The organism is Enterococcus sp. DIV0240d, from assembly GCF_051711245.1.
GTDB classification, from domain to species: domain Bacteria; phylum Bacillota; class Bacilli; order Lactobacillales; family Enterococcaceae; genus Enterococcus_D; species Enterococcus_D casseliflavus.
This window is the reverse complement of the sequence record NZ_JBIOMG010000001.1, coordinates 57,672-115,342: the sequence shown is the minus strand read 5'-3', so window position 1 is coordinate 115,342 and position 57,671 is coordinate 57,672. Positions and strand designations below refer to the sequence as shown.

The following is a 57,671-nucleotide window of genomic DNA, read 5'->3' as shown; positions in this document are numbered from 1 at the left end:
TTCGACACTGCTATCGAGGGTCAGCTCGATGGTTTGGGTTGTGGTAGGCTCGATCGCGATTAAGATATCACTGGATTCAACAGAGCCAGCAACCGCACTTTTTTTGATTTCCACTTATTATCACCTCTAAATATAGTTATGCTGCATTAAAAATGAGAACGTTGTTTCTGGTAAAAATTGCTGCAAGGAAAGTAAATCTTTTTCTGCAATCGCTTTCCGGACTTTTGTAGCCGAAACGGTTGATTGGTTGATCTTCAGACGGTCGATCACGATCAGTTCAAGCTCGGGTGAAAAAACGGCAGCCATTGCCTCGTTGTAGAGTTGGGTCACGGGCGAGTAAGGCTCTGAGCCTACAAAACGCGTAGTGATCGTCAACAGCGGGGCAATTTTTTCTTTGAAGAGGGTTGCATCAAAGGCGGCTTGTTTTTTGGCGATCGCCTCAGGTGCTTGCTCTTTCAAGAAATAACTGGGAAAGACAGCCGAAGAGACGAGATAGTTGTTGGTCGTCAGCACCGTTACATTTGGCAGATGAGCCACACCATCCGTCACCATCTGCAGCCGTTCGCTGGCAGAAAATTGCGAGCGGTCTTCTGATAAAACGAACACATAAACCTGTTCTTTTTGACTCGCAGCCGTTTCGACTAAGTACAAATGTCCTTTAGTAAAAGGATTAGCGTTCATGACGATCGCGCCGTTGTTTTGTCCAATTCGCTGCCGTTGCAGCTGTTGGGCATAGCTTTCAAAAGAAGGAACGCCTTGTTCCATGAACAAGATGTCTTGTGCTGCCAGCACTTCACGAAACCCGAGGGATTCAAAAAACAGGCGGTTTTTCGGTGCTGTATAGACGAAGGACTTGGTGAAGCCTTCGTCTTTGATATGATCGCTAAGGTGCGAAATCAATTGCGTCAACAGCTGTTCGGAGCGTCTTTTTTCACAGACCACTACATACTTGATGATATTGGCATAGCAAGAAGCAGTAGCAATCAAGGTTTGCTGGTCAAAAATGCCAACGGTATAGGCTACCTCTTCACCGACGGCTAAGCCAGCACGGGTGATCAATTTTTGCCATTGCAAAAAGACTTCTGGATCTTTTTGCAGCCAGATTCTTTTCAGGGTATACATACAATGCCTTCTTTATTTTTTTACTGGGAAGAGCTTCGACAAAAGCAAGGATGCGAAGTAGATGATCAGGATCACGACAAAGACGCCGCCCCAACCGAATAACAACAATTCAAATGAAGTCAGTAAATCTTGACTCATAGTTTTCCTCTCCTTTCTAGTGACCTAAGCAATCAGTGCCAGCAGTAAGCCACCGGCGATGACCGAAGCAATCTGTCCTGAAACGTTGGCACCGGCTGCATGCATCAAAATAAAGTTTTGCGGATCTTCATCTGTCGCCATTTTTTGGATGACCCGACTAGACATTGGAAACGCAGAGATACCAGCGGCACCGATCATTGGATTGATTTTTTCTTTACGGAACAAGTTCAGCACTTTCGCAAACAACACGCCGCCGACCGAGTCCATCACGAAGGCAACCAGCCCTAAACCAATAACCATCAATGTATCGACTTGTAAGAATTCTTCATATTGCATTTTCACAGAAATTGATAAACCTAGGAGGATACTAATGATATTCACTAGTTCATTTTGAGCAGTGATGGACAAGCGATCCAAGACACCACATTCCCGCAAGAGATTCCCGAACATCAAAAATCCAACCAGTGGCAATGAAACAGGCGCAATCAACCCTGCTACGATCGAGATCACGATCGGGAACAAAATTTTGGCCGTTTGCGAAACTTCGCCGGCACGATACGACATACGAATTTTTCGTTCATGCTTGGTCGTCACTGCTTTGATGGCAACCGGTTGAATGATCGGTACTAGCGCCATGTAAGAGTAAGCTGCTACCATGATCGCACCCATATATTTCGAGTTCAGCGTATTTGCGACAAAAATCGAAGTCGGACCGTCAGCAGCGCCGATGATCCCGATGGAAGCTGCGTCGTTTAAATCAAAACCAAGCAACACGGCAACGATGATCGTAAAGAAGATCCCGAATTGCGCAGCAGCGCCAAACAACAAAAGAAATGGATTTTGCAGCAAGGGACCAAAATCGATCATCGCGCCAATCCCGATAAACAAAAGCAAGGGGAACAATTCAGTTGAGATCCCCATATCAAACAATACTTGGAACGGGCCAGCTTCTCCGCCAGCACTTAACACACCTGAGTTCGGGAAGTTCACTAACAACGTGCCCAATCCCATGGGTACTAATAAGGTCGGTTCATATTCTTTCTTGATCCCCAAATACATTAATAGACCACCGATGAACATCATAACGATCCGTCCCGGCTCCGATCCTAACCCGACTACACCTTCAATTAACGTTTCCACTACGTCACTTCCTTTTCAATAAATTAGCCGATCGTAATCAGCAGTTCTCCTGGGTTGACCATGTCGCCCGCATTGACTGCAATCGCAACCACGGTTCCTGCTTTTGGTGCCACGATCTCATTTTCCATCTTCATGGCTTCTAAAATCATCAACGACTGATTTTCTTGTACAGTATCACCTACATTGACCAAGAGACGTAAAATCGTTCCCGGCATCGGAGAATGAATCGGCTCGCCATCAGCAGGAAGCGTAGCTGGCGCTGGCTGCGGTGCTACTTCTGGTTCTGGTGTGCTGACTGCCTCTGGTTGAGCAGGTACCGCTGCGGGAGCCGGTGTTGGCACTGCTGGGGCAGGAGCGGTAGGTTGCGGCGCACCGATTTCTTCCATTTCGACAAGGTATTCTTGCCCATCGATCGCTATTTTAAATTTACGTAACATGTTTTTCCCTCACTTGTTTTCATTTTTTTTGGCTATTTTTTTGATTGTGAACTGAGAATCAGGCAGCTCTCCTGCGGCAATACTGGCAGCAATCAGGGCGACTCGCCTAAAATCAGGATTACGCTTCTCAATTCTTCGAATGACAAACTGACTTTCAGGGTAACATTCAGCCCCTAGTGCGGCGGCTATCAGACTGACTAATGGATAATCTTCTGCAGGCGCTGGCTGATAGCTCGACACTTCTTGCCAATCAGACGCGGGTGGATCCGTTATCATTTCCTGTGGCTTCAAAGGGGAGCTGACAGCCGCATCAGGTTCATCATGCGTTTTTTTGAACAATCTTTTAATAAGATTCATGGGTTTCTCCTTTCTCAATGATTCGTTCCCTTTCATTATAGAAACTCCCGTTCAATCAGCGAGATTTATTTCGGCTAAAAATTGTTTTTTCAGTGTTCCTTTTTTTAAAAAAGAGCGAAAAACCGAGATAAACGTTGATTTATCAAGGTTTTTATTGCGTTAATATTCTGTTAAGAACTTTTTAAACGAAAAATAAGATTTGAAAAGAGAAATTGTTTTTTTGCTGTTCTTTTTTTAAACGGGTCTTTTTTTCTATTTCTTGATTGTTTATTCTTAGACGTGTAAAGCATTCAATAACATTATTTCCTTTAATAAAAGAAAAAGATTCACAAACTAGTGACGCTTGTCGCTAACAAATTACGGGCCTGTAATTTTTTTAAAATGTTTTTTGATAACGCTTACACATTTCGATGCATGAAAGGAAGAAGAAAATGTTCTTAACGATTTTATCCTATGCTATGATTATTGTCTTCATGTTCGTCATCATGAAGAAAAAAATGTCACCCTTTACATCCTTAGTAATTATCCCATTACTATTTACCCTCGTTGCGATGGTTGCTGGTGTTTCAGAAAAAGGCAATATCGGTGATTTTGTCCTTGAGGGAATCTCCACCACAGCCAACACAGGGATCATGTTGCTGTTTGCGATTTTGTACTTTTCGATTATGTTGGATGCGGGATTGTTTGATCCAATCACGAAAAAAATGATTTATTTTGCTAAAGGCGATCCGATGAAAGTCTTGATGGCAACGGCAGTCGTTGCCGCTGCAGTCTCTTTGAACGGTGATGGAACGACCACGACCTTGATCTGTTGTTCTGCGTTTATTCCCATCTATAAGAAGTTGAATATGAAAATGATGAACCTTGGTGTCTTGATCATTTTGCAAAATACCATCATGAACTTGTTGCCATGGGGCGGACCAACTGCTCGGGCAATGGCCGTGCTGGAAGTCGATGCGGATATTCTTTCTTATCTGCTGCCAGGAATGATCTTGTCTTTGCTCTATGTGGTTTTCTTTGTGGCTCGCAGAATGGGGATCCAAGAACGGAAACGTTTAGGGGTTACCGAGCTGACGAATGATGAGATTTTAGAAATGACAACTGTGACTGATCCTGATACATTAGCGATCCGCCGTCCGAAAAACTTTGTCTTCAACGGTATCTTAACAATCGTCTTGATTGGCTGGTTAGTAGCAAGCTCCTTTATCTCTAGTATCGCTTTACCGCCAATCTTGTTATTCCTTGTAGGTACGTGTATTGCATTGATGGTCAACTACCCAATCTTGAAAGACCAGTCGTCACGGATCGGTGCCAACGGCGGCGACGCTGTGCAAGTCGTAATTTTAGTTTTTGCAGCAGGCGTCTTCATGGGCTTGTTCCAAGGCTCAGGGATGGCAACGGCTTTGGCGAATAGCTTCACGCAAATCATCCCTAAACAATTGGCTGGTTTCTGGGGATTAGTCATTGCCCTGATTTCTGCACCTGGGACCTTCTTTATTTCCAATGACGGATTTTACTTTGGGGTCCTGCCAGTCTTAGCAGAAGCAGGTCGTTCGTATGGTTTTACCAATATGCAGATGGCCTTGGCGTCCTTAATGGGCCAAGCGTTCCACTTGTTAAGTCCATTGGTTGCCTTCATCTACTTGCTGTTGCGCTTGACGGGCTTAGATATGGGGCAATGGCAAAAAGAAGCGGCGAAATACGCACTGGGGATTTTCGTGATCTTCGTCGTTACGATCGTGCTATTAGGTCACATGCCGTTTTATATTCCACAGTAATTTCATACAGAAACTATCGAGCAGGCTGCCATTTTGCTCGGTAGTTTTCCTTGTTTATCGATAAACTTATTTTTTCCCAAAAATCTCATTTGTTTTTAGTATGATAGGAGTAAATCATGAATCCAATTATTGATGCAGTAAATAAAAATCTGGATCTGACCAAAAATAAACCATTAAAAGATTTGATCTATGAAGCATTCAAAAAAACCATCATTTTAGGAGATATTCCCGCAGGCTCTCGCATCAATGAGAAAGAATTTTCCGATACGCTAAATATCAGCCGAACCCCGATTCGTTACGCCATGACTCAGCTCGTGGCTGAAAAACTGGTGGAGCATGTGCCAAAAATCGGCATCGTCGTAAAAGGGATCAGTATCAAAGATGCTTATGAGATTTACGATATCCGCAAATCATTGGATACGTTAGCGACCATCAAAGCGATGGACTTGATGACTGAGGAAGATTTCCAGGAGATGCGCTGCTTGTTAGAACATGGCGAACAGCTGAATCGTGAGGATGATGTGGATGGGGTCTTGAAAAACTTTTCGGACTTCAATGCGTTTATTTACGAAAAAAGTCAAATGCTGCGGTTAAAAAGTATCGTGCTAGATCTGCAAGCGTACCTCGTGTATTTTCGTGACATTGCGATTCGCTCTTCTAGAAGAAGGGATGCGGCATTGGCGGAACATTGGCTGATTTATCGCGGCATGAGAACCAATGACACGGAACAGATCACGTTGTTGACCCATGAACATTTGGATCACTCCCTGCAATTTATTCTTGCTGAAATGGAGCGAAGAAAAATTGACTGATTCCCGTCTTTTTATCGCCAGCAGCTATGCAGTCAATGCGCTGCATTATGAGGTAGCGTTAGCACCCAAGCCTGGTTTAGTAGATCCTTGCTCCTCTGGTGCGCATCAGGACATGAATGTGTTTACCTTTATCAACAGTATCACTTGTTTGGCGCCTTTTTTTCAGCGCTATAGCCAAGCGGGCTTTGCCCATACAGGCTCGCTGATCCAGCTGTTTGACCAGTTACGTGGGATCGGTCAAGAAGCAGAAACAGCGATGCTTCGGGCAACCAAAGGCATCAATACCCACAAAGGGGCGAACTTTTCCTTTGCAGTTTTGTTGGGGGCGACAGGAGTCTATTATCAACAAAATGGCAAGGCGGAGCTGATGGCTGAAGATACCAATCAGATCCTGCAGCTTGCCGCTGATATCTGCCAGCATTTGGTCAAGCAAGACCTGCAGCAAATCACCCACAAAGACCAATTGTCTTATGGGGAAAAAAATTATTTGACCTACGGCACGATGGGGATTCGTGGAGAAGCTGCAGCTGGGTATCCAACGGTCAAAAAACTGCTGGAGTACTTGCGGCAGCAACCGCAAAAAACCTCCGTTTCCTTGTTGCGCGGGTTAGTCTATCTAATGAGTGAAACCGAAGACAGCAACCTCGTCCATCGAGGAGGTTACGAGGCGATGAAGACGGTACAGCAGGAGATGCAAAAAATTCACCAAGCCAATCTGTCAGATACAGACTTGCTTCGTGAATTAACGATCTATGATCAAGTATTGATTGCACGCCATTTGAGTCCCGGCGGCTCGGCGGATCTTTTAGCCTTGGCGCTTTATTTCTTGCAGCTAGAAGGCGTCTCCTTCTGGTAAAAAGGTATAGCCGATCCCCCAAACGGTTTTTAAAAAGCGGGCGTGCTTCGGCTCATCTTCAATTTTGTTTCGCAGATGATTGATAAAAACCATCACGGTATTGGCATCGAATTGGCCATCTTGCCAGACATTGCTGTAAATCTGTTCTTTCGAGAACACTTGATCTGGATTTTCCATGAAAAAGCGCATCAGCATGATTTCTTTTGAAGACAACTTGATGGGCTGATCATTTTTGAAAAACTGATAGCGTTTTTGGTCAAAACGAAACATGCCGCTGCACAGATCGCCTTCCGGTTTGGCGATCCCTTTTTCTCGCAGCACGTTGCGGCGATCAAGAATCGAAACGATTTGTGCTTTTAAGAGTGCCGGTGAAAAAGGCTTCGTAATGTAGTGATCGGCGCCAATCTCATAGCCGTTGATCATGTCTTTTTCGTCACTTTTTCCGCTCAAAAAAACGATCGGCACCGTGGGGTTTTCTTCCCGAATCAGTTGTGCCAAATGATAGCCGTCATTTTCATGCTCTAAACTGATATCCAGTAAAAAAAGATCAAAGCTGACACGAGAGTTGATCGCAATCGTTTTTTCAACGGAATCGGTCTGGTAGATCAAAATACCCGTCGACTGTAAAGATTTCCAAATCAGCCGCCGAATGGCAGGGTCATCATCAACGATTAAAATTTTTTCATCTCGCAAAATATCCGCCTCCTGTATCAATAGTATTATAGTAAATATGAAAGGGGTTTACAATGAAACCGCCATCAAAGTTTTGGCTGTATTTAAGTGTGGTCGCTACCTTATTCATTACACTGATTGGACTTATTTTTACCTTTACAAGTTATAAAAGCGCACAAAGACAAGCTGAAACCGTCGGGTTGCGGCAGTTGGAAACGGTCAATCAAGCGGCGATCAAGCTGATCAGCCGCAGTATCGAATCGTACCACATGGCTCTTACCAATTATGCCGATGACCACCTCGAAGGCGCCGCCTTGGTTGATTTGCAGCGCCCCTTAACGTTACCAGTGATCAATTCTGCGAACAATGCCATGGTCGGATTGTTTTTGATCGACCAACAAGGTCAGGTCATCGCCCAAAATACCGCAACGGCGGTCAATAAACCAGAAGACCCGCCGGTGCAAGAATTGTTATTCAAAGACCCATCCTTAGACAAAGTATTGGCAGGACGGCAGGTACAAAATGGGCAAGTCTATTTTGATGGCAAGCAGGCCTATCTAAATGTGTATCAGTCCTTAACCCTTGACGACAAAGAAGCGATTCTTGTGATGCCTTTGAATCTACAGCGCATGTACCATCATGAATTTACCACCGATCGCAATGTCTCCGGCTATACGATGGTCAAAAACGCCGAGATGCGGATCGTTATGCACCCATCGGACGAACAAATTGGTTTTTCCATCGTTGAAAGCCGCAAAAAAGAATTTCCAGAGCTGGATTTCACCGATCTTGAGCGCTTGGAGCAAGAACAAATCGACAATGAAGCAGGCACCTCCGTCTATTATTCTTATTGGTGGAACGAAGAAACACTGCAAAAAGTGCTGAAATTGGCTGCTTATCAATGGATCACCATCGGCGACAGTCGGCTGATCGTCGCTAGCAATGCCGATTTTTTGGAGCAAAGCGGTCTCTTTTTACAAGACAACTTAATTTTGATCGGCCTACTAGGTTTGTTGTTTGTCATTATGATTTTATTGACGATCCTGATCAAAAACTACATGAAACGCAATCAAGCCTATGTCGAAAACCAAGCATTGAAAGAACGACAACGGCTGTTAAAAGAAAAGCACGAGATCGAAAAAAACATTTTGCAAGAATCAAAACTGGAAACCATTGGCTTATTAACGACCTCGATCGTCCATGACCTAAACAACTTTTTGACGCCCATGATTGGTCATCTACAATTACTGATCGAGGAAAACCAACACGATGAAGTCTTGGTGGAGGACTTGCAAGAAGTCTGCAAAGCAGCAGAAAAAGGCAAAGAGTTATCTAGCAATGTGCTGCGTTTTTCGAAACTCGAAAGTGCCGATAAAACTGTGCAGTCGATCGCTACTACCTTGACAGAAGCCATCGATACTATGCGTGCGCTGCTGCCAAAAGCCTTTTCCCTTACGTATGATATCCAAGAAGTAGGATATGCCGTCTACGAGAAGATCGATCTGCAAGTCATCATTTACAATTTGTTGATGAATGTGTACCAAGCAAATGCCGATTGCAGCATTCGCTTGAGCCGCACTTCGACAGAAAGCGCCACCTTTCTGTTTCGTAAGCAAGCTTTCTCCGCGCAACAGGAGTTTGCTTTGATCGAAATCGCCGACAACGGTCCCGGCATACCAGAAGCGATCCAAGAAAAAATCTTTACCCGCTTTTTCACGACCAAGAGTGCCACTGGCGGTACTGGTCTAGGACTCTTCACTGTCTCTTCGATCGTGGAAAAAAACGATTGGCTGATTGATGTTACAAGTACGCCTAAAGGAACCACCTTTTATATTGGTATCCCTCTAACTGATCCCGAAAAAGCCGCTGAAACCAACTGATCCAATGGGATGGTTTCAGTGGTCTTTTTCCTGGGTATGTTGGAAGGCATTGATTTTTTGCAGGACTAGCAAGACGAGTACCAAAACAAAGATCGCTAAAGCAAAAAATAGGGCATCGTTCGCCATACCTTGCGTCAACAATAACTCGCGCAAAATCGCAGTAATGCTGATCAGAATCAAGTAACGGACGGGAATGTGATGTCCATCCTTCATATACCGCAGCAACATCAAAATGATTTCTAATAAAATGAATAACGTGGCAATTTCTTCAATCAAAAAGGACAGGTGAGGCGCTTCACTTAAGGGAAAGAGCGTCGTGCTGATCATAAAAATCGCTTTTCCCATAAAAATCAAGACGACAACGACTAAGATCGCCAACATGCTATCAATGCAAATACTGATCACTCGCTCGAACATTCGGGTCAATTTTTCCATTCGCCACTCCATTTCTGCTTTTTCTTTTATTATACAAAAGAAGGCGTAGAACAAAGGGAAAAGAACAGAGAAAGAACAATCGCGGCCATATCTTTTTGACCGCAAGCTTAACGGTCCTTCTATGGGCATGTCTTTTGTGATAGCTTTCAATAGCAGAAAGTAGCGAGAAAAATATATTATCTTTTTTCGGAAAAATTAGAAAACAATGAGAATAGATAGTTAAAATATACACAAATTATTACGGGACACTTAGTTTCTTTTTTTGTTACAATGGTTAAATAAAATAGAACGCTGTTGAAATGTTGCTTAAACAATGTTTTTATCGCTATCGAATAGAAAAATAGTCCGATCGCAAGATGTTTATCGTTGTTAATAAAGTAACAAGTTGGGCGGAGTTCGCAAGAAAAATGCTGCTTTTCTTATCGTATATGACGGGGATCAGTGAGGAGAAAAGAGCAAGAAAAACGGAGGGAAACAAATGAAAAAAAGTGGATGGTCAAAATGGGTGATTGGGGCAGCCTCATTATTGTTGCTTAGTGCATGTGGCGCCGATGGCGGAACAAAAGCCAGCAGCAGTGCGGCAAGCTCTTCTTCAGAAAGTGAAGTCACTTCAGGTGCTTCCCAACAAGAGTATACCGATCCAGCAGAGTTAAAAGATCAATATGATATCGTCATCGTTGGTGCTGGCGGTGCAGGGATGGCAGCAGCCTTGTCGGCTAAAGATGCTGGAATGAATCCAGTCATTTTAGAAAAAATGCCGATCGCAGGCGGAAATACCTTGAAATCTTCTGGCGGAATGAACGCATCAGAAACCAAATTCCAAGAAGCCCAAGGCATTGAAGATTCCAATGAACTATTTTTTGAAGATACCCTAAAAGGCGGTAAAGGAACCAACGATCAAGAATTGCTGCATTATTTAGTGGATAACTCTGCTTCAGCGATTGATTGGTTGGATTCAATGGGGATCACTTTAGACAATATCAGCTATAGCGGCGGTGCCAGTGTGAAACGGATCCATCGTCCTCACGACGGTTCAGCAGTCGGTAGGTATTTGGTGGATGGCCTATTGAGAAACATTCATGAGCAAGAAATTCCTTTGTTTGTAAATGCTGATGTGACAAAAATCAATGAAACAGACGGCAAAGTCACTGGCGTCAACGTGAAAATCAATGGCGAAGAAAAAGAAATCGCTGGTGATGCGGTCGTTGTTACTACTGGTGGTTTTGGCTCAAACAAAGAACTGATCGAAAAATACCGTCCAGATCTGAAAGGCTATGTCAGCACGACTTCTGAAGGTAGTACAGGCGATGGTATCAAGATGATCGAAGAATTAGGCGGCGCAACGGTTGATATGGATCAAATCCAAGTCCATCCAACAGTAGTTCAAGATACAGGCATGTTGATCAGTGAAACCGTTCGTGGAGAAGGCGCCATCTTGGTGAACCAACAAGGGGAACGTTTCTACAATGAATTAGAAACCCGCGACAATGTTTCAGCTGCTATCACGGATCTGCCAGAAAGCTATGCCTACTTGATTTTTGACAATGCGTTAGCAGGTAGAGCCAAACAAGTCGATTACTACAAAGAACAAGGTGTAGTGGTAGAAGCCGACACCATCGAAGCCTTAGCTGAAAAAATCGATGTCGATCCAGCAACCTTGAAGAAAACCTTAGATACATGGAACCAAGCAGTGGCAGACAAAGCCGACAAAGATTTCGGTCGTGAAACGGCGATGGACTATGATCTGACGGAAGGGCCATTCTATGCGATTCAAATCGCACCTGGGATCCACCATACAATGGGCGGCGTCAAAATCAATACGAAGACCCAAGTATTGAAAGAAGATGGCACACCAATCACTGGCTTGTATGCAGCAGGTGAAGTGACCGGCGGTATCCACGGACAAAATCGAATCGGCGGCAATGCTGTAGCCGACATTATGGTCTTTGGTCGCCAAGCAGGCGCACAATCCTCTGACTATTTGAAAGAAAACGGGAAATAAGCGGCTGCTTTTTCCTAAAAAAGACCGTATATAAAGAAAGAAACTTGGAACGAATCCTCTTAAGCGATTAGGAGGAGATTCGTTTCAAGTTTTTTTGTATTTCTCACTGAAAGGACGGGAAACTAGTCATTATAATATTATAATGATTTGATAATTTATAATTCACATATAAACAGAATGTTTATGTCAGTAGGGTTTGCTTTTCAATGAATCGGAATCAAGGAATAAACGGATAGGATTGGTTTATTCGATGATAAAAAATTTTAGGAGGCAGAGTATGAAAAACGCATTGGTAAAATGGTCGGTCGGGGTGGCAATCTTACTTGGAGGGACCTTGTTCTTCACGGGGAAACAAGTATTTGCTCATGGTTATGTGGAATCACCGGTCAGTCGGGGCTATCAAGGGTCTTTGGATCGCAATACGTTAGGGTGGAGCGCTGCGTTTGAAAAATATGGCAATGTCATTTCAAACCCACAATCATTGGAAACCAAAAAAGGCTTTCCAGAAGCAGGACCAGTAGATGGTCGTATCGCTTCAGCAGATGGTGGACTCGGACAAATCGGGGACTTTGTTCTTGATGAACAAGGAACCAATCGTTGGACCAAACAAGACATCAATCAAGGACCATTGCGGGTCAATTGGCATTATACAGCGCCGCACAAGACCACAAAATGGCATTACTATATCACGAAACCAGGATGGGATCAAAACGCGCCACTTTCAAGAGATAGCTTGGAATTGATCGCTACTGTAAATCACGATGGTTCGGCTGCCAGCAATAGTCCAAGCCATACCATTACCATTCCAGAAAATCGTCTCGGTTACCATGTCATTTTAGCGGTCTGGGATGTTGCCGATACGCCAAATGCCTTTTATAACGTAATCGATGTTAACGTTTCTGGTTCAACGGTCATTCCTGAAAAACCAGTAGTACCAGCAAATGTCCGCTCAGAAAGAGTGACTAGCAGCACGGTGGCTTTAGCATGGAACGGTCAAACCGATGCGAAAGAATACAACGTGTATCGTGATGGTGCCTTAGTGGCAACGACTACTGAGCCAACCTTTACCGACACGCAATTAAAAGCCAACACAACCTATAACTATCAAGTAGAGGCAGTCGGCTTTACGGCGTTAGTTTCAGAAAAAAGTGCTGCAGTGAAAGTGACTACCGCAGCAGACAATCAAGTCGAAACCCCTTCGACACCAGGCAACCTACACCAAATGAGCGTGACAGACAGCAGCGTGTCCTTAATGTGGCAAGCATCGACTCATACAAATGGGATCGCTGGATATGACGTTTACCGCAATGGCGTCAAAATCGCTACAGCCACAGGAACAACCTATGAAGACACGAATCTAGCAGCGGACACGACCTACAATTACCAAATCAAAGCAATCAGTAAAACGGGCGAACAATCTGCTTTTAGTAACCAGCTGAGCGTGAAAACCAATGCCAAAGAAGAAACGGAAACACCTGGAGGCGGGGAGTCAGAATACCGTGTGTGGAAACTAGGTACTTTCTCTGCACCAGAAGTGTATACAAGCGGTGAAATCGTGAGCCATAAAGGCAGCAACTATGTCGTGATCAACACCCACTCAAATTACGGGGACACCACTTGGTCTCCTGATCAAGCACCAACCTTGTTTCAGAAGCTGTAACCCCTGAATGAATCAGTAACGCAAGAGCAGTGCGGTGGCACTGCTCTTTTTGACTCTTTTATGAGGAAATGATTGAACCTTTGTTTGATTCGTGCAACCAATTGGACGAATTCGTTTGAGGAATGCAAAAACAGGTGCTGCTATGCATCATGCGTAGCAGCACCTGTTTTTTGCTTTAGATCAAGAATAGAAGAAACGGATCAAGATCCCACCTAAAATCAGCACGATTGCACCGCATAAACGGTTGGCCATTTGGGCAAAAGCAATCATTTCCATTCTATCAGAGGCAGACAATACAGCGATATTGCCTGTTCCCCCCATGGAGTTGTTGATCATACCGGCGCCAATTGCGGTTTCAACGGGATACATCCCCAATACCATCCCGAAGAACCAGCTGGCAGCCCCCATAGATACGACACTGGTTAGGCAAAGCACGACAAATTGCCAAGTAAAGGCAGAAGCCAATGTTGACAGATCGATCAATGCCAAACCAATCCCCGCCAAGACCGCGTGGGTCAAATTCGTCATCACAACATTGTTGAACATCACCACAGAATCTTCGAGTTTCTTAGGGACAATGTTCAAGGCTTTTAGAATAAAGACAATCACGATCATAAAGGCATACTCGTGAATTTTAGGGAAAAAGTCGCTTAAAATCGCACCAACGACCAACAGTGAGAAGGAAAAGAGCATCCCGACCCCGATTTGTTGGGCATCAAGTGTTATTTTTGGTTTTTCTAATTCTTCTTTCGTGGCATTGATCAGTGTACCATGGCCATTGTATTTGGTTTTAGCAAAGGCCTTTGCGATAAATAAAGCACCAATAATGGCAAGAATATTCCCGAAAGTAACAGCTGGCGCTAATTGAGAAAAGATGGCGGCTTGATTGCCGTTTGCCAAGCCATCGGCATAAATTTGTGAAAGTGGGGTGATTCCCGCTCCCATCCCGCCAGACATCATTGGTAGAGACACATACATCACCGAATCAGCGAATCCATTGCCTAGCAGCATACCGACAAGGCCGACGGAGAAAAAGCCTACTACCATAGTGATCAAAGCAACGGGAATGAATTTCGTAGAAGCTTTCACCAACAAATTACGGTTCATACCTAAAATCGAGCCGCAAATCAAAGCGGCAATATAGAAATCAAGAAAGCCAAAACCGCCCCCCATGAAGTCACTGACCGCGTCAATGACTTTCGTGGGTACGAGATGGAAGGAGGCTAAAAGGGTGGCACCAAGCAGGGTAAAAACTGACCCACCGCCAAGATAAGAATTCATGATCGGGAGTTTTTCCCCAATGAAATACAGCAGGTGTCCTAAGGCAACCAGTAAAATGGTGATCCCAACCATATTTAATGGCAATTTGTCTAAGGCAATCGCACTGAATATGACAACCATGAAAAAGAGATACAAGGGAAGACTAATTCCCGAAATCGTCATCGTTTTTAATTTATTCATTTTTCAGACCTTCCTAGTATGTTGGATACCATTTAAGATTTTGGACAGCTTTTGCCATATCGGTTTCTTGCGCTTGGGCTAACCCTTGTTCTTTGGCTTTGTTGGCAACTGCTTCAGCCACTTTGATAGAAACGTCCGCAACGTATTCAAATGGTGGAAGAACAGGTGCACCGGGTTGGCTCAAATCAACCAAACCACTTAATGAGTGAGCAGCGGCACCAATCATTTCATCGGTCAAGAGAGAGGCTTCTGAAGCCAACATACCTAACCCTAGACCAGGATAGATCAAGGCGTTGTTTGCTTGGCCGATTTGGTAGTCGACCCCTTTGTATTGGATCGTTCCTGAAGGGACACCGGTTGCCACAAAGGCTTTTCCATCAGACCATTCGATCACTTGTTCAGCTGTTGCTTCTAATTTTTTGGTTGGATTCGAGATAGGGAAAATCACTGGACGAGCAGTGTTTTCACACATCGCTTCCACAACTTCTTTGGTAAAGGCACCGGCATTGGTGGAGGTACCGACCAAAATCGTTGGTTTTGCGACTTTAATGACATTGATCAATTGCGTCATATCGCCAGCATTGGCAAAGTCAGCCCGTTTTTTGGCAAATGGTTTTTGTGCAGGAGTCAAATCGGACATATCATCAAACAAAAGCCCTTGTTTGTCAACCATAAAGAAATGATTGTAGGCTTCTTCTTCTGAAAGACCTTCGCTGACCATTTCCGCATGGACTCGACTGGCAATCCCAGCACCAGCGGAACCACCGCCATAACATAAGTAGATTTGATCCGTTAATTTTTCACCTGTAATATCCAGTGCACCGAAGATACCACCCAGCACAACGATTCCCGTTCCTTGGATGTCATCGTTAAAAGTTGGAATCGATTGTTTGTATTTGTCCAAAATCGTTGCAGCATTTGAACGGCCAAAGTCTTCCCAATGCAAGTAAAGTTTAGGGAACAATGATTCTGCCGTTTGAACAAATTGGTCGATGAATTGGTAGTAGGCGTCACCGTAAACACGTTCTTGCCGATTGCCTAGATACAAATGATCCTCTAACAATTCTTTACGGTTCGTGCCAGCATCGATCACGATTGGTAAAACAGAAGCAGGGTCGATCCCAGCAGCTGCGGTATAAATCATCAATTTACCGACAGAAATATCGACACCTTGGACACCCCAGTCACCAATCCCAAGAATCCCTTCAGCGTCAGTGGCTACGATCAAGCGAATGTCCCGATCGTCAGCGGCATTTTTCAACGTTTCTTCGATGTTTTCTGGATGATTGATATCTAAGTATGCTGCATATTGAGGATCAACGAATAGGCGGCTGTAATTTTCAATGGTATCAGCAATCGTTGGATCGTAGACGATCGGATTGAATTCAACGATATGTTGGTTGAACAAATAGTAGAACAATGTCCGATTGGTATTAAAGATTTCCATTAAAAAGTGACGTTTTTCTATGTCTGATTCTTTGGTGACATATTGCAAATAGGCTTGTTCTGCTTGTTCTTCGATCGTTTGCACGTGAGGGGGCAATAAACCGATCAACCCTAGTTCTTTTCGTTCTTCTTGTGTAAACGCGGTTCCTTTGTTTAAAAATGGGTTATTTAAAATGTCATGTGCTTTCATTATGTTCCTCCAATGGATATATTTTGAGTACTCGTTCATTTCCATTAGCTACTTTAATCCTTGCATGGAATTATAGTCAACTATCGGTGGTATAATAAAAATTATTTATAACAAAACCGATGCGAGCTTGAATCGGCTAAGGGAGAAATCAGACGATGAATATACGAGATTTAGAATACTTTAAAGCTTTGGCAGAGATGCTTTCTTTTACGCAAGTGGCGCATAAATTTGCTGTCAGTCAACCAACCGTCAGCTACGCTGTCAAACGCTTGGAAGAGCATTATGGCTGTGATTTGATCGCTCGAGAAGCCTCTCATCGCTCCATTTCATTGACCACGGAAGGAGAAATTTTGAAGGCTCATGCACAGTATATCTTAGATGAATTTTTGACCTTGGACCGAGCCATCGACCATGCCAAAAACAACCGGACCCACATCGGTTTGCCGCCGATCATTCGTTCCAAAGTCTTTTCAAAACTCTTAGACGAAAAAGAGATCATCCGCTTTATTTCGAATTTCCACTTAGTATCTGGGGGATCCAATGAATTGCTTTCGAAACTATTATCAGGAAAAATCGATTTTAGCTTGCTGGGCAGTGTCAATCCCCTCGTCCACCCGAATCTGCAGGTGAAGTTGCTGCACCAACAAGAGTTTTTTATCTTTGTGTCAAAAGAAAACCCATTGGCAGAAAAAAAGGAAATCTCATTCGAAGAAGCTGCCGAATATCCCTTTATCCTATTGGAAAAAGGCTATACCCATATGCGCGCCTTTCAGAATTTAAGTGAGAAATCAAAGAAGAAGCCAGAAGTTCCCTTTTATTTTTCAGACGTTCAGACAATTGGTCAGTTGGTCAGTTCCAATATCGGCATTACCTTGATGACGGAATTTCCCGTGTTTCAAGAAAAGGAAGGCTTAGTGAAAATACCATTGGTCCCTGAAGATAAGGAAATCTTTTATATTCAATATGCCTATTTAAAGAGTGCGATGTTGAATCAAGAAGTCCAGAAGTTGATTAGGATCTTGGATGAGCTGCCTTGGGAGGATGAAGGGTGAGGAATGGGGATCTCTTGAGGTAAGGTCAGAGAAAAATGGTGTCGGTATGTGTTCTTGAGCTGCTGAAATAAAAGGGATCTTTCAACGTGGAAAAAACAAATGGATGGTTCCTTTAAACGATGAAACGAGAAAAAAATCTCTTTACTTAGACCGTTCTTACCGCATGAAAAAAATGCTAAAAACCTTGATAAATCTCGGTTTTTAGCGTGGGTTTTTGGTATAATAAGGATACAGTAAAGTTTGTGACGGTGGCTATCTTTTGAAAGTGAGGTGGTGCATTATGAATGTACTATCGAAATCTGAAGAAAGGAGTAGCTTTTTGCAAGATGTGGATATAATCGGCATTTTGTTAGCAATAGCGCCTGTTTTGTTAGCCTTCATTGGTTTAATCGAAGCATGTGTGAAACTAGCAGATACGATTATAAACACTCGTTCTTCTAAGCATAGAAGCAAGAAGAAACGAAAAAAGAATGCAAAAAAATAACCGTCCTCTTTAGCCAGGCGACGATTATTTTTTAAAAAGTAATTAAATCTGGCCACCGTCTTAAACGGTGCTGTAGGGGAGTTGTTTGCGCAACTCCTCTTTACACAATAATTATAGCAAGATTTCGGTGAGATATCAATCATTGACGCTACAGACGTGCTATTGCACGTCTATTTTTTTGTCCTCCTAAGTGGTGGGTAGCAACGATTGGTCGCTTTGGTGTATCACTTGTTTACCAATCAAGATTTCTATGGGTTCGAAGATGGTAAGAGGTACAATATTTCTCCATTTGAAGTATTTTCTGGTGTTGATGAAGTTGGTTACCAGTTGATCAAGAAAGTGATCCATCGTAGACTACAGGTTTATTCATTCGTCTTAATTATTGTGTTCAGAAACACGTAACAAAATCTATGTTCAGTTATTCTGTCGGTATTAAGTTGTGGTAAAATTTACGATGAAATCGATCAGCCTATAAATCAAGAGGATTACCAGAATACTGACCTTTTATTTTCAAGGGATTATTAAAATAGTTAACCTTATCGTGCAAAAGCAAAAAAAGATAGATCGAAGATGTTGGTGTAAAAGTTGAATCTTTAGAAGAGTGGATCCCCCCATGAAAAGAAGAGGGGCAAAAAAATAGAAAGGTGAATACGGTAGAATAGCATGTTTTCAGGGATGTAACATGATAATTGCGTGCCTATTTTGTCGCACACAATGTATAATCCTACTTGACTGATATAGTAATCAGAAAAAATAGGAGATGATTATTGTGAGAAAAATTGTTTTAGGGATTGCAGCTGTTCTATCTTTGTTTATTGGGGGGATAGGAGCTTCAGCTGAAGAATCAGAGATTTGGGCTTCTGAAGGAATTGAAATTATTAGTGATGTTGAAACGGATGCCAATTTAAGCGATCAACCAATTGAAAATGTTGGTATAACTATCCCTGGGTTGACTAGAGGAGCTAATGTGCCAAGTAGCAATTGGAATATAGCCTCCAAAGGTAAATATTCCCTTAGTGGAAGTAGTGATCGAGGGGGATATGTGTATTCTTCTTATACATTCAAAGGAAAGACTTCTTATACTGTATCGATTAGTAATACAGGAAAAAATGTTATAGATATAAAGTGTAAAAATAGTAGTACAACGTATATTTCTTTTTCTGTTAAAGCAGGGAAAAGCCGAACAGTAACTTGGAATGGAATTAAATCTAGTACAACTTGGTATGCTCAATTTTACAATGGTAACTTGATAAACAATTCTTACTCGTTTACAGGTACAATAAAATAATTAGAGCAATTTATGTTTTACAAAATCAATTGTTAAATGGCAATTGCTAAACAAATGAACCCTTGGAGGATAAACTTTATTTATGGAAATCGGAAAAATGTTACGCCAAAAGAGAACTGATTTAAATTTAACACAAGAAGACATTGTGAAGCAGTTTAATGTTACACGTCAAACTGTTTCTCGTTGGGAAAATGAATTATCTTATCCCAATATAGATACTCTTGTAGAACTTAGCATTTTTTTTGAATTTTCCTTAGATGAAATTTTACGAGGTGATTCAGTAATGGTAAAGGATTTTGCACAAAAGGTTAATATGTCAAAAAAATACAAAGGATGGAAAATAGCGACACTTTGTTTAATCGTATTAATTTCTATATTTGTATTAAACTATTTTTCTCCCTCAATGGATATTGGTAACGGCGATGTAGATTCTGTTACTGTTACTAAATCAAAGGATCACACAAATGTTGAGGTTCAATTGAGTCTCAATGTATTTGAACAACCTGAAGTCTGGGAATATTATCCGGATCTAGAGGATGGAAAGGGGATTATTGAAGTTTCGAAAAGGATTCAGCTACAAGCTATTTTTAATCCAAAGAAGAGAGTGAATTTAGAAATTCCTAATGATTTTCTATCTGATAAGCAAACCATCAAAATTAAAAACACGAATTATATTATCGATTTAGAAACAGGAACTGTAACTAACTAATTCTCTCGTTGAGTATTACTTAACGAACATATAGTGCACGTGAGAGTATCCAGGTAATGTCAACCTAAGAAAATCTTCCCCTTATTTAATAGAGTGTATTGTAAACCCGAAGTTTGTTTTGGATAGGCTACAATTAACTAGACAGAAAAATTAAGGTGTGTAGACTAGAAGAAAACATACCAGGAGGAATTTTTATGTCTAAGAGAACACGAAGAACTTTTTCACAAGAATTCAAGCAACAAATCGTCAATCTTTACTTAGCTGGAAAGCCACGTGTAGAAATCATTCGAGAATATGAACTAACGGCTTCAGCATTTGACAAATGGGTAAAGCAATCTAAAACGAGTGGTTCATTCAAAGGAAAAGATAATCTTACGCCTGAACAAAAAGAATTGTTAGAACTACGTAAAAGAAACCAGCAATTAGAAATGGAAAATGGTATTTTAAAGCAAGCAGCGCTGATATTCGGACGAAGAGACAAGTAATCGATGCGAATAAGCATCTTTACCCTATATCAGCGATGTGCAGAATATTAGGTCTATCACGTCAGTCCTATTATTATCAATCAAAACCAAAGAAAGACGAATCAGAACTTGAAGAAGTAGTCGCTGAAGAATTTATCCGCAGCCGAAAGGCCTACGGCTCAAGAAAAATAAAAAAAGCCTTATCAAAACGAGGCATTCGGATCAGCCGACGATAAATTAGTAGAATCATGAAAAATAGAGGATTAAAATCGAGCTATACTGTTGCTTATTTTAAAGTACATCATTCTACTTGCAATGAAGCCAAAACGACAAACGTATTGAATCGTAAATTCTTAAGAGACAACCCATTAGAAGCGATCGTAACAGACTTGACTTATGTACGAGTCGGGAAAAAATGGAATTATATCTGTTTCATTTTGGATCTGTTCAATCGAGAAATTCTCGGCTATTCTTGTGGAGAACATAAAGATGCCGTTCTAGTAAAAAAAGCATTTAGCCGTATCAAACAACCTCTGACAGAGGTTGAGATTTTTCATACTGATCGTGGAAAAGAGTTTGATAACCAAGCTATTGATGAATTATTAACAACTTTTGACATCAATCGATCATTGAGTCATAAAGGCTGTCCTTTTGATAATGCCGTAGCTGAATCAACTTATAAGTCGTTGAAAGTAGAATTTGTCTATCAATACACATTTGAAACCTTACAACAATTGGATTTGGAGTTATTTGACTATGTCAATTGGTGGAACCACCTTCGGTTGCACGGTACACTTGGCTACGAGACACCGGTTGGTTACCGTAACCAGAGATTGGCGCAGCGAATCCTTGATAATGAGCTCGGATGTGCTAACGCTAGCGAGGCAGTCTAACTTTAACTGTTAGCTCCTGCCGAAGATCGTCACATCCGAGGAGGCTCATTGTCAAGGACAATCGGAATAGCATACGGAAGGAAGTTCTGCACCTTATAAAATTTGTCAAAAAAACTGTTGCCATTCCATCAACTCTACCAGCACATCAGCGGTTTCCTGTGGGTGGCTGATTGGAAAATGATGACCCAATGGCAGATCGACTATTTTAGTCGTTTCTCTTGGCGGTAAATAGCTTTTATCCTCAGTTCCCCATATGATCGGAATTGAAGGGTCATTTCTTTTAACAACCGATTTAGTTGAAGTGTTGTGTTGACTATCCGTGAAGAACGAACACTCTTCTTCACTCTTTTTAAATATTCACTAGAAGAGGCTGCTTCGTCTATCAGCAGTTTTTTTTTGTGAAATAGGCGAGTAATTGTCGTTCAGATGCATGTCTTAAAGCTAATTTACTGAGCCATGTTGCAGGGACCGAATCGGTTTTGTGAATAGGTGGTTGTAAAAGAATCAGTTGATCGTTCTCTGAAAAGAAGCGCTGTTCAGCGGCTGTTTCGATCACTTTGTTTTTATTTGAACGTTTATAATTTGCCATAATAGAACTACATAGTACTAATTGAGTCTTGTCAATTTTTTGTTGACCGATTGATTCATTTTCTTTTTATTGTTGTAAAATTAATGTTAAAAAATAATTTAAGGTTCTTTTTTTAATGGTCGGCATATATAATAAGAACATACAGTAAGAAAATGTATGCTAAAAAGAGGACTCTTATGAAAAAATTTGCAATTGGCTGTTTTGGGATCAGCCTTTTTATGACGATCGTTGGCCTTTTTTTACAGACGATTTTGATCCCTATTCAAGATTTTGACACAATCAGCAAAGAAGAACTTAAGAATATCCAACTTGATCTTGCTATTAATTATCCATTAGGAACTGGTATGCTCTATGTCGGGCTTCCTTTGTTAGTATGCTCGAGTGGTTATTTGGTTTTTTGTTATTTTAGAGATAGGAAGAACTGAAGCTTATCTTGAAAAAATGCTTAAGAGGAACGCAATATAATATGATGTACGTTTGTATTTAAATGAAAAGGTAACTATTGTTTGTTTGGATCTGTAATGTTTGAGGAAATACTAACTAATTAAGGAAGTGCTTTATGAAAATAAATGATGTTTTGCATAGACGCCAGTATACGATTAATTTATCTTCTAATACTCCACTGCTTGCTTTAGCTTCTTTAAGTAATATGGGGGTCTGGAGTAATCCAAAAGAGAAACATTATATATTGACTTTGACACACAATGACGATCCCATTAACGATTCTTCTATGTTTGAGAAAATTTTTAAGGAGCGTACTGGATTACAGTCAAAAGATGTTATATATGAAGCAAAACATGGACCGATGACCCTACAACGTGCTGTTGATTCGACTTGGTTTTGAAAATATAGAGTTTTTTGAATAGATGCAATAGCACAATGCATGAAATCATGGTATTGAGATTATTTTGAAGGAATTGAAAATAATGAATTTTTTTAAGGAAGCAGGTCTGAATAGCTATGAACAATCACGAAAAGAATCGAAAACAACATTCAATTAGCAATCTATCTAGTAATTCCTTTAACGTAATGAATACAAAATCTGATCCTTCACAAACTGGATCACCAATACCTTTTCAAAATGGCGACTTTTCATCAGTTGATCGAAACGTTCATTCTTCAAAAACAGTCGCTGAACTGCTTTGTTTCTATTTAGCAGGTAGTATTATTGCGGCAATTGGATGTTATTTGTATATTAAGCTGCCCTTATTTGCTAATTTACTGGAGAATACGATTTTATCTTTTGCTATTACTTTTGGGATTATCATCCTAAGCTTTGTTTTGTCTCATTTTATAACGAAAGTACTTACTGCTCATAACAGAAATAAATGACCAATATGAAATGAATTGTGAGGATAAATAGATGTATTCAAATTACCAGAAGCTGCCGCACTATTTAAAAAAGTGGTATGCATTATTTTATATTTTACCATTGATGCTTCTCTTATTTGTTAATGCCCTGACAGCTTGGTTAACTTTTCCCATAAACATAGGAATTCTATTGATTCTTTATGGAGTAAGTTGTTTGATTGCTACCAAGGCGTCTCAAGGTAAAAAAGAATGGTTTGTTCTAGATGGCATCACTTTTGGGATTGCCTTGATCACTCTTTCTATCATTTAATTGAAATAAAGGGGTAGCCTTTGATGCAGAGATAATAGTGGAGAACCGATTATTGCGCATGTCGTCTCTTCTTTCGTTGTGATGGCAGCAGCCATCTTGATCTAAAAATTACTGTGCAGTGGCTGTTTATAAGCGTAAAGGAATTGAGGATAGCTTGGCTGTACGCTTAGAAGCTCTAAAATTAGGTTGATTGAAGCCGATTTGAGAGTTCAGATAAGCGTTACGGGCTTGCTATTTTTTGCAGTCGTTATATACTGATGTCTATACTTCATGGTTTCGTATGTCGTCATCATTTCGGTAGTATTGCTGATATGAAAGACCGCAGCAAAAGTGAGCGAATAGGAGGAAGTAGTGATGCAGCAAACAGAAGAAACTGAATTATTTGTAGAATGCCCAGTGGCTAGCGTCCAGAAGGTCGTACGCGGCAAGTGGTCCATGGTCATCTTGTCCTTTTTACGGCACAAAACGCTTCGTTTCGGTGCGCTTAGTCGTAAAATGCCCATGGTGACCCAAGCAAATTTGACAAAGGAATTGCGCATGCTTGAAAGCTATGGCCTCATTCATCGTGAAGTCTATCCGCAAGTGCCGCCAAAAGTTGAATACTCACTGACCGAAATGGGGCATAAATTCATGCCAGTTTTGGATGCCTTAGAAACATTTGCTTCTACCTATGAGTCAGAAAACGAAAAAGTAGTCAATCCTTGAAGCGTTCAAGGATTTTTTTTGTACCTGAAATCCGTATGATTACACAAATCTATTGAAAACGATAGTTCCTATCAAAAAATATGGTACTTTTTATTATTGAGGTAACAGGTCATAATGAAATCATCTTAAGAAAGAAGGTTTTTTTATGAAAAAAATGATACTGAATCAATATGGCTCTGTAGATGTTATGCAAATGGTTGAAACTGCTATCCCTGAGCCAGCTGCTAAACAAATTGTGATCAAAACCGCAGCGATCGGCGTGAATGATCCTGATATTGTTATTCGTGCGAATGGACCATTTCCAACGATGCCAAAAGAATTGAAACCTGTGCTTCCACACTCTTTGGGACAAGACTTTTCTGGTATCGTAACAGCTGTCGGAGATGATGTGACCCGCTTTTCAGTAGGTGATCATGTGGTTGGGATGGCGTTTATGAGTACATATTCTGAATACATTTTGTTAGACGAGTCAGCAGTTGTTGCTGCTGTACCGAAGGAGCTGGACTTGGTGCCGTTAGGTGGATTTTTCCTTGGTGTGGCCACAGCCTACGGTGCAACCATTCGTGATGGTCAAGCAAAAGATGGACAAAAAGTACTGATTCATGGCGGTGCTGGCGGTGTCGGGTCTAAAGCTGTTCAGCTGGCAAAACATGCCGGAGCGTATGTCATAGCAACAGGCAGCGCTGAACAAGCTGACTATATGAAGGAGTTAGGGGCAGATGAAACGATCGATTATCAAACAGAAGATTTCACAAAATTGGTTTCTAATGCCGATTTAGTGGTTAATTTAACTGGTCCTAAAATATTGGAGAACAGTTATCAAGTAATCAAAAAAGGTGGACGCGTCACTTCTGTTAATGCGCCAATCGATCCTGTTGAAACGGAGCGTAGAGGAATTACTGGTATGTATTCTATGGGATTCATGACTGTTGAAGAGCTGAAAAAAGTCATTGATCTTTATGCGCAAAGAAAACTTGATGTCCTTGTAGACAAGACATATCCCTTTGAATTAGAAGCAATCAAGCAAGCTCACCTTGATTTCCAAGCAGGCGGAAATACTGGCAAAAAGATCATTGTCTTTGATAAATAGGGAGTAGTAAATAGAAATCGTACAATAGAGATTTTAAGAGCGAGCGTAACAGAACGCTATCCGTTGTTTAGCTACAAGCACAGTGCTCCAGAGAAATGAGTTTAATCGATGGATTCTTCAGTTACTTGATCAAGGCAGAATTTCCAAAAAATTTGTAAGAATTACCATGAAAAGAGACAAGATACAACTCAGTTAGAACCAATACAAGTCCGCTTCCTTTCGAAACGGAAGCGGACTTGTATTGGTTTCCTTCAATAAAAAACCTATTAGTTTTCAGTATCTAACATCCGGTTCATAAACCATTCCACTTGTTGCGGTGCATCGTGGTCAAAGAATGCGGACTCTTTTTTATCTAAAGCGGCTATTTTTTCAATGTCTTCCTGGGAAAGCTCAAAGTCAAAAATAGCAATGTTTTCAGCCATCCGTTCTGGACGAACTGTTTTTGCTAAAGCGACGATCCCTCTTTGCATCAACCAGCGAAGCACAACTTGGCCAACCGTTTTGCCATATTGCTTGCCAATTTCTGCTAATGTCGGATTGGTAAATAGGTCATGACGTCCTTCTGCAAAAGGTGCCCAAGCTTCAACTTGGACGTCATATTTTTCATGCCATTCCTGATCTTCCACTCGTTGATTCCAAGGGTTCACTTCGATTTGATTGATTTGAGGTTTCACCTCATTCAAGCCGACAAACTCGATCATCTTAGCTGATTTGAAATTTGAAACGCCAATTGCACGTAATTTCCCTGTTTTTTGAGCAGCAACCATTGAGCGCCAAGCACCATAAACATCTCCATATGGTTGGTGAATAAGGTAGAGATCAAGGTAAGTTAATCCCATTGTTTCAAGCGAATGTTCAATCGTTTCCTTAGCTTTATCTTCGGAAGCTTGTAGAATAAATAATTTAGAGGTAACAAAAAGTTCTTCTCGAGTGACTAGACCATCACTGATGGCACGCTTGATTCCCTCGCCGGTTTCTTTTTCATTTCCATAAATAGAAGCAGTGTCGATCAAGCGATACCCAGCTTTGATTGCTTGGTAAACAGCTTCGGCTGTTTCTTCCAAAGGAATTTGATAAACGCCAAATCCTAGTTGCGGCATGGTGACACCATTATTGAGTGTGATTGTTTGCATAGTGTTTCCTCCTCTAATTTACATTACATGTTCTATCCTAAACCTTGGAGTTAGGTCTATAGCAAGTAAAAGATGTTACTTTTTTCGTTCCCATAATTTTTCCACTTTATCAGGGGTCATATTTCCTGCTTTGAATTTTGCGATATGCTCATCATACGTTTCTATCTTATAAATAAGCAGGTCTCGTACTTCCTGCATTTCTGCTAACTTTTTCTCTAATTCTTCGAGTTGATCGGATAAAATCTGTTTTTGAGCTTTTTCGACATTTTGACTTTCACGTACTTGTGCCAATTGGGCAAATTCAATTAGTGATTCGATGGACAATCCTGCATTTCGTAAATGTTTTGCTAAATAGATCCAGTTTAGATCATTCGTTGTGTACACCCGATAGCCACTCTCATTGCGTTGAACAGGTGGAATCACACCGACTCGTTCATAATAGCGCAATGTGTCTACGCTCAAATCAAACATTTCCGCTGCTTTTTTTATATTCATCGTTGGTTCTCCTTATCTTTTTCTATAAGTAATCATAAACCCTAAAGTGGACTCTAGGGCAAGTGGTTTAAAATTATTTATTTAAAAGAATATATTTTGTTCGTCAGGACGACTATATAGGAAGAAAAAGCTTCCAACACTTTTATTTCAACAGAATGATTTGAGAAATCATCAGTATTGAAAGCTCCTTTCTTAGTGTTTTTCAAAGCAAGTCATACTCTCTTAGAAATTATTGTTTCGTTATCTATATGAGAGAGGCATTTTTTTCTATAGATTTTAAATAAATCCATCTCATGTTATGATGATGATGAAAATTCTTAACTTGGATTAAGGAAACAATCGGTTCTTGTTATGAAAAACGAAAAAAAGCTGATGAGAGTGTGACTATCCATGAATATAAAAGAAGTAAATAATATGAATCAAAAGTTAGAGCAACAATTAATTGAAGTTTGGGAGAGTTCTGTTAAGGCGACGCACACCTTTTTGTCAGAGGCCGAAATCCAAGCCATTAAGCAATACATTCCAGAGGCATTGCATCATGTGCCACATTTGATTGTCGTAGAAAGTGAGCAAGGAGAGCCAGCTGGCTTCATGGGGATCTCGGATCGAAATCTTGAAATGCTGTTTATAGCAAATGAACAAAGAGGCAAGGGCCTAGGAAAGAAACTCTTGGCATATGGGATGGAAAACTATGCTGTAAATGAACTGGGAGTAAATGAACAGAATCCTCTAGCGAAAGGATTTTATGAACATATGGGATTTGAGGTATACAAAAGAAGCGAGTTGGACGAACAAGGAAACCTTTATCCAATTCTTTATATGAAGAAAGTTGATAAAAAGTAGCTGTTTTTTTCATTCTTTATTTTTGAGGATTGCTTGGCTGTATGCCTAGAAGCTCTAAAATTAGGTTGATTGAAGACGATTTTAGAAACAAGATAAGTGTCACAAGCTTTTTATTTTCAGCAGTCGTTATATACGACTGTCTATCATTCATCATTTTATAGGTCGTCATCATTTAGATTACGCTGGCAATGTGAAAGGCTGCTACTTAATCAAGTCAGCTTCATTTGCAATGCCTCCAAAAAACTTTCCAATTTGAATAAAAAGCTCACCCCAAGCAACCCCCGAAAAATAGTTTCGGGGGTTGCTTGGGATTTGGGGGGCTTAGCTTGCTAAGCAATGATCGATCACTAAAAAATGATCAAAACAGAATAGGCAATTTTTTGTTTTTAATCAAAAAATGTTGATCGTTTTATCAAGCAGAGGATGGCACAAGTAAGTGGAAAGTAGGTAGTGGCTATTTTTTGTGTTCAGGATGGGGAAGTAGATTTGTCTAGGATACACGTGAGGATAAACGTTTGAGGATCATTTGTTTTTGACTTACCTATGTGCCATCACTGCGAAAACCCTGTGGATGAAGGCGTCGTGTACGACACCAGATACTCGGATGAGAACTAAGGACGGTTGATTGCCCGTGCCTGACACGCTTTTTCTAACCGCAAAGTCGTAAGGGCTGAAGAGCTGCAACGCTGAGTAAGTTGGCTGCCCCGTGCGGTTTTTGGTGTTTTTTGAACCCTACAAGCTGCTATTGCTCCTCGCCTATTCGTCGCAAGCTTGGAAGGCTTTCTCAGAAAATGCCCGTCAGCTGTCAGCACGTTGTCTTTTGCATCAGGAAGCATCAGCGTTCCAACAAACCTTGGTGACCCAGAAGGAAACCACTCATTTTTGGCAACTTTTATCCCAGAAATCGTTGCGCTAGAAGTATGTCCGTCCGTACTTTCCAGAAAAAAGGCAGCTGAAAGTGGGCAGATACCCAACAAAAAGGCGGTTATGACGACCACAAGCGCTCTCAAAAAACTCAGTCCTTTCTTTTCAATGGTCATTGTTCTTATCTGCACTTCATGATAGCACCGAAACGCGAAGTATTTTTCGCGTTTTTTTGTTTTTAAAATAAAAAATTAGATATTCGCTTTTTTTAGATAAATGGTATACCTGAGATGGAATAAAAATAATAAAAGAAAGGACAGGATTTACAATGAAAAAAACATCATTAGTTGCAGGTTTCGTTTTAGGTGTAGGCGTTTTGTTCACTCTAGGTGCGTGCTCAACAGTGGAAGAGTCAGGGGAAGTGGTCTCTGGGTCAGGAACCGAAACGTTGATCAGTGATTCTTCAGATGAGGTGATCGTGGGAAGTGAAAAATTGAGTGATGACGGGTATTTTGAAGAAATCGTAACCAAGGGAATCGATCCGAAAGTCAAAGATGTTGTTTGGTATGAAACGAATTATGAAAATGCTGGTTGGGATCACATTCGCTTTTTAGTGAACCATGTAAAAATTGTGAATGTAGAAGCGTTCAAACACAAAGACAAAGAATACAAAACATTGCTTTCACTGAAATATCAATTGTTTAATGAAGATTCGAAAGACAAAAAAATCAAACCTGACAAAGCCTATTTGGTGTTGAATGATGGCAAGAAAATTGAAGCGGAAGTATTTGTGGACTATTTAGATGATGAAATTTTGACCCATGACAAACACAAAGATGGCTTTATTCACTTTAAAGTAGCACAAGAACAAAGTTTGCCAGCGATCAAAGCAATCGAAATCGAATTTAAAGCAGATGGCGATCTGACACATACGTACCATATTGATCTTTCTTCCGCTGCTGAAAAATAGTATCTAACGATAGGAGGTTGAAAAAAATGGATACTAGCAAGAAAAAACTATCATTGTTGAGTTTTTTTGCGATAACTGCTTCAATGGTGATGACGGTATATGAGTATCCAACCTTTGCGACATCGAAGATGAATCTAGTTTTTTATTTACTCGTCGGCGGTTTCCTCTGGTTTATCCCTGTAGCCCTTTGCTCTGCGGAGATGGCTACTGTAAAAGGATGGGAAAAAGGGGGACTCTATACCTGGGTCTCAAAAACATTAGGGAGAAAATGGGGCTTTGCTGCCATTTTCTTCCAATGGTTCCAAATCACGGTAGGCTTTATTACGATGATTTACTTTATTGTCGGGGCGCTTTCCTATGCCCTAAATTGGCCGGCTCTTAATACCAATGTTTGGCTGAAGCTGATTGCCACTTTAGTGATCTTTTGGTTGATTACGATCTCGCAATTTGGCGGAACAAAAAATACCGCGAAGATTGCCAAAGTAGGGTTCTTTGTGGGGATCGTCGCAACTGGGATCATACTTTTTATCCTAGGAATTGTCTACATTGCTCAAGGAAATCCCATCAAAGTTTCCTTTGGCTCAGGCGCATGGATTCCTGATTTTACAAAAATCAATACGCTGGTCGTTTTTGTTTCCTTTATTTTGGCCTATGCAGGGGTTGAATCTTCTGCCAGTCACGTAAAAGACATGGACAATCCTGGAAAGAATTACCCGAAAGCCATTTTGATTTTAGTCGTAGCGACTATTCTTTTGGATACGTTAGGTGGGGCAACGGTGGCTGCCACGATTCCCCAAAATCAATTGTCTCTTGATACTGGTGTGATCCAAGCTTATTCTTATTTGATCCATCATTTTGGCGGCGGGGAATGGCTGGTTCGTTTGATTGCCGTGGTCATCTGTTTAGGTGTCATTGCAGAAATTGCCGCTTGGGTAGTCGGCCCATCAACGGCGATGCTTGAAGCAGCTGAAAATGGCTTGCTGCCAAAACAAATGGCCAAAGTCAATCAACACAATGTTCCAATCAATATCGTTTTGGTGCAAGGCATCATTGTTTCTATTTGGGCGGTTGTCTTGACATTAGGCGGCGGGGGCGCCAATCTATCCTTCTTCGTTGCGATGGCTTTGACGGTCTGCATCTATCTGGTTGCTTATGTCCTCTTGTTTCTTTCGTATATTAAGTTAGTCAAAGAAAAAGACGACTTAACAAGAACGTATCATATTCCTGGGGGGAAAAATGTGAAAATTGGTGTTGCGATGGTTGGTTTGCTTGTTTCTATTTTTTCTTTCTTTATTTCCTTCTTTCCACCGAGCGATATCGGATCGGGAAAAGGCGGAACCTATTTAGCCATCTTGATCATCAGCTGGCTGATAATTGTCGTGATACCGTTTGTCATCTATAAATACGTAGGTGAAAAAGCAAGCGATAAAAAATAAAAAGCACAACCTATGAGGAGGAGAGCTGCATGTTATTTAGTAAAAAAAATCGAAAAGAAGCCCAATATTTGGAACCTATCTATGGGAATGAGGCAATGGATCGGGCGATCCCTATGTACAAATTGCCAAAAGAGTCCTTGGTACCGCGGGATGCCTATGAATTAGTCAAAGATCAATTGATCGATGAAGGGGTCTCAAGACAAAATTTGGCGACGTTTTGTCAAACCTACATGGAACCAGAAGCAGTCAAAATCATGAGTGAAACCCTTGATAAAAACGCCATCGATAAAACCGAGTACCCACGGACAGCAGAAATTGAAAACCGCTGTGTCAACATGATCGCTGATTTATGGCATGCACCAGAAGCGTCCGATTTTATCGGTACATCAACGGTAGGATCAAGTGAAGCGTGTATGCTAGGTGGATTGGCCTTAAAATTTGCTTGGCGCAATCGGGCAAAAAAACTTGGCTTAGATATCAATAAACAAAAACCAAACTTAGTGATTTCTTCTGCCTATCAAGTCGTTTGGGAAAAATTCTGTGTTTACTGGGACATTGAAATGCGGACGATCCCTATCGATGAAGAACATGGCAGCATCAATGTTGAAAAGGTCACAGACTATTTAGATGAATATACGATCGGGGTCGTCGGTATCTTAGGGATCACTTACACTGGACGATACGATGACATCAAAGTACTAGACAAGAAATTAGAGGAATACAACAAACACACCGACTACAAAGTCTACATCCACGTGGATGCGGCTAGTGGTGGATTGTACACGCCATTTATGGAACCAGAACTTGAATGGGATTTCCGTTTGAAAAATGTTCGTTCCATCAGTACGTCTGGACATAAATATGGGTTAGTCTATCCTGGTATCGGTTGGGTGCTTTGGAAAGAAAAAGATTTCCTTCCAGAAGAATTGGTCTTCAAAGTAAGTTATCTTGGCGGTGAAATGCCAACGATGGCCATCAACTTTTCAAGAAGTGCCAGCCAAATCATCGGACAATATTACACCTTTATCCGCAATGGGTTTGAAGGCTACCGCTTGATCCACAAAAAGACCAGTGATGTTGCCCAATATTTAGCAAAAGAGATCGAAAACATGGGCTACTTCGATATTTATAATGATGGGTCACGGTTGCCGATCGTCTGCTACAAATTAAAAGAAAATGCCGACATTTCTTGGAATTTGTATGATTTGACGGATGAATTTGCCATGAAAGGCTGGCAAGTCCCTACCTATCCATTACCTGATAATCTATCACATATCAATATCCAACGCTTTGTCTGCCGAGCAGATTTAAGTATGCAAATGGCAATGGATCTGGTGCAAGACATGAAAGAAGGAATCGAGCGCTTGAACAAGCGACCAATCCGTCATGTTTCATCCGACCAAACCTATGGCTTTTCACATTAAGAAACGGTATCGTTAGAAACCCGTTCATTGCTTTTTTCAATGAATAAAAAGACCCTTTATGAAACGTTTTTTGCAAGACTGAATGAACAATGGTTTATAGAAAAATCAAAGGCGGTTGCATCGACTGCCTTTGATTTTTTTGTTTATAAGAACGGGTAAGCACTTGATAGTATTATTTTTTAAGAGAAAGTAAAAAAATGGCGCTTGATAATTTCATTTATTGACATTTCTAGCTTGTGATAGTATTAATTATTATGGTCTAAATATATTTTTTTAGAGAAGAACGTTTTACATAAACAAAAAGAAAATCCGAGAACATTGTCGCGAGGAAACTCTGAGGAAAGTTCGTCTGGCAGGGCGCATTTTTGTTCGTTCGTTTTGGTTTATTTGGGGAGTAAGTGAAGGAAAAGTATGTGTAGAAAGGGCCTGTTTTTACTACATTTGTTTGTTTCATAGGAAATGTACTGCTATCTTTTTCTGTAAATTGGTTGTAACTATTCGAAAAGAATAAGGATTTACACAGGAGGAAAAACAGTCATGTATAAAGAAGACTTACTGGATAAAGACTTGAAATTGGAGTATATCTTGCTCAAATTCTTGTATTTATCGACGGGTCATATCAAAAAAAGTGATGCGTGTCGGGAATTAGAGATTACGATGCCAACCTTGACGAAACTATCAGAAAATCTTCAGCAACAACTAAAAAATGAGAAGGTCTCTTTTGCAATCAACCGTTATACCCTTGATCTGCAAGTAAACGACAGCGTCTCATTGGATGATTTGACCGACACGTTATTGAAAAAATCTGTAAAATATCAAATCATCCATTATTTGTTTCAACATGCAGGCTATGATGCTTTCGTATTAGCCGATGAATTAAAAATAAGCGTGGGGACACTGAATCGTGTGATTGCAGAGTGCAATCAGCTGCTGCAGCATTTTGAATTAAAGATAAAGAACAAAAAGCTAGCGGGAACGATGACGCAACGCATTTATTTTTACTATAATTTTTTAAAAATGGGGGAAACAGCGATCGACTCTGTTTTGATCGATGAGCTGGTGGCGGAGCTAGCGAAAAAAATAACCCTCTCGATTGCGCAACAAAAGCAGTTGAAGATCTGGCTATTTGTGATCATGAAAAAAGTCACGCCTCACACAACCGTGGGAAGCTTAAGTCCAGAGGAACAAATCAAAATCAATCGCTGCCAAGAAATGCCGATTTGTCGCTTTATTCGACAGGCCTATGTGTCGAAAAAAAGCATCTGTTCAGTAGACGAAGCCAAGATCGTCCCCTTCTTTATCTGTCTTTTTCTCGTTACGGTAGGAGGAATTCCTTACGAGGAGCTTCGCTTAGGGTTGTATACCAATAAAAATCCTGTCTTTGAGATCACCGATGAAGTCATGGCAGCGATCCAGTCCATTTATTGTCTTGAAGCCTCCCATACGACGATCGATATTAAAGCCAGTGTCTTCTCCTTGATCGCACAAGTCTATTACTTTCATGGGGTAAATTACTCCATTGACCGAGTCACCTTGAATTATTACCACAAGCTATTTCACAATTCCTTGCGAGATCAAGTGATTACAGACATCCTGCAACACATTATTGCACCAACTAACTTGTTTACGCCCACGAAACTCAACTACCTCAAGAAACGTCTGGTCTTTTTAATCTATCTGTTATCACCGAAAGAGGAATATCGAGTACGGATCGGGGTCTTAAATATGGGCTCCAGTCTTTTGGCAGATGCTTCCATTTACTTGTTAAAAAATGAACTAAAAGGGAAACAAAATGTGACTATTTCTCCTTATAACAATGAGGAAGAATACGATTTGCTGATTTCAAACGCCCGTGTCCCTCAACTTGGCAACAATTATGGTCAATTTTATCAAGTGACTGCCATCGGTGCCGATTTAGATGTCAATCAGGTTTCTGCGATCGTCGATCAAATTGCTTACTCTAAGTACCATTCTTTTGTGGTGTGAGCCATTACTTGTTAGTTAAAAAGCAGTGAGTCAACAGATAGGTGATTCGCTGCTTTTTCAATTATCTGCAAAGGATGAGAAGGAAAAGGAGCTTGAATTGCTCTTATCATTGATGACGAAATAAGAATAGGGATCAGTCAAGCAGCTTTCTGCTAGATAAATGTGCCCAGTATCCTTGTATAACGTATCGCAACAGAGCAGAAGACATCAAGCGTGAAAATAATAGAAGGGATTCAAAATGCTGATTTTGGAAGGAGGTAAAAAAAGATCCCCATAGAGATGTGGGTCTGGCATCGTTAATTGGCTCTATCAATATCGACAAACCGACTAGCTATATTTTTCCAAAAACAGAAGTATGATAAAATAGAATTCAACTAATAGTTTAGTTCTGATTTCCTCTATTCCGCACTCCGTTCATTGAAAAGTTAATCTCAAGGAAGTTGTCTTAATGGTAGAGAGAAGAAAAAGTTAAAGAATTAAGGCAATCTAAAAAGATGACTCAAAAAAGCTTAACAGAAATTCTGAACGATAATTTTTTTAGTAACTAATGAAAGCGTTTAAACAAGCCCTGAGATAGAACTCAACCAATAGTTTAGTCCCCATTCCCTCTATTCAACGATCCGTTCATTGAAAAATTAATCTGAAGGGAGTTATATTAATGTTAGATTTAGGAAAAAATATCAAAGAATTAAGACAATCTAAAAAGATGACCCAAAAAAGCCTAGCAAAAATGTTGAACGTTACGCCACAAGCTGTATCTAAGTGGGAAAGAAACGAGAGTAATCCAGACATTCAGACGCTTATATCTTTGAGTAACTACTTCAATGTTTCTGTTGACGAGATTTTAGGAAGGAAAAGACCTACTTTTTTTGAGACTCTTTTTTCTAAAAAGAAAGGATATCAGCAAATGGAAAAAACAGGAGATTTAATTAAACCAAAAGATTCAGTAGAAGAAATGAAGTTGAAAAAAGTTATCATTTTTGATATCGTTTTTAGCTTCATTGCAGACCAAGGACTTTTACAAACGCAAGCTTTAAGTAGGAAACTGGAGATGCTTATGCAGAAAAGAGGACAGAAAGTTCTCATTGAGATTTATAATTCGAATCAGGTAAATCAATATGGCGGTGAAGCCGATCTTATTTTGCTGACTCCAACTTTCGGATATGCGAAAAACGAAATTGAACAGAATTTTCCTACAACACCAGTCATAGCTATTTCAAAAAAAGATTACGGGATGCTTAATGTTGAAAAATTGTACAAAGAGATAGAAAATGCATTCGATCAATAGCGGTTCTCAAAAGATTTGCTATTTTTGTTTTACGTTTCCCTTTGGGACTTTGGTTGGTTCAGCAACCTTATCCGCTATTTCGTTTGATTGAGTTTCTGATCGTAGACTCAAAGTTGTGCGGCACCACTTCCTGTTCCTTCTCCTTACTATATTCGGCTTGTGGTTCGCTGCACTTGCCAGTAACTATCTGCGAGTGGATTTGCACCAGCTAGAGAAGTGCCATCCATGTCCAGTAGACTCAAAAAAGATGAAAATCACTAACAAAAAATCTGAGCCAGAATGTGGTTTATTCTGACCCAGATTTGATATTGTAAAACTCATTAGTCCTTATTAACAAAGATTTCATTAGTTTTGATTTTCTAATTTCTCTAGAACCTTTTTGGGAATTGCGTCTTTTTCAACGCCATTCGGGCCTTTTATTGTACGCTTTTCACTGATCACCGCTTTTACATAAGAATTTGGTGTTAAGGGTTTTGCGTTATCTTCTGATAGTGAAACCTCAAGGGTTTGGGTGCTGCCATCTTCTTTTACAAAGTTTAATGTGTAATCGTAAGAATACCAAGGAGACTGGTCACCGATGCCGCTCTTACTTTCGTGTTGGACTTTAGGCGGAATCTCAGAGGGGACATACGCGTAAGCTGTTTGTCCTGAGTAGGTGGATTGATAATATTCATATCCTTTGTATCCAACGAATCCTAAAAGTACGACTAAGATGAATCCGATTATTTTTTTCATATAAACCATCCTTATCCTCAAATATGGAGCTATTATAACAGAATGGTTCTATAGATGACCTTTCATCAGACGAACAGTTTTGCAAGGAGAAACGTTGCTATCCAGTCGTGAAAAAGCAGGGAACGCCGCTAGTAAAGAGTTCGATCTATAAATCCTCAGGGGATTGGTGCTTAGAGCGACTAGAAATAAGAGGGGAAGTAGACGACAAGATCTTAATTAAAAAACACAGCATGGAAAATGCTTCTTTTATGTATGCCCAGCAGCAGACAGCTTGATGAGACGTGCCGTTTGTTTTTTCACTATAGAAAGGCGAAAGAGGGCGCACCAGTTTCATAAAAAACCAGCAAAGGCGCTCCGTAAGAGACCGTCTTTGCTGGTTTTTTCTACCGAAAATGCTTGTGAGCAGTCCATGGCAGCTTTTTATGGTTCGATTTTACTATACAAATCGAGGGCTCTTTTTCTGGCTTCGTTGTGGTCGACTATAGGCAACGGATAGTCGGTGCCTAAAACTACCTTTAGGTCGGCTTGTTCTTCGTCAGTCATCAAGTAAGGTTCATGGATGAATTTTAGCGGCAACTGGGCGAGTTCGGGGACAAATTGTTTGATAAACGTCCCATCCTTGTCGAATTTTTTCCCTTGTGTAATGGGGTTGAAAATTCGAAAGTAAGGAACCGCATCGGTGCCAGTCGAAGCTGCCCACTGCCAGCCGCCGATATTGCTGGCAGCGTCGTAGTCGATCAATTGTCGAGCAAAATAGGCTTCTCCTTGCCGCCAATCGATCAGTAAATCTTTGGTTAGAAAGGAAGCGACGATCATCCGTAGACGGTTATGCATCCAACCGGTCTGATTCAGCTGCCGCATCGCGGCATCAATGATCGGATAGCCGGTTTGCCCTGCTTGCCATTTGGTTAGCACCTCTTCATCCTTTCGCCAATCCATGTTTCGATATTTCTCAATGAGTTCATAGTTTTTTTGTTCAGGATGGCTGAAGTAGATCATATGATAAAAATCTCGCCAAGCCAGTTCTTTTAAAAAGGTCGCTTTGCCAGTGCTTGATGGCATTCCTTGGCAAGCGGCCCAAACCTTCCGAATGGAGATTTGTCCAAAAGACAAGAAAGGGGACAGGCGGCTGGTTCCTTTGATCGAAGGGATATCACGGTCTTTTTCATAGGTGGCCAAACGCTTTTGCACAAATGCTTGCAATTGCTTATGCGCATAGTCTTCCCCAACGATCGTTGAAAAATCGGTCTTTCTATTTTCTAGCAGCTTAGCAAGCAGCGCTGTCCCTGCTTTGAAGTGAGGGGCATCATCAAAATGAACGGCTTTTTCAAAATCGAGGGCCTGCTTTTGATACACCGGTTTGGGCAATTGAATCCATTTCTTATAGTAGGGGGTAAATTTTTTGTAGTACGTCCCATCCTCTTTGGTGACTTCTGTTGGTTGATGCAGATGATGGTCTTCAAAAGAATGGACAGTGATGCCTTTTTTCTCGACCAATTCTTTTATGTAGAGATCACGTTTACGACCAAATCCACGGTTATCAAAGTTGAAGTAAAGCTGGCTCCATTCTGGATAGCAAGCGAACAACTGATCAAAGGCTTCTGTCAAAGTCCCTGTCAATAGGTGGATCGTCAGATTTTGTTTTTTGGCAGCCTCGATAAAGTGAGCAACTGCGCTAAAAAAGTAATCATGACTTGGCGCCTCGGGGAGAAACTGCTTGTCATTGAGATGAAATACACACAACAAATGGTCGTTTTCTTGAAGAGACGCAAGCGCCTCAGTCAGTGCCGTGTTGTCCTCTAAGCGTAGATCCTTTCTAAACCACATCACATGAATTGCCATACAAACCTCCTTGATAATATAACCGTGCAAAAAACGATCGGATTTCGTTTATAGTAATGGAAAGATGGGATTTATTCAAATTTGGCGATTGCTTTAGCTAACCAGAAATCTTGGCAAGCGTCCGTGATTATAGAAAGCATATGGAACAAGAAGATGCGTCGCTTTTCAATAGCCGATCTTGTAAACAAAAAAAATCGAACACAGAACAAGAGTCTGCGTTCGATTCTAGCAATCAACAAAATTATTTCATTTTTCGTTCATCTGGCACGATATCTGCTTTTAACAACCAGATGTGGAAGAACCATTCTGCCACACCGATCAATACTGCTGGGATCAATACTAGCATCCAAATATCATTTGTATAGTCCATATAAGTCAGATACAGCCATAGGATAAGGGCTGCTGCGCCGGCATCTGCGATCGTTGCCGCAATGTTACCGATCTTCCGCAAAATGACCAAGTCGCCTAGCACATAGATCATCACCACAATGATCACACCGACGGTCGTCGAGTCCATAAAACTGACATCGTAAATCCCTGACAACACAATCCACAAAATCGCCCAAATCATTAGTGCTTTGACAACCAACGCTTTTAGATGTTTCATTTCATACACTCCTTTTTATTATTTATTCCAAAAGCAAGAAGGTCATCGTTAGTGATAACCTTCTATTTCAAGGCTATCATCTGACATTTTTTGTGTCAAAAAAAAGGATTGGTTTGGTTTTTTATACTATTTTAAGCATAATTGCTTGACGAATGGTCGTGAATAGTTTAAACATTTTAAGGAATAAGTAGTGGGATTGATTTGTGAAATGAAAGAAGAATAGAGGGGATTTTGTAAGGAGATAAAGTATCGGTACAGTATTTACTGGAATCAAACAATTTAGCATGGCAATTTAAATGGAGCGACCCGCCAAAGTCAGATTTTGATCTGCTTTTCGAGGGTCGCTTTATGCCGTCTTCTTATTTATTTTCTCCTAACAGCTCGAAAATAATTGAGCCCGGTTCCTGCAAATACTACGAAACTAGCCAATAGGAACAAAAATCCTACAGGAATCAGGTAGAAATTTTCATGTAAAATGCCGGATTGATCGATGTATTCTACGGCGCTTGCTTTGATGAAGAAGCAGGCAAAGCCGAATAGTAGTAAAAATGTTCCGATCAAGGTCGTGATCAAATTGAGTTTGGCGCGTCGGGTCTCGCTGCCGTCTTTGATTAGTTTTTCAGTGATCTTGTTCACTTGAGTTCCTCCTAAAATCAATTCATCAAGCGAGAGTTCAAAAATCGTGGCGATGGCAATCAGCATTTCTAAATCTGGTAGATTACGATTGTTTTCCCAGTTCGAAACGGCTTGTCTTGTCACGTGTAGTTGAGTGGCAAATTGTTCTTGGGTCAAGTTATTTCTCGTACGTACTTCTTTGATTTTTTCGCCAAATTCCATCTTTTCTTCCTTTCGCTGATGTGACTTAAGCATAGTTTAAACGCACGTTGATTCCAAGAAAGCAGGGCTTGCTGCTTGATAAATCAAGGGAAAGTGGTGCTTGCGTCGCTTTTTTGTCCGCTCTTGGTTAGGGCGGGAGCCAATCATCTTTAATAATCAAAGCGATCAGCTGCTAAGTAAACGATTTGATACTTGTTATTTTTACAATGTATCTTTTCTTTTATTATAGCATTGTGATCGAGGGGAGGGAAATGTGTGATACGGGTCTTTCGCTACTTGATTGGTAGATGTCTAACAGCTGTCGAGAGTATCGAGCGGGGAGCAGCGCAACAGCAAGTTTCTTTTCTTAAAGAAAATCACTTAGTTGACAAATCGCAAAACATCTTGTTTAATATACCCCAAGGGGTATACGAAAGGAGCAAGAAATGTTTTCACTATTTAAGCGCATACCAAGTATGTCAACAGCAGATTTACAAAAAGAAGGAGCCAAAGAATGGACGGTTCTGGATGTACGCACACCGGCGGAGTACCGCAACGGGCACATTGCCTATGCGAAAAATGTACCGTTAAATAAGGTTGCTGGATTTACTCAAAAAGGCGACAAGAAACTGGCAGTCATTTGCCAATCGGGGATGCGAAGCAAACAAGCAGCCAAAATCCTAAGTAAAAAAGGTTTTGATGTGGTCAACGTTCGTGGCGGCATGAATCAATGGCGCGGAACAACCAAAGGAGGAAAGTAATGATGGAAAAAATAGTTATTGTCGGTGGGGTAGCAGGGGGAATGTCGGCAGCCACGCGCTTACGTCGGCTTAAAGAAGCAGCGGAGATCATTGTTTTTGAAAAAGGTCCTTTTGTCTCTTTTGCGAATTGTGGGCTGCCGTATGCCATTTCTGGTGAGATCAAAGAGCGGGACGCCCTATTGGTCCAAACACCTGAAGCACTAAAAAAACGGTTCAACTTAGATGTGCGACCTTTTCATGAAGTACTGGCGATACAGCCAGAGGAGAAAACGGTGACGGTCAAACATGGCGAACACGTCTTCACGGAATCTTATGATGCGTTGATTTTATCGCCGGGGGCAAAACCGCTAGTACCAGCGATCAAAGGGCTAGAAGAAGCAACCAACGCCTTTTCTTTGCGCAATGTTCCTGACTTAGACCAAATCATGGCGCATCTTGAAGACAAAAAGCCTCAAAAAGCGACGATCATTGGCGCTGGGTTTATTGGGTTAGAAGTCGCTGAAAATTTACATAGAAAAGGCCTCGAAGTAACGATCGTAGAAAAAGCACCCCACGTATTGCCACCTTTGGACGAAGAAATGGCTGCGTATATCAAAAATGAATTGATCAAGCAAGGGGTCAAAGTTTTGACCTCGCAGTCAGCGACCGCTTTTGAAAAAGCAGGGCAAGAAATCGTTCTGGAAGATGGCACGGTCCTGGCCTCAGATGTCACGATTCTTTCGGTAGGTGTCCAACCAGAAACGGATTTGGCGAAACGTGCTGGTATTGAACTGGGACACCGGGGGGGTATCCTAGTAGATGAGCAATACCAAACCAGCAAGAAAGATATTTACGCGGTGGGTGATGCCATCGTTGTGAAACAACAAATCACCAACGAAGACACGTTGATCTCCCTGGCGTCACCAGCCAACCGCCAAGGTCGGCAAGTAGCTGATGTGTTGGGAGGACTGGCTCGTAAAAACAAAGGCAGTATTGGGACTGCGATCGTGCGCGTATTTGATCTTGCCGCAGCGTCCACCGGGTTGAGTGAGCGCAGCGCCAAACTGGCAGGGCTAAATCCCCAGGTGGTTCATCTTTCAGGCAAAGACCATGCAGGGTATTATCCTGATGCGACGGATGTTTATTTGAAACTGATTTTTGATGCGAATAATGGAAAAATCTACGGTGCGCAAGGCATCGGTGCCAAAGGGGTCGATAAACGAATCGATATATTGGCAACAGCGATCAAAGGCGGCTTAACGATCTTTGACTTGCCTGAACTGGAATTCACCTATGCACCGCCTTTTGGCTCAGCCAAAGATCCAGTGAATATGCTTGGCTATGCAGCGATCAATCTGGCGGAAGGAATCAGTGAGAATATTCAGTGGCACGAATTGACGGATGCCTTAGAAAACGGTAAGCAGTTGTTGGATGTTCGTTCAGAGATGGAATTAGCCAATAATGGGCGTTTTCAACAGGCGCTCCACATTCCGTTAGATGAATTGAGGGATCGGTTGTCTGAATTGGATCCAAGCGTCTCGTATGTCGTTACGTGTCATAGCGGATTGAGAAGCTACATTGCCGAACGCATCTTAAAACAAGCGGGCATCAATTGTCAAAACCTCGATGGTGCCTTTTCGTTGTATAATACTATTAAGCCGGAGATGATTATTCATGATTAAAGCAATATCTATGGAGGAATTTGCCCAAAAAGAAAAACGTGAACCACTTGAGATCCTTGATGTCAGAGAAGTCGATGAGTTTGCACAAGGACACATCAAAACAGCACAAAACCTACCGTTGAGCGAACTGACAGAACAAATCAGCGACTTAGAGAAGGATAAAAACTACTATGTCATCTGTCATTCAGGGGCTCGTTCGCAAATGGCATCTGAATTTTTGAGCCAGCAAGGGTTTCAAGTGACCAATGTCCTCGGCGGCATGTCAGCATGGAGAGGAGAAATCAAACGATGACCGCATGCAACAAAGATATCTTGAATCGGTTAAAACGAACCGAAGGGCAGTTGCGGGGGATTCAAAAAATGATCGAAGACGAGAAAGAATGCGTCGATGTCATCACGCAATTGTCCGCCGTCAGTTCCAGTGTTAACCGTATTATGGGGATCATTGTCGCTGAAAATTTGAAAAATTGTTTGGAAAATCCAGACAGCGACACGGAAACCCAAAAGCAGAAAATCGATCAAGCCGTTCAGCTGATCGTGAAGAAATAACGGGATTTTTGAAAGGTTTGTCGCGTTTTTTATCATCCCATGGAAAAGGTTCAGAAGAGCAGCATGTTCTTCTGAACCTTTTTACTCTTCATCAGCGATTGCTTGTCGACGCCAATAGAGGAAATAAGCGGAGATTGTCGGTATGTTTTGTTTTTTAATTATGAAGGAATATACACCGAGAAGGCTGTATGGTTAAATGGAGGGAGAAACGTCAAAACGCCTGATGGGTCGTTGCGTATTTATAGCGACCAACGATCGCTTTTCTTGTGACTAAAATCACAATAAGCGAGTGGGTGTTGCGCAGTTATGACGAATGAGAGAGGAGAGCTTTTTGAACAAAAAAATACAGTCTTTTACATTGCCTTTGATTGCTTCCAATTTGTTTCAAATCATTATTGCGCAAGTTTCATTAGCGATTATTTCAAGAAGATCCACGGAAGCGCTGGCGGCGATCGCGCTGATCGACGGGTTTCTCTATGCTTTTGCGGGTATTTTAGGTGCGATTGGCCTTGCTTTTAATATTTATGGCGCAAAGGCAGTCGGACAAAGAGAAGAGACGCAGTTAAATGATTATCTGTCGTCGGTTCTTTTTCTAGTAGTCGCGATCGGCGTGAGCTTTTTCCTGATTTTCCTGCTTTTTGGACGCGGCATTTTGCAGGTTATTTACGGATTTAGTGGGGAGCTGCTAAGGACCGCAACATTGTATCTTGCAATCATGTCTCCCTATATTTTACTTACGTTAGTCACGTTTGTTTTTACTAGCCTTTTAAAAATTGAAAAGAAAACGAACTACATCCTCGGTGTTTCCATTATTAGTGCGTTGGTACAGGTGTTGCTTAGCTATCTACTGATCAACGGCAATCTCGGTTTTCCCGCAATGGGGGTCTTAGGCAGTGGCATCGCAAATATGCTTGCGACTTTGTGCTTGCTGGGGATTTATGGGGTTCTTTTAAGAGAAAGTCTAGCCAGGGGGCTGAAACAAAGACCACGAAAACGCACCTTTTTATTGAAAAAAGCGGTCCCCTTAATGATTCAGGAATGCTTTGAAGGTTTAGTCTTTATTATTGCTTTTGAAGCTTTCGTCTCACGATTGGGTGTCAGTACGCTGGCAGCCTATGCGATCGGCAGCCAAGGATTGATGATCGCACGGTTGCCTGCTTTGATGTATGGCAACGCAGTGACCGTCTTTGCGAGTGAGGCGAATGGTCAGAACAATCGTCAGAAGATTTTAGCAGTGGGGAAAAGTGCCTTCGTTTCTTCTTTCGTGGCTTATGTCGGAATTGCCAGTCTGATCTGGGGCTTTCGTCCTGCTTTTTTTCAGTTGTTTACTACAGATGTCGCTGTTTTAGACTTGTTGCCAGCTATTCTACCAATCATGCTGGGGATAATGCTCGTCAGTCCGTTATATGAAATCACAAAATACCTATTACAAAGCTTGGAGTGCAGTCGCACGGTTTGTGTGTTGACAGGATGCGTCAACAGTCTGGTTTTAATGGGAATCATGGGCTTTTGGCGCAGTGGGCAGCTGAACTTTTTCTTCCTCTACTGTCTATACGGCATGAATTTCCTGATTCTCGGTGGTTTCTTTGCAGGGCTGTTTTATTGGACGATCAAGCAGCGTGATCCTCAGGGCAAAGGACGCCTTTGAGGGTTAAAAAAGCGAAGGTGCTGCTGATCCTTCGCTTTTTCGTCGCCTACAATTGGACAGGGGGATTAATTGTGGCTGACTTCTTCGTAAAAAATGGCGTTGCGTTCTGCAATCAGTTGGGTTTCCCTTCGCTCTAATTCAAGAAAGGTTTCGTCTGCCAGCAATTCGGCAGCAGAGTAGCCGGCAGCTAAGAAATTTTCGGCATAGGTCAATTTTTGATTCGTAATGTTTCTTCGTTGCTCGGCAATAATGAGTAGCTGTTTTACATTCATATACACACTCCATTCTTTTATAAAAAGCAAGTACTAAGAAGAGGACAGCTAAGGCAGTACTTGCAAGTCAACGGTGAAGGTAGGGCTGCGCGCTTGCTCGGCTATTCATTGCTCATCAGGAGAACGTTCGGTGGGTTTCCGATCAAACGGGTTTATACGGAAGCTTTGTACTAAGTATAAAAAAATTTCCCCCGAAGCAACAGAACCTAGTCGTTTACATAAAGCAACCATTGGTTTACATTCTTTGGACAAGCGGGTGTTACAAGAAAATCAAGTAATTTTTCCAAGAAAACGGTGGGATTTGACGACAAAAAAACCTGCGACCAGCCTGAAGCGGTCGCAGGTTTCGTAGATAAGTAGAAATAGCTTAAACGGTTTGTTTTGCTGGGCGCAGTAAGACTTCGCTGATAGCCACATGTTTGGGCTGTTGAATGGCATAAACCACTGCATTTGCTACATCTTCTGGCGTTAGGCTGTTGCCTTCTATGCGAGAGGTTTCTTTCAAGGCTGCTTCTAGTTGAGCATTGCCGACGGTTTCAAACAATTCCGTGGAGACCATTCCTGGAGAGACGATGGTGGAGCGAATGCCATGTTCACGTTCTTCTTGGCGCAAGCCTTCCATGATTGCACGAACGGCAAACTTTGTCCCGTTGTACACGGCAGAACCTGGGTAAATGACATGTCCGGCAACTGAGTCAGTGGCGATGATCAAGCCGTCTTGCTGTTTTTGCATGATGGGCAACACAGCGCCGATCCCGTTCAATACCCCCATGATATTGATATCCAGCATTTTTTGCCAGCTGTCATAGTTCAACTCTGCCAAGTTTCCTTGAGGCATGATGCCAGCATTATTGAAAAGGACATCAATCCGACCAAAGGAGGCCATGGCTAAATCAATGACTTGTTGGACTTGTTCGCGATTGGTGACATCAGCTGTTTGATACAAGACATTTTCTGCTAATTTTTCAGCCAGTGCTTTGATGCGCTCTTCACGACGGGCAGCGATCACTACTTTTGCCCCTTGCTCGGCTAGTTTAACGGCAGTTGCTTCCCCAATTCCTGAAGATGCTCCCATAATTACGATAACTTTTTCTTTGATTTCTGTCATTTGTATATCCTCCAGTGAATGATTTTTTCATCGAATCCTGCTACTGACAATGGTGAACCTGTGAGACGATAGGTGATTGACAGTACAGTGCTTGCGGTGTATTTTAATTGTAGAACTTGAAGTTAGGTTTAGGTCAAGCAATAAACAAAATTTTTTTTAGGAGCGATGCAAGTGAGTTACTCGATTGGCGAAGTATCACAAACGACTAATATCCCCATCTCGACTCTGCGTTATTACGATCGAGAAGGGATGTTTCCGAAGCTGGCCCGCAGTAATGGCGGCATTCGGGTGTTTTCAGAAAAAGAAGTAGCGACGATCAAAGTGATCGATTGTTTGAAGAATACTGGCATGCCTATCAAAGACATCAAGAATTTCTTGGATTGGGGCGAGGAAGGCGATGCGTCTTTGCAGAAACGGCAGCAGCTGTTTCATGAACGTCTGGAAGAAGTCACAAAGCAAATGGCAGCCTTGCAAGAAACCATGAATACGATCAAATACAAATGCTGGTACTACGATACCGCGATGGCAGCAGGCACCGAAGCGGTGGTAAAAGAGTTGCCGCTAGAAGAAATACCCGAAGAAGTCCGAGCATACAAACTGTAAGTCCATCGAAAAACCACCTGCTGTTTTTGCAGGTGGTTTTTCGATTCTACTGGTTTTTCTGGGAAAATCAACCTTGCCAGTTGCCGTTTTCTAACGGCAGTTCGTCAGTTCCATGAAAATTGGGTTTCGTTCGTCGGCAGTGTTACTCAATAACGCCTACAGGAATCAAATAGCGGGGTTCATTTTCCGTTGGCAGCTGCAGCAGCTCTGTGAGTTCATGATCCGTGAAGGCGCCGATCGGCACAGCGCCTAAGCCTAACGCTTGGGCTTGTAAAAGGACATTTTGGGCGGAATGACCGACTTCGATATAGGCATAGCGTTCGATTCCTCGGTCCCCATAGCGCTCAATCAGTCGTTCATAAACCACTGTATAAAGCAATGTGGCAGGTGCCCGTTGGATCGCTTGCTGGTCCAACGAACCTTCCGCCAGTGCGGTCCGAAAATCGCCGGCAAGAACTTTTGCTAAGGTATGCTGCTCTGGTTGATACAGATAAAGCCCTGGCTCAAGCCCCGTTACCTGTGTGACCACGACATAGAGGTCTAAGGGATACAAGGCACCAGCCGAAGGCGCTGTCCGGCGACCATCTTCTGTAGTGACACCGGCAGCGGCCCATAAAAGCTGTGCCAGCTGTTCTTGTGTTAGCTCAGTGTCTAGAAAATCCCGTTGCGAGCGCCGCTCGAAGAGAGCTTCCGCCACACTGGTTTCCCCGTCTAAGATTGGTTGCGGCAATGGAAAGGTTTCATAGGAAACTGCTGGTTCAGAAGAAGTGGCGGTGTTAGTAGTCGGTTGTTCTTCAATTGGTGCCGTATCCGCACTGCAGCCAGTGAGGAGTAAGCCCAACACCAAAAGAGCGCCTAAATGAACAAAGCGAAATCGTTTGTAACGGGTCATGAGGGTTCCTCCTTTTTTAAGGACTTCGTGTTATTTATAAGTATAACAAGGATTGCTTTTTCATGCGCTTTTATTCACAAACGGGTGAGCAGTGACAAGCGTATCAGCTCAATCAGGTCATAGGAAAAGCAGACTTTTTAATATTTTCTAAAGGCTTAAAAAGTATTTGCCATCGAGACATCATCAAGATTCTGTTCTGGCTCTTTCCATCAATGATCATTGGAAAAGGATGCAGCAAATGCCAGAGTGTTATCTAAAGGAAGAGAATCATCAGAAGATGGAGAACTGTCCTTTAAGGAGCTTTCTGGAATCAATAAAGCCCCTTTGTCTTTTGCGACAAAGGGGGCGGGGCTAACTATTCATTTCTGCGACTTCTTCCTCCATATCAAATTCCAACTGTTTGGCAGCATTGAGCTGGTCGCTATAGTAGCTGGCAAGCTCTTCAGCAGATTGCGGTGTTAGATTGTTGAAGGCAAAAGTCACATAGGTGCCATGATCCTCCAGACAGATCGAATTGATGGTGAAGCGGTGTTTATCATCGTAAAAGGTATAACTTTCGCCTGGTACGAATAGTTGCTCGGGATGGGTACGGATACGGAAGCCGTTGAAACTCATTTGATACATTTCGAACGTCTTCGCATCATAAGAAAGCTGACGATTGATGGCGATACTCAAGGCTTCACTATCACTTTCGATAAAACGGTTTTTCCCGATCAAAATGGCATAAAACAAGCCATAGAGGTTATAAAGCGACCAAATCAAGGTCACGATATAGCCGAATTCATAGCCTTCTCCTCGGTACAAACGATACCCAGCCACCAGACAGGCAAAGGAAATCCAAGTAAAGAGGATGATGTGGGGCAAGACGGTTCGCCAATCAAAGGCGTTGCTGCCGACGATCTCTTTTTTGGTCACGTTGAATTTTTTCTGTGATTTCATAAATTCTTTGATCAATGCCCCAGTGTGGATAGGAGCGACAAAGCAATCATAGATGTGGGAGCTTGTCAGGTTCCTGATTTTAGGGACATACAGCCGAAACGACAGGGAAATCATAATGAAAGGCGGTAAAAAGAACAGCAACAATTGGTGATTGTTGCTTCTGACGATAAAGATATCAAAAACCATAAATAAGGTTGGTGCCAATAAAAAGATGATTTTTTGGAAAGAGGTAAACCAATACAAATAGGAGTTGTAATAACAAAGTTTTTGCATGAACGACAATCCTTTTAAGCGGCGCGGTTTGAAGTGGTCAAAAATTTGTTTCGTTCCTTGCGCCCACCGAGTCCGTTGTGAGGTCAGCTCTTTGGCAGTGTAAGGAGTGATCCCCAAGGCATAGGCTTTATTGATAAAAATCGTTTCATAGCCGGCGTCTTGTAAAAGCATCCCGGTCGCCATATCTTCGGTGATACTGCTGGTAGGAACGCCGCCGATCTCTTCAAGGGCACTGCGACGAATGATGGCATTGGTACCGATATGGATCAAAGCATTCTCACGAGAAAGTGCAGGTTCTAGAAAGCGCATGAATAATTCCTGTTCGTTGTACATGGATTTGCGCAGTAATTGAAAGGGATCTTTGTTATAAAATGTTTGTGGATATTGCACCAATGCGACTTTAGGATTGCGGAAATAGTCGACAGCTTCAAAAATAATGTTCTTTTTGACGATAAAGTCAGCATCCAGAAGCAAAATCAAGTCACTGCTGGTTTGAGACAAGGCATAGTTGATATTCCCAGCTTTAGCATTGGCATTTCCTTCGCGGGTCAAATAGCCGAGGTTCATTCGCTCGGCCATTTCTTTTAGTTCCTCTCGATGGCCATCATCGCAGATATAGATTTTTTTGTTGGGGTATTTCAAGGCTTTGACAGCCAGTGCGGTGGCGATCACCAGTTTGATGTCTTCATTGTAAGTACAAATAAAAGCGGCGACACTTGGTAAGAATTCTTCTGCTTCATCCCCCTCGTAGCGGTATTCTTTTGAGAGCTTATTGGAAAAAAGGTAAACAAAAAAGCCATAGACAAACAAACCAATGACTTCCGCAATATAGAGAATGATCCCAAATACTAGTGAAGCAGAACTATCCATAGGGATCGTGAAAAACAAACGCCAAACCAAGTAAATAAGCAGAAAAGCAATCGTAATCTTCGAAAACAGCTGTTTGATGCGGTTATTTTTCTTTGCCAGAAAATACAACAAGAAAATGACCAAAAACAACCCAGATAAATAAACCAATTCCAAACCAATCTCCTCCTTTGTTATACTAAAATAGTAATAAGTTTTTAAAAATAAATCAAAGTAAACGATTGCATGTTTTTTAACATGTAAGAAAGAAGAAGGAGGACAAGTACGAAGAAGCGAAAAAAGGCCATCCAAAAACCCTCCAGCAATTCGTTGCTGGAGGGTTTCATTTAATTGGCAGCTGCCAATGCTGCTTGGTTTTGTTTGGCATGATAGGCTTCCACGCCTAGGATTGCCTGTTTAAACATTTCTCGCGTGATCTCATAAGGCACGTGGACGATGTCATTGGTGGTCATTGCTTTGTCTAAGATTGCCTCAAGGTCGCTGGTGTCGTTAAGGCCCATATCCGCTAGGCAAACCGGCAGTTTGTTTTCCTTCATAAAGGCGTAGATGCGCTGGAAGAGGGCATCTTGCTGATCGAGCTGCAACAAGGCCAAAACGCCGTAACTAACGGATGCGCCGTGTAAATAGTCTTCCATTTTTTCCAAAACGGTCGTTCCGTAGTAAAAGGAATGGGCAAGGGCGGAGTTGTAATCATTGATGACTAAGACGGAAACTAAGCCGGTGGTCACGATGATATCCAAGACGACTTGCTCAATGGCATAAGACGGCTGATTGGCGGCACTGTCTTTCAAGGCTTGTGTGCCGTATTGCAATAAGCGTTCCGTACACATTTTGCCGATTTGGATGCCTAACCCATCGGTGTAATCTAGCTGATCGCCCCGCGCTGAAAATGTCGATTCGATCTCTTTGGAGAGGGCATCGCCGATTCCTGCCCATAAGTACTTGTCGGGGGCTTGGGCGATGATCTCACTGTCGATAAAGGCATGGGTCGGCGGTTGCGAAGGGAAAAACAACCCTTGCATCTCGCCGTTTTCTTTATAGATGACACAAACCGCGGTGACTGGTGAGCAGTTGGAGCCGATCGTTGGGAAGGTGAAGACTGGTTTGCCAGCTTTTTCCCCAACCACTTTGACGGTATCGCAGACGCGGCCGCCACCAACGGCGAATAGAACATCGGCGGCTTGGACACTTGGAGTAGCTAACAGCTGATCGCCGTTTTCATAGGTCGAGTTGCCGCCGTACCACAAGGTATCCGTCACTTGGACTGCTGACGTTAACGCGGCTTTGATCTTGTCTTCGGCTTTTTCAAGGGCGGTTTTTCCGCCGATGATCACGGCATTGGTGCCGTATGGTTTTACGATGTCATTTACTTTTTCGTAGGCGTCCGCCCCGATTGTGTAGTTTGGCAAAAAGATACTTTGACTCATACTTTTCTCCTTCTTTCTTGGCCACGAGATTGGCTAAAATTGGTCCGGTAATTTGATGGATCACCATGCCGACTGCGGCAGGGGTAACGGCTGCAGCAATGGCGGCAAAGTGGGCATTGGCTAACGAGATCGCTAGGCCAGTATTTTTCATTCCTAATTGAAACATGATGGATTTGGCTTGGGTGGCACTGACGCCCATCACACGGCTCAGACCATAGCCGGCGCCGTAGCCGATCAAGTTATGGAGCAAGACTAAGAAAATCACGATCAAGCCAGATTGGACGATGACGGCGCCGTTGCGAGCGACAGTTCCTGCAACGATCAATAAGATACTGACGGAAGAAATCAACACAAATGATTGCAGAAATCGCTCGATGTGCTTGGCAATGAGTTTGTGGACGATCACCCCTAAAATGATCGGCAAAAGCACCATCTGCAAGACAGACAAGAGCATTTCCCAGAAGGAGATCTCGGTGTACTGACCAGCCAAGACATAAACCAAAAAGGGTGTAACGACGGTCGCTAACAAGGTCGATACCGTGGTCATGGAAACGGTGAGGGCGACATCGCCTTTGCCGATGAAGGTCATGACATTGCTGGCGGTTCCGCCAGAAACGCAGCCTAGTAAGACAAAACCGATGATCAAACCGGAAGAAAGACCAAACAGCTGTGCTAAGCCGTAAGCCACCAAAGGGCTGATGGTGAACTGGAAAAGCACCCCTAAGATGAATGCTTTGGGCTGTAAGACGACCATTTTAAACGCAGCAACGTTTAGAGTCATCCCCATACAAAACATGATGATGCTCAAAAGAATCGTTGTACGAGGCGGAATCCATAAGAAGGGTTGCGGGAAAAAATAAGAGACGATCATCAATAAAATCATGATGTAGATCAAATACTTGTTTACAAAAGCAGCGATCGTGTTGACGGTTTTCATAATAAAAAATCATCCTTCCTTTTTTCTGCTTGACCAATCAAGTGTCCAAACAGAAGGGGTCTTTAGAATAAGTGCAGTGCATAACCGCGGGGAATCGGCAGCAGTTGGTCAACGAGCGTTTCGGATCTATCTGACATCAAGGTGTCAGCTTGCAAAAGGCCGCTTTCTTGAAAATGGGTATAAAAAAACACTCCATCTCAAGAAGCTGTTCTTCTTTTTGGATGCAATGTGAATAGGGACTCTTTGAATGTATAAAATCAAACAGTCCCGACTATAATAATAAAATAATTCGTTTGCTAACATTGGTGCGGGTCATATACGCCACCGTCCTTTTCTTTATTTTGAATTTTCTAAATATTTAAATTATTTCTACCTAGTCTACAAAAGAGTCAACGCTTTGTCAATCGTTTGAGAAAATTTTTTTCATTTTTTTGGGTGTTTTTTAAAAAACATGGGTTTCTATGGGGAAAAACAGCAAGAATTGGTTTGTGCTGTGCTTTTTTCCCCATCGTTTAGAAACAGAATAGTTGTTGGATCTTGGTTTTTGTCCTACGATGATACTAGCAAGAGTTGGAAAAAGAAACGAGAGGAGCAAAGAAAATGAAAATTTTTGTCGTTGGTGCTACTGGACGAGTAGGCCAAAAATTGATCACCTTTCTAGAAAAACAAGGACACATCGTTTATGCTGGTGCGCGCAGCAGTGAGAAAATCACAGAAACGGAGACGATCAAGCCCGTGTTCTTTGATTTACACACGGAACCGGAAGAGATGGCGGCGAAATTCGCAGATGCGGAAGCGGTATACTTCGTGGCGGGTTCCCGAGGCAAAGACTTGCTGCAATCTGATCTGTATGGTGCGGTCAAAGTGATGCAAGCCGCTGAAGCAAAAGGAATCAAGCGCTACATCCACCTTAGCTCAGCCTATGCCTTAGAACCTGAACAGTGGCAAAGGGAAGGCATGGCGTCATTGATGGATTACACGATCGCCAAATTTTTCTCTGATCGCTGGCTGATCGACAACACCGCACTAGACTATACGATTTTGCAGCCGGGTGCGTTGAAAGAAACACCAGGATCTAGTTTGATCGAGATCAGTGAAACGACCTCTGGTGCGATCCCCATCGAGGATGTCGCCGTCTTGTTAGGTGAAATGCTGGAACGTCCAGCAACTTATCAAAAAGTCATCAAAGTCCAAGCTGGGGAAACCCCCATCAGCGAGGCACTGGATCAGCTTTAAGGCGAGCCTTTGGGCTTGAAGAGAATGTACTGAAGGAGCTGTACGGCAATGAATCGTTGGCGTGCGGCTTTTTTTTGTGAAGAAGCCAGTCACTTTTCATTTTTGAAAGCGGTGACTCTTGACTTTGGAAAAATAGTTTGTTACGCTTATTGCTAACTTTAGAGGGGGTGGTAAACGAATGTCAAGCGACTCGAGTGACGGTGAGCAGAAACACTATTTTGACTTGCCTTACTTTTTAATTGAATAGGAGACCAACCAATAGTAGCGCGTTATTTAGGAGCAGTTTCTAAATAAGGGGCTTATTTGTGTTATCCATCAATGAAAAAGAAAAGGAAGAAGAAAAAAATGAATAAAAAAGAGTTTCAGTTATCAGTGTCAGAAACAATCGAACAGTATCAGGTGCCGTCAATCGATCAAGGGTTGACTGAGGCGCAAGTAACCAAGCGGTTAGAAACCTACGGATTGAACCAATTAGCGGTCAAAAAAACCGCCAAGTGGCGGTTGCTGCTGCGACAATTCCATAACACGATCATCTACATTTTGATTTTCTCTGCCATCTTAACGCTGCTGATGGGGCATTTCTCTGATGCCGTGATCATTGGCATCGTCGTGCTGGTCAATGCGTTGATCGGTTATTACCAAGAAGCCAATGCTTCCGATGCATTAGAACGGATCAAAGAGATGCTATCAGCAGAAGCCACGGTCTATCGGAATGGGATTCGTCAAGATATTCCAGCTGCCGAAGTCGTTCCAGGGGATGTCGTATTCCTAGAAGCTGGTGACAATGTGCCCGCAGATCTGCGAATCATCGAAGCCGACAACTTGCGTATCCAAGAATCCGCCTTGACTGGTGAAGCCGATTCGGTGGAAAAAATAACAGATGCCTTAATGGATGAAGCAACTCCATTAGCGGAACAACGGAATTTGGCGTTTGCTTCGACTTCCGTGACATCAGGAAGCGGGAAAGGGATCGTGATCGCTACTGGCGTCACGACTGAGATCGGGAAAATCTCAGCTGAAGTCAATCAAACGGAAGAACGAAAAACGCCGTTGATGAAAGAGATCGATGGACTGGGGAAAGGCATCACCTATGTGATCATGGGCGTGGCGGTCTTGCTATTTGTCGTCAGTTTGTTCCAGCAAACCTATGCGATCTCTGTCTTATCCTTAGCCGTTGTCACCATGATCGTCGGCTCGATCCCAGAAGGATTGCCAGCAACGACCTCGGTGGTTTTGGCGATGGGTGTCAGCGACATGGCAAAAAAAACAAGCACACCATCATCAAAACGCTACCAGCGGTTGAAATGCTAGGCTCAGTCGATGTGATCGCGACGGATAAAACAGGTACCCTGACCAAAAACGAAATGACGGTCAAAGACATCGTATTGGCTGAGCAGGAATATGAAGTGACGGGTGACGGCTATGCGCCGGTGGGAGAAATTCGTCCAAAGCAGGAGGACGTCCACGCGCAAGACACCTTGCAGTTGTTTTTGGAAGCTGGTTACGAAGCCAACGATACGGTATTGGTCCCAGAAGGAAATCACTGGACGATCAATGGGGAACCAACAGACGGCTCCTTTTTGACGCTTTATCATAAGCAATTTGCCTATCCGCAAGCACCTGCTTACCAAGAGCTGGATATGCTGCCCTTTGATTCGGACAACCGCTACATGGCGAAACTAGTGGCAAACCCTGCGGGGGAACGTTTGTTATTTGTTAAAGGCTCCCCAGATAAATTGTTTGAAATGGTGCAAAAACAAGCGGCGCCTTTTGATGAAGCCTATTGGACAGGCCATGTCCGCCGCTTGTCGGCAGAAGGCAAACGAGTGGTAGCGGTGGGCTATCAGAAAGTTTCGATCGATCACATTGATGAAACGATTTTTGAGCAAGGGCTGCAATTACTGGGAATCGCTGGGATCATCGATCCGCCGCGAGAAGAAGTGATTGCCTCCCTGAAGGAAATGAACCAAGCCGGTGTTCAAGTGAAAATGATCACTGGCGATCACCCTCTGACCGCCAAAGCGATTGGGGAAAAGCTTGGCTTAGCGGATGAGATTCACGTCGTGACTGGTGCCGAGTTGGATCAGATGAGCGAAGCCGAATTTCAAGATGCTGCCTTGACGAATCAAGTCTTTGCACGAACCACGCCGAAAAACAAATTGGACATTATCAAAGCGCTACAAGCCAAAGGCAAAGTCACGGCGATGACAGGGGACGGCGTTAACGATGCCCCGGCGTTGAAGCGGGCGGATATCGGTGTAGCGATGGGGATCAGCGGCACGGATGTAGCCAAAGATTCTGCTGATATGATCTTGACCGATGACAATTTCGGTACCATGTCCTTAGCGATTCGCGAAGGACGCAGGATCTATGACAACATCAAAAAGAGCATTCTGTTTCTGTTGCCGACATCTTTTGCCGAAGGGCTGATCATTGCCTTTACGATCATGATGCAAAAAGAATTGCCGCTGCAGGCGACACAACTGCTGTGGATCAACATGGTTTCTGCTATTACGATCCAGTTTGCGTTTATCTTTGAACCAGCAGAGTCTGGGATCATGAGCCGCAAACCGCGAAAGACAGGCAATAAATTGTTGAATCGTCACGATATTTGGCAGATGGCGTATGTATCGATCTTGATGGCAGTCATCAGTTTGATCGCCCATGACTGGCTCTTGCTGCAAGGCGTCAGCGAAGCCGTTGCTAGTACCATGATGGTCAATATCGTGGTCTTAAGTAAGATTTTTTATTTGTTCAACATCCGTACCAGTGCACCAGCGTTTTCTAAAGCTTCCTTCACCAATCCAAAAGCGTTCGTGATCATTGGTGTGATGCTGGTTCTGCAACTGTTATTGACCTATGTTCCATTTATGCAAAGCGCCTTTCATACGGAGGACATGTCCTTGATCGGCTGGGTCATCTCAGCAGCTTCCGGGATGGTCGTCTTACTCGTGACGGAGTTCGATAAATGGCTTCGCTCGAGAAAAAATATTTAACCTAGGTTTTCTTGTATTTTTTTTCAGGCAAAATCGCCTTGCTGCAGCTTAGGAAAATGGCGGAACGACAAGGGATTTCTGCTGTCGCTGCTTTGGGGTTGCCAAAAGAAAAAACCAAGAGGAATTCCTATCGGCTCGTGATCAGGCCTATTGACAAACAAAAATGGTCGGGCTAAAATGCACATGAATTGAATAGTATTCTTCGGGGCAGGGTGTAATTCCCGACCGACGGTGACAAGCGTAATGCTTGAAGTCCGTGACCCGCATAGCTATGCGGTGGAGCCAGTGTGAATCTGGCACCGACAGTGAAAGTCTGGATGGGAGAAGAAAAACCACAAAATTTCAAGGGGCGCAGTGCGTCTAAAATTGATTTTTTGCCGGTCTTGTTTGTCTATGCCTCGTGAGATTCTCACGAGGCATTTTTTTATTGAAAGGAGGAAGGAAGATGCATAACGAATACATGCGTTTGGCGATCGCAGAAGCCAATAAAGGGCGTTACCAAACCTTTACCAATCCGTTAGTGGGCGCCGTGATCGTCAAAGAGCAACGGGTCATTGCTAAAGGGGCTCACTTAGTCTATGGGCAGCCCCATGCGGAACGAAACGCCATCGAACAATGCCATTCCTCCGAAGACCTAATCAATTCGACTTTATACGTGACGTTAGAACCTTGCAACCACCAAGGAAAACAGCCGCCTTGCACCCAGCTGATCATCGACAGCGGCATCAAAAAGGTAGTCATCGGCCAGTTAGACCCTAACCCGATCGTGGCTGGACAAGGCAAGCGCTTTTTAGAAGAACAGGGCATCGACGTGTTGGTGGGCATCGAAGAAACAGCGGTGCGCCGTTTGAATCCACACTATAATTTTTACCATCAGCATCAGCGACCTTACGTGGCGTTGAAGCAAGCGATCACTTTAGATGGCCGGATCGCTCATGATGCGTTAACCCGCAGTGCGATCACTGGTTCAGCGGTTTGGCAAAACGTCCATCAAGAACGTGGAGACTATCAAGGAATCTTAGTGGGCAGTCAGACGGTGTTGACGGATGATCCCACGTTATTGACCACGGTTGAAACCAGCTTTCCGCCGATTCGCATCGTGTTAGACCGTCGGGGGCGAACGCTGTCGCAACCCCATTTGGCACTGTTTGCCGATGATTCGGCACCTGTGTGGATTTTTACGCAGCAGACAACTGTCAGTGATTTGCCAGCTCATGTGTCAGTGATCCAGCTGGAAGAGTTGACAATTGTTTCATTGCTGAAGGAGCTTGCCGAACGACAGGTCCAATCGCTTTACGTAGAAGGAGGCGCTGCGATCCATGATGCCTTTTTAGCCAGCGGACTGTGGCAAGAAAGCATTACCTATGTGGCGCCAAAGTTTCTTGGGGGCAATAGTCTCGCAAGTTTTACCAGTGAGCGTACCCCGAAACAGCTGCAGCAGCTAACAGAGGTGACGGTGACTGCAGTTGGGGAAGATGTTTGCATCCGAGGAAGGAGACCAGAGGAATGTTCACAGGATTGATTCAGGAAAAAGGCCGCATCAAAGAGATCCGCAAGCAAAGCCGCACGATCCAGCTAACTTGCAGTGCGTCCGAAGGATTACTGGCGGATTACCAGATCGGAGACAGTATGGCGATCAACGGGACGTGTTTGACGGCGATCGCCAAACAAGCGACGACGTTTACGGTGGATATCATGCCAGAAACCTTTCAACGAACCACCTTTAAACAACTCTCGGTGGGTGCCGAAGTCAATTTGGAGCGAGCGATGGCAGCGACGCAG

General features: G+C 42.4%; 55 protein-coding genes, 2 pseudogenes and 1 riboswitch (2 of these 58 cut by a window edge). Of the genes and pseudogenes, 33 read left to right on the top strand and 24 right to left on the bottom strand.

Going from position 1 to position 57,671, the window contains the following annotated elements:
* The 6 genes in view from citD to IGJ25_RS00545 are tightly spaced (at most 24 nt apart) and all read right to left on the bottom strand, a layout consistent with a single transcriptional unit that may run on beyond the window.
* A protein-coding gene (gene citD, locus IGJ25_RS00570; RefSeq protein ID WP_005230465.1) for a citrate lyase acyl carrier protein crosses the window boundary here: on the bottom strand, positions 1–114 show its 5' end (the start). The gene continues 195 nt to the left of window position 1, outside the view; the window shows 114 of its 309 coding nt (coding positions 1–114); it begins with the start codon at positions 112–114; the stop codon falls past the left edge of the window.
* 12 nt (positions 115–126) lie between these two features.
* Positions 127–1,122: a [citrate (pro-3S)-lyase] ligase gene (citC, locus tag IGJ25_RS00565; RefSeq protein ID WP_081117101.1), complete on the bottom strand. Its 996-nt coding sequence runs from the start codon at positions 1,120–1,122 to the stop codon at positions 127–129.
* 12 nt (positions 1,123–1,134) lie between these two features.
* Positions 1,135–1,260 (bottom strand): OadG-related small transporter subunit, encoded by a 126-nt coding sequence (locus tag IGJ25_RS00560; RefSeq protein WP_008381833.1) that lies wholly within the window; start codon positions 1,258–1,260, stop codon positions 1,135–1,137.
* A 24-nt stretch (positions 1,261–1,284) separates the two neighbouring features.
* On the bottom strand, positions 1,285–2,400 hold the full coding sequence (locus IGJ25_RS00555) for a sodium ion-translocating decarboxylase subunit beta (protein ID WP_010748903.1): 1,116 nt from the start codon (positions 2,398–2,400) through the stop codon (positions 1,285–1,287).
* A 23-nt stretch (positions 2,401–2,423) separates the two neighbouring features.
* Complete coding sequence (locus tag IGJ25_RS00550) at positions 2,424–2,837, bottom strand: acetyl-CoA carboxylase biotin carboxyl carrier protein subunit (protein WP_005230471.1); 414 nt, start codon at positions 2,835–2,837, stop codon at positions 2,424–2,426.
* A gap of 9 nt (positions 2,838–2,846) precedes the next feature.
* Positions 2,847–3,194, bottom strand: coding sequence for a hypothetical protein (locus IGJ25_RS00545; RefSeq protein ID WP_010748905.1), 348 nt, complete (start codon positions 3,192–3,194; stop codon positions 2,847–2,849).
* A 431-nt stretch (positions 3,195–3,625) separates the two neighbouring features.
* Here IGJ25_RS00545 and IGJ25_RS00540 point away from each other — a divergent pair, with 431 nt between their 5' ends.
* The 3 genes from IGJ25_RS00540 (at position 3,626) to citG (ending at position 6,640) form a co-directional block, all read left to right on the top strand.
* A complete protein-coding gene (locus tag IGJ25_RS00540; RefSeq protein ID WP_010748906.1) occupies positions 3,626–4,972 on the top strand; it encodes a CitMHS family transporter in 1,347 nt (448 codons plus the stop codon).
* 116 nt (positions 4,973–5,088) lie between these two features.
* The gene (locus tag IGJ25_RS00535; protein ID WP_005230494.1) at positions 5,089–5,784 is read left to right on the top strand and encodes a GntR family transcriptional regulator; all 696 of its coding nucleotides are present in this window, start codon (positions 5,089–5,091) and stop codon (positions 5,782–5,784) included.
* Complete coding sequence (citG, locus tag IGJ25_RS00530; RefSeq protein ID WP_010748907.1) at positions 5,777–6,640, top strand: triphosphoribosyl-dephospho-CoA synthase CitG; 864 nt, start codon at positions 5,777–5,779, stop codon at positions 6,638–6,640. Before IGJ25_RS00535 ends, citG begins: the two co-directional genes overlap by 8 nt.
* Here the strand turns inward: citG and IGJ25_RS00525 are convergent.
* A complete protein-coding gene (locus IGJ25_RS00525; RefSeq protein ID WP_005230498.1) occupies positions 6,617–7,333 on the bottom strand; it encodes a response regulator transcription factor in 717 nt (238 codons plus the stop codon). The two genes, citG and IGJ25_RS00525, sit on opposite strands and share 24 nt — an antisense overlap.
* Positions 7,334–7,386: 53 nt before the next feature.
* Between IGJ25_RS00525 and IGJ25_RS00520 the strand changes: the two genes are divergently transcribed.
* Entirely contained in the window at positions 7,387–9,192 is a 1,806-nt protein-coding gene (locus IGJ25_RS00520) for an ATP-binding protein (RefSeq protein ID WP_225000783.1), read from the top strand.
* 15 nt (positions 9,193–9,207) lie between these two features.
* On the opposite strand, the gene IGJ25_RS00515 is transcribed toward IGJ25_RS00520, so the two are convergent.
* Positions 9,208–9,627 carry a phosphate-starvation-inducible PsiE family protein gene (locus tag IGJ25_RS00515; protein ID WP_074934197.1) on the bottom strand — a complete coding sequence of 140 codons (420 nt, stop codon included), beginning with the start codon at positions 9,625–9,627 and terminating at the stop codon, positions 9,208–9,210.
* Positions 9,628–10,105: 478 nt separating this feature from the next.
* Here IGJ25_RS00515 and IGJ25_RS00510 point away from each other — a divergent pair, with 478 nt between their 5' ends.
* Both IGJ25_RS00510 and IGJ25_RS00505 read left to right on the top strand, forming a co-directional pair.
* Positions 10,106–11,629 (top strand): flavocytochrome c, encoded by a 1,524-nt coding sequence (locus IGJ25_RS00510; protein ID WP_081117099.1) that lies wholly within the window; start codon positions 10,106–10,108, stop codon positions 11,627–11,629.
* A gap of 277 nt (positions 11,630–11,906) precedes the next feature.
* Positions 11,907–13,289, top strand: a complete 1,383-nt coding sequence (locus tag IGJ25_RS00505; protein WP_179135477.1) for a lytic polysaccharide monooxygenase — start codon at positions 11,907–11,909, stop codon at positions 13,287–13,289.
* 180 nt (positions 13,290–13,469) lie between these two features.
* Here IGJ25_RS00505 and IGJ25_RS00500 read toward each other — a convergent pair whose 3' ends face one another.
* Together IGJ25_RS00500 and IGJ25_RS00495 are read right to left on the bottom strand one after the other, a co-directional pair.
* Complete coding sequence (locus IGJ25_RS00500; protein ID WP_005230514.1) at positions 13,470–14,750, bottom strand: 2-hydroxycarboxylate transporter family protein; 1,281 nt, start codon at positions 14,748–14,750, stop codon at positions 13,470–13,472.
* A 13-nt stretch (positions 14,751–14,763) separates the two neighbouring features.
* Complete coding sequence (locus tag IGJ25_RS00495; RefSeq protein WP_438779438.1) at positions 14,764–16,425, bottom strand: malolactic enzyme; 1,662 nt, start codon at positions 16,423–16,425, stop codon at positions 14,764–14,766.
* Positions 16,426–16,541: 116 nt separating this feature from the next.
* Here IGJ25_RS00495 and IGJ25_RS00490 point away from each other — a divergent pair, with 116 nt between their 5' ends.
* The 5 genes and pseudogenes from IGJ25_RS00490 to IGJ25_RS00470 all read left to right on the top strand — a co-directional run bounded on the left by IGJ25_RS00490 (position 16,542) and on the right by IGJ25_RS00470 (position 21,276).
* The gene (locus IGJ25_RS00490) at positions 16,542–17,438 is read left to right on the top strand and encodes a LysR family transcriptional regulator (protein ID WP_081117096.1); all 897 of its coding nucleotides are present in this window, start codon (positions 16,542–16,544) and stop codon (positions 17,436–17,438) included.
* Between the two features lie 280 nt (positions 17,439–17,718).
* Complete coding sequence (locus tag IGJ25_RS00485; protein WP_081117095.1) at positions 17,719–17,922, top strand: hypothetical protein; 204 nt, start codon at positions 17,719–17,721, stop codon at positions 17,920–17,922.
* A 769-nt stretch (positions 17,923–18,691) separates the two neighbouring features.
* On the top strand, positions 18,692–19,210 hold the full coding sequence (locus tag IGJ25_RS00480) for a hypothetical protein (protein WP_081117094.1): 519 nt from the start codon (positions 18,692–18,694) through the stop codon (positions 19,208–19,210).
* Between the two features lie 82 nt (positions 19,211–19,292).
* A complete protein-coding gene (locus IGJ25_RS00475; protein WP_225001480.1) occupies positions 19,293–19,919 on the top strand; it encodes a helix-turn-helix domain-containing protein in 627 nt (208 codons plus the stop codon).
* Positions 19,920–20,113: 194 nt separating this feature from the next.
* Positions 20,114–21,276: pseudogene (locus tag IGJ25_RS00470) on the top strand (IS3 family transposase).
* A 382-nt stretch (positions 21,277–21,658) separates the two neighbouring features.
* Here IGJ25_RS00470 and IGJ25_RS00465 read toward each other — a convergent pair.
* Positions 21,659–21,865: a hypothetical protein gene (locus IGJ25_RS00465; RefSeq protein WP_225001140.1), complete on the bottom strand. Its 207-nt coding sequence runs from the start codon at positions 21,863–21,865 to the stop codon at positions 21,659–21,661.
* A 176-nt stretch (positions 21,866–22,041) separates the two neighbouring features.
* Here IGJ25_RS00465 and IGJ25_RS00460 point away from each other — a divergent pair, with 176 nt between their 5' ends.
* From IGJ25_RS00460 to IGJ25_RS00435, 6 genes are all read left to right on the top strand, one after another.
* Complete coding sequence (locus tag IGJ25_RS00460; RefSeq protein ID WP_015510558.1) at positions 22,042–22,290, top strand: hypothetical protein; 249 nt, start codon at positions 22,042–22,044, stop codon at positions 22,288–22,290.
* Between the two features lie 134 nt (positions 22,291–22,424).
* On the top strand, positions 22,425–22,709 hold the full coding sequence (locus tag IGJ25_RS00455) for a hypothetical protein (protein WP_225001141.1): 285 nt from the start codon (positions 22,425–22,427) through the stop codon (positions 22,707–22,709).
* Positions 22,710–22,825: 116 nt separating this feature from the next.
* On the top strand, positions 22,826–23,197 hold the full coding sequence (locus IGJ25_RS00450; RefSeq protein WP_081117147.1) for a hypothetical protein: 372 nt from the start codon (positions 22,826–22,828) through the stop codon (positions 23,195–23,197).
* 31 nt (positions 23,198–23,228) lie between these two features.
* On the top strand, positions 23,229–23,486 hold the full coding sequence (locus IGJ25_RS00445) for a hypothetical protein (RefSeq protein ID WP_081117146.1): 258 nt from the start codon (positions 23,229–23,231) through the stop codon (positions 23,484–23,486).
* Positions 23,487–23,840: 354 nt separating this feature from the next.
* On the top strand, positions 23,841–24,191 hold the full coding sequence (locus tag IGJ25_RS00440; protein ID WP_015510556.1) for a winged helix-turn-helix transcriptional regulator: 351 nt from the start codon (positions 23,841–23,843) through the stop codon (positions 24,189–24,191).
* Positions 24,192–24,336: 145 nt separating this feature from the next.
* Entirely contained in the window at positions 24,337–25,281 is a 945-nt protein-coding gene (locus IGJ25_RS00435) for an NADP-dependent oxidoreductase (RefSeq protein ID WP_438779042.1), read from the top strand.
* A gap of 266 nt (positions 25,282–25,547) precedes the next feature.
* Here IGJ25_RS00435 and IGJ25_RS00430 read toward each other — a convergent pair whose 3' ends face one another.
* Both IGJ25_RS00430 and IGJ25_RS00425 read right to left on the bottom strand, forming a co-directional pair.
* On the bottom strand, positions 25,548–26,414 hold the full coding sequence (locus tag IGJ25_RS00430) for an aldo/keto reductase (RefSeq protein WP_208788301.1): 867 nt from the start codon (positions 26,412–26,414) through the stop codon (positions 25,548–25,550).
* A gap of 75 nt (positions 26,415–26,489) precedes the next feature.
* Entirely contained in the window at positions 26,490–26,909 is a 420-nt protein-coding gene (locus IGJ25_RS00425) for a MerR family transcriptional regulator (RefSeq protein ID WP_015510553.1), read from the bottom strand.
* A gap of 390 nt (positions 26,910–27,299) precedes the next feature.
* On the opposite strand from IGJ25_RS00425, the gene IGJ25_RS00420 reads away from it, so the two are divergent.
* Positions 27,300–27,752 (top strand): GNAT family N-acetyltransferase, encoded by a 453-nt coding sequence (locus IGJ25_RS00420; RefSeq protein ID WP_081117143.1) that lies wholly within the window; start codon positions 27,300–27,302, stop codon positions 27,750–27,752.
* 611 nt (positions 27,753–28,363) lie between these two features.
* On the opposite strand, the gene IGJ25_RS00415 is transcribed toward IGJ25_RS00420, so the two are convergent.
* Complete coding sequence (locus IGJ25_RS00415; protein ID WP_179135480.1) at positions 28,364–28,792, bottom strand: hypothetical protein; 429 nt, start codon at positions 28,790–28,792, stop codon at positions 28,364–28,366.
* A gap of 152 nt (positions 28,793–28,944) precedes the next feature.
* Here IGJ25_RS00415 and IGJ25_RS00410 point away from each other — a divergent pair, with 152 nt between their 5' ends.
* From IGJ25_RS00410 to IGJ25_RS00390, 5 genes are all read left to right on the top strand, one after another.
* Positions 28,945–29,586: a hypothetical protein gene (locus IGJ25_RS00410; protein ID WP_015510550.1), complete on the top strand. Its 642-nt coding sequence runs from the start codon at positions 28,945–28,947 to the stop codon at positions 29,584–29,586.
* Positions 29,587–29,612: 26 nt separating this feature from the next.
* Positions 29,613–31,022 (top strand): amino acid permease, encoded by a 1,410-nt coding sequence (locus tag IGJ25_RS00405; RefSeq protein WP_010748933.1) that lies wholly within the window; start codon positions 29,613–29,615, stop codon positions 31,020–31,022.
* Positions 31,023–31,051: 29 nt separating this feature from the next.
* Positions 31,052–32,446 carry a glutamate decarboxylase gene (locus IGJ25_RS00400; RefSeq protein WP_438779040.1) on the top strand — a complete coding sequence of 465 codons (1,395 nt, stop codon included), beginning with the start codon at positions 31,052–31,054 and terminating at the stop codon, positions 32,444–32,446.
* Positions 32,447–32,983: 537 nt separating this feature from the next.
* Positions 32,984–34,432, top strand: coding sequence for a helix-turn-helix domain-containing protein (locus IGJ25_RS00395; protein WP_081117141.1), 1,449 nt, complete (start codon positions 32,984–32,986; stop codon positions 34,430–34,432).
* Between the two features lie 658 nt (positions 34,433–35,090).
* The gene (locus IGJ25_RS00390; RefSeq protein WP_081117140.1) at positions 35,091–35,720 is read left to right on the top strand and encodes a helix-turn-helix domain-containing protein; all 630 of its coding nucleotides are present in this window, start codon (positions 35,091–35,093) and stop codon (positions 35,718–35,720) included.
* Between the two features lie 345 nt (positions 35,721–36,065).
* Here the strand turns inward: IGJ25_RS00390 and IGJ25_RS00385 are convergent, their stop codons facing one another.
* From IGJ25_RS00385 to IGJ25_RS00370, 4 genes are all read right to left on the bottom strand, one after another.
* Positions 36,066–36,464, bottom strand: coding sequence for a YxeA family protein (locus tag IGJ25_RS00385; protein WP_010748936.1), 399 nt, complete (start codon positions 36,462–36,464; stop codon positions 36,066–36,068).
* A gap of 411 nt (positions 36,465–36,875) precedes the next feature.
* Complete coding sequence (locus IGJ25_RS00380; protein WP_081117139.1) at positions 36,876–38,297, bottom strand: cryptochrome/photolyase family protein; 1,422 nt, start codon at positions 38,295–38,297, stop codon at positions 36,876–36,878.
* A 241-nt stretch (positions 38,298–38,538) separates the two neighbouring features.
* On the bottom strand, positions 38,539–38,904 hold the full coding sequence (locus IGJ25_RS00375; protein WP_081117138.1) for a DUF2512 family protein: 366 nt from the start codon (positions 38,902–38,904) through the stop codon (positions 38,539–38,541).
* Positions 38,905–39,267: 363 nt separating this feature from the next.
* Complete coding sequence (locus tag IGJ25_RS00370) at positions 39,268–39,741, bottom strand: DUF3955 domain-containing protein (protein ID WP_081117137.1); 474 nt, start codon at positions 39,739–39,741, stop codon at positions 39,268–39,270.
* A gap of 425 nt (positions 39,742–40,166) precedes the next feature.
* Between IGJ25_RS00370 and IGJ25_RS00365 the strand changes: the two genes are divergently transcribed.
* The 5 genes from IGJ25_RS00365 to IGJ25_RS00345 all read left to right on the top strand — a co-directional run bounded on the left by IGJ25_RS00365 (position 40,167) and on the right by IGJ25_RS00345 (position 44,339).
* Positions 40,167–40,481 (top strand): rhodanese-like domain-containing protein, encoded by a 315-nt coding sequence (locus IGJ25_RS00365; protein WP_081117136.1) that lies wholly within the window; start codon positions 40,167–40,169, stop codon positions 40,479–40,481.
* Positions 40,482–40,483: 2 nt separating this feature from the next.
* Entirely contained in the window at positions 40,484–42,142 is a 1,659-nt protein-coding gene (locus tag IGJ25_RS00360) for an FAD-dependent oxidoreductase (protein ID WP_081117151.1), read from the top strand.
* Positions 42,135–42,434: a rhodanese-like domain-containing protein gene (locus IGJ25_RS00355; RefSeq protein WP_010748942.1), complete on the top strand. Its 300-nt coding sequence runs from the start codon at positions 42,135–42,137 to the stop codon at positions 42,432–42,434. The genes IGJ25_RS00360 and IGJ25_RS00355 overlap by 8 nt, the downstream gene beginning before the upstream one ends.
* Positions 42,431–42,691: a metal-sensitive transcriptional regulator gene (locus tag IGJ25_RS00350; RefSeq protein WP_005230585.1), complete on the top strand. Its 261-nt coding sequence runs from the start codon at positions 42,431–42,433 to the stop codon at positions 42,689–42,691. Before IGJ25_RS00355 ends, IGJ25_RS00350 begins: the two co-directional genes overlap by 4 nt.
* Positions 42,692–43,022: 331 nt before the next feature.
* Positions 43,023–44,339, top strand: a complete 1,317-nt coding sequence (locus tag IGJ25_RS00345) for an MATE family efflux transporter (RefSeq protein ID WP_081117135.1) — start codon at positions 43,023–43,025, stop codon at positions 44,337–44,339.
* A gap of 65 nt (positions 44,340–44,404) precedes the next feature.
* Here the strand turns inward: IGJ25_RS00345 and IGJ25_RS00340 are convergent, their stop codons facing one another.
* Both IGJ25_RS00340 and IGJ25_RS00335 read right to left on the bottom strand, forming a co-directional pair.
* A complete protein-coding gene (locus IGJ25_RS00340) occupies positions 44,405–44,611 on the bottom strand; it encodes a hypothetical protein (RefSeq protein WP_005230591.1) in 207 nt (68 codons plus the stop codon).
* A 367-nt stretch (positions 44,612–44,978) separates the two neighbouring features.
* Positions 44,979–45,719 (bottom strand): SDR family oxidoreductase, encoded by a 741-nt coding sequence (locus IGJ25_RS00335; RefSeq protein WP_081117133.1) that lies wholly within the window; start codon positions 45,717–45,719, stop codon positions 44,979–44,981.
* 165 nt (positions 45,720–45,884) lie between these two features.
* On the opposite strand from IGJ25_RS00335, the gene IGJ25_RS00330 reads away from it, so the two are divergent.
* Positions 45,885–46,322, top strand: a complete 438-nt coding sequence (locus tag IGJ25_RS00330) for a MerR family transcriptional regulator (protein ID WP_005230594.1) — start codon at positions 45,885–45,887, stop codon at positions 46,320–46,322.
* A gap of 142 nt (positions 46,323–46,464) precedes the next feature.
* On the opposite strand, the gene IGJ25_RS00325 is transcribed toward IGJ25_RS00330, so the two are convergent.
* The 4 genes from IGJ25_RS00325 to IGJ25_RS00310 form a co-directional block, all read right to left on the bottom strand.
* Entirely contained in the window at positions 46,465–47,214 is a 750-nt protein-coding gene (locus IGJ25_RS00325) for a SagB/ThcOx family dehydrogenase (protein ID WP_010748947.1), read from the bottom strand.
* A 351-nt stretch (positions 47,215–47,565) separates the two neighbouring features.
* Entirely contained in the window at positions 47,566–49,449 is a 1,884-nt protein-coding gene (locus tag IGJ25_RS00320; protein WP_074536495.1) for a glycosyltransferase family 2 protein, read from the bottom strand.
* A gap of 170 nt (positions 49,450–49,619) precedes the next feature.
* Positions 49,620–50,720 (bottom strand): iron-containing alcohol dehydrogenase family protein, encoded by a 1,101-nt coding sequence (locus tag IGJ25_RS00315; protein WP_225001149.1) that lies wholly within the window; start codon positions 50,718–50,720, stop codon positions 49,620–49,622.
* Entirely contained in the window at positions 50,656–51,657 is a 1,002-nt protein-coding gene (locus tag IGJ25_RS00310; protein ID WP_010748949.1) for a bile acid:sodium symporter family protein, read from the bottom strand. Before IGJ25_RS00310 ends, IGJ25_RS00315 begins: the two co-directional genes overlap by 65 nt.
* Before the next feature lie 600 nt (positions 51,658–52,257).
* On the opposite strand from IGJ25_RS00310, the gene IGJ25_RS00305 reads away from it, so the two are divergent.
* From IGJ25_RS00305 to IGJ25_RS00290, 4 genes and pseudogenes are all read left to right on the top strand, one after another.
* Complete coding sequence (locus IGJ25_RS00305) at positions 52,258–52,893, top strand: NAD(P)H-binding protein (RefSeq protein WP_005230609.1); 636 nt, start codon at positions 52,258–52,260, stop codon at positions 52,891–52,893.
* Between the two features lie 345 nt (positions 52,894–53,238).
* Positions 53,239–55,889 (top strand): annotated as a pseudogene (locus IGJ25_RS00300) (HAD-IC family P-type ATPase).
* Between the two features lie 194 nt (positions 55,890–56,083).
* Positions 56,084–56,222, top strand: a riboswitch (FMN riboswitch).
* Positions 56,223–56,334: 112 nt separating this feature from the next.
* Complete coding sequence (ribD, locus tag IGJ25_RS00295) at positions 56,335–57,411, top strand: bifunctional diaminohydroxyphosphoribosylaminopyrimidine deaminase/5-amino-6-(5-phosphoribosylamino)uracil reductase RibD (RefSeq protein WP_010748953.1); 1,077 nt, start codon at positions 56,335–56,337, stop codon at positions 57,409–57,411.
* On the top strand, positions 57,396–57,671 hold the 5' portion of the coding sequence (locus IGJ25_RS00290) for a riboflavin synthase (RefSeq protein ID WP_005230617.1). It continues 312 nt past the right edge of the window; the window shows 276 of its 588 coding nt (coding positions 1–276); it begins with the start codon at positions 57,396–57,398; its stop codon lies beyond the right edge, outside the window. The genes ribD and IGJ25_RS00290 overlap by 16 nt, the downstream gene beginning before the upstream one ends.

Excerpts from the sequence above, each read along its gene's own strand:
- IGJ25_RS00490 (WP_081117096.1), top strand. The coding sequence starts at position 16,542 with ATGAATATACGAGATTTAGAATACTTTAAAGCTTTGGCAGAGATGCTT.
- IGJ25_RS00445 (WP_081117146.1), top strand. The coding sequence starts at position 23,229 with ATGTATTCAAATTACCAGAAGCTGCCGCACTATTTAAAAAAGTGGTAT.
- IGJ25_RS00560 (WP_008381833.1), bottom strand. The coding sequence starts at position 1,260 with ATGAGTCAAGATTTACTGACTTCATTTGAATTGTTGTTATTCGGTTGG.
- IGJ25_RS00425 (WP_015510553.1), bottom strand. The coding sequence starts at position 26,909 with ATGAATATAAAAAAAGCAGCGGAAATGTTTGATTTGAGCGTAGACACA.
- ribD (WP_010748953.1), top strand. The coding sequence starts at position 56,335 with ATGCATAACGAATACATGCGTTTGGCGATCGCAGAAGCCAATAAAGGG.
- IGJ25_RS00365 (WP_081117136.1), top strand. The coding sequence starts at position 40,167 with ATGTTTTCACTATTTAAGCGCATACCAAGTATGTCAACAGCAGATTTA.
- IGJ25_RS00500 (WP_005230514.1), bottom strand. The coding sequence starts at position 14,750 with ATGAATAAATTAAAAACGATGACGATTTCGGGAATTAGTCTTCCCTTG.
- IGJ25_RS00520 (WP_225000783.1), top strand. The coding sequence starts at position 7,387 with ATGAAACCGCCATCAAAGTTTTGGCTGTATTTAAGTGTGGTCGCTACC.
- IGJ25_RS00305 (WP_005230609.1), top strand. The coding sequence starts at position 52,258 with ATGAAAATTTTTGTCGTTGGTGCTACTGGACGAGTAGGCCAAAAATTG.
- IGJ25_RS00430 (WP_208788301.1), bottom strand. The coding sequence starts at position 26,414 with ATGCAAACAATCACACTCAATAATGGTGTCACCATGCCGCAACTAGGA.
- IGJ25_RS00395 (WP_081117141.1), top strand. The coding sequence starts at position 32,984 with ATGTATAAAGAAGACTTACTGGATAAAGACTTGAAATTGGAGTATATC.
- IGJ25_RS00450 (WP_081117147.1), top strand. The coding sequence starts at position 22,826 with ATGAACAATCACGAAAAGAATCGAAAACAACATTCAATTAGCAATCTA.
- IGJ25_RS00405 (WP_010748933.1), top strand. The coding sequence starts at position 29,613 with ATGGATACTAGCAAGAAAAAACTATCATTGTTGAGTTTTTTTGCGATA.
- IGJ25_RS00355 (WP_010748942.1), top strand. The coding sequence starts at position 42,135 with ATGATTAAAGCAATATCTATGGAGGAATTTGCCCAAAAAGAAAAACGT.
- IGJ25_RS00465 (WP_225001140.1), bottom strand. The coding sequence starts at position 21,865 with ATGGCAAATTATAAACGTTCAAATAAAAACAAAGTGATCGAAACAGCC.
- IGJ25_RS00415 (WP_179135480.1), bottom strand. The coding sequence starts at position 28,792 with ATGACCATTGAAAAGAAAGGACTGAGTTTTTTGAGAGCGCTTGTGGTC.
- IGJ25_RS00550 (WP_005230471.1), bottom strand. The coding sequence starts at position 2,837 with ATGTTACGTAAATTTAAAATAGCGATCGATGGGCAAGAATACCTTGTC.
- IGJ25_RS00340 (WP_005230591.1), bottom strand. The coding sequence starts at position 44,611 with ATGAATGTAAAACAGCTACTCATTATTGCCGAGCAACGAAGAAACATT.
- IGJ25_RS00510 (WP_081117099.1), top strand. The coding sequence starts at position 10,106 with ATGAAAAAAAGTGGATGGTCAAAATGGGTGATTGGGGCAGCCTCATTA.
- IGJ25_RS00515 (WP_074934197.1), bottom strand. The coding sequence starts at position 9,627 with ATGGAAAAATTGACCCGAATGTTCGAGCGAGTGATCAGTATTTGCATT.
- IGJ25_RS00315 (WP_225001149.1), bottom strand. The coding sequence starts at position 50,720 with ATGAGTCAAAGTATCTTTTTGCCAAACTACACAATCGGGGCGGACGCC.
- IGJ25_RS00545 (WP_010748905.1), bottom strand. The coding sequence starts at position 3,194 with ATGAATCTTATTAAAAGATTGTTCAAAAAAACGCATGATGAACCTGAT.
- IGJ25_RS00460 (WP_015510558.1), top strand. The coding sequence starts at position 22,042 with ATGAAAAAATTTGCAATTGGCTGTTTTGGGATCAGCCTTTTTATGACG.
- IGJ25_RS00455 (WP_225001141.1), top strand. The coding sequence starts at position 22,425 with ATGAAAATAAATGATGTTTTGCATAGACGCCAGTATACGATTAATTTA.
- IGJ25_RS00475 (WP_225001480.1), top strand. The coding sequence starts at position 19,293 with ATGGAAATCGGAAAAATGTTACGCCAAAAGAGAACTGATTTAAATTTA.
- IGJ25_RS00310 (WP_010748949.1), bottom strand. The coding sequence starts at position 51,657 with ATGAAAACCGTCAACACGATCGCTGCTTTTGTAAACAAGTATTTGATC.
- IGJ25_RS00375 (WP_081117138.1), bottom strand. The coding sequence starts at position 38,904 with ATGAAACATCTAAAAGCGTTGGTTGTCAAAGCACTAATGATTTGGGCG.
- IGJ25_RS00360 (WP_081117151.1), top strand. The coding sequence starts at position 40,484 with ATGGAAAAAATAGTTATTGTCGGTGGGGTAGCAGGGGGAATGTCGGCA.
- IGJ25_RS00370 (WP_081117137.1), bottom strand. The coding sequence starts at position 39,741 with ATGGAATTTGGCGAAAAAATCAAAGAAGTACGTACGAGAAATAACTTG.
- IGJ25_RS00380 (WP_081117139.1), bottom strand. The coding sequence starts at position 38,297 with ATGGCAATTCATGTGATGTGGTTTAGAAAGGATCTACGCTTAGAGGAC.
- citC (WP_081117101.1), bottom strand. The coding sequence starts at position 1,122 with ATGTATACCCTGAAAAGAATCTGGCTGCAAAAAGATCCAGAAGTCTTT.
- IGJ25_RS00495 (WP_438779438.1), bottom strand. The coding sequence starts at position 16,425 with ATGAACGAGTACTCAAAATATATCCATTGGAGGAACATAATGAAAGCA.
- IGJ25_RS00420 (WP_081117143.1), top strand. The coding sequence starts at position 27,300 with ATGAATATAAAAGAAGTAAATAATATGAATCAAAAGTTAGAGCAACAA.
- IGJ25_RS00330 (WP_005230594.1), top strand. The coding sequence starts at position 45,885 with ATGCAAGTGAGTTACTCGATTGGCGAAGTATCACAAACGACTAATATC.
- IGJ25_RS00505 (WP_179135477.1), top strand. The coding sequence starts at position 11,907 with ATGAAAAACGCATTGGTAAAATGGTCGGTCGGGGTGGCAATCTTACTT.
- IGJ25_RS00325 (WP_010748947.1), bottom strand. The coding sequence starts at position 47,214 with ATGACCCGTTACAAACGATTTCGCTTTGTTCATTTAGGCGCTCTTTTG.
- IGJ25_RS00410 (WP_015510550.1), top strand. The coding sequence starts at position 28,945 with ATGAAAAAAACATCATTAGTTGCAGGTTTCGTTTTAGGTGTAGGCGTT.
- IGJ25_RS00335 (WP_081117133.1), bottom strand. The coding sequence starts at position 45,719 with ATGACAGAAATCAAAGAAAAAGTTATCGTAATTATGGGAGCATCTTCA.
- IGJ25_RS00435 (WP_438779042.1), top strand. The coding sequence starts at position 24,337 with ATGAAAAAAATGATACTGAATCAATATGGCTCTGTAGATGTTATGCAA.
- IGJ25_RS00350 (WP_005230585.1), top strand. The coding sequence starts at position 42,431 with ATGACCGCATGCAACAAAGATATCTTGAATCGGTTAAAACGAACCGAA.
- IGJ25_RS00485 (WP_081117095.1), top strand. The coding sequence starts at position 17,719 with ATGAATGTACTATCGAAATCTGAAGAAAGGAGTAGCTTTTTGCAAGAT.
- IGJ25_RS00440 (WP_015510556.1), top strand. The coding sequence starts at position 23,841 with ATGCAGCAAACAGAAGAAACTGAATTATTTGTAGAATGCCCAGTGGCT.
- IGJ25_RS00540 (WP_010748906.1), top strand. The coding sequence starts at position 3,626 with ATGTTCTTAACGATTTTATCCTATGCTATGATTATTGTCTTCATGTTC.
- IGJ25_RS00535 (WP_005230494.1), top strand. The coding sequence starts at position 5,089 with ATGAATCCAATTATTGATGCAGTAAATAAAAATCTGGATCTGACCAAA.
- IGJ25_RS00400 (WP_438779040.1), top strand. The coding sequence starts at position 31,052 with ATGTTATTTAGTAAAAAAAATCGAAAAGAAGCCCAATATTTGGAACCT.
- IGJ25_RS00385 (WP_010748936.1), bottom strand. The coding sequence starts at position 36,464 with ATGGTTTATATGAAAAAAATAATCGGATTCATCTTAGTCGTACTTTTA.
- IGJ25_RS00390 (WP_081117140.1), top strand. The coding sequence starts at position 35,091 with ATGTTAGATTTAGGAAAAAATATCAAAGAATTAAGACAATCTAAAAAG.